This window comes from Candidatus Baltobacteraceae bacterium (assembly GCA_036559195.1).
In the GTDB taxonomy this organism is placed as follows: Bacteria; Vulcanimicrobiota; Vulcanimicrobiia; order Vulcanimicrobiales; family Vulcanimicrobiaceae; genus JALYTZ01.
This window is the reverse complement of record DATBTN010000067.1, coordinates 1-50,399: the sequence shown is the minus strand read 5'-3', so window position 1 is coordinate 50,399 and position 50,399 is coordinate 1. Positions and strand designations below refer to the sequence as shown.

General features: G+C 64.2%; 52 protein-coding genes. 21 read left to right on the top strand and 31 right to left on the bottom strand.

Going from position 1 to position 50,399, the window contains the following annotated elements; genetic code table 11:
- Positions 1–321: 321 nt before the first annotated feature.
- The 5 genes from infC (at position 322) to VIG32_11205 (ending at position 3,845) form a co-directional block, all read left to right on the top strand.
- Positions 322–972 carry a translation initiation factor IF-3 gene (gene infC, locus VIG32_11225; GenBank protein ID HEY8298578.1) on the top strand — a complete coding sequence of 217 codons (651 nt, stop codon included), beginning with the start codon at positions 322–324 and terminating at the stop codon, positions 970–972.
- Positions 965–1,171: a 50S ribosomal protein L35 gene (gene rpmI, locus VIG32_11220; GenBank protein HEY8298577.1), complete on the top strand. Its 207-nt coding sequence runs from the start codon at positions 965–967 to the stop codon at positions 1,169–1,171. Before infC ends, rpmI begins: the two co-directional genes overlap by 8 nt.
- A 16-nt stretch (positions 1,172–1,187) precedes the next feature.
- Positions 1,188–1,547, top strand: a complete 360-nt coding sequence (gene rplT, locus VIG32_11215) for a 50S ribosomal protein L20 (protein ID HEY8298576.1) — start codon at positions 1,188–1,190, stop codon at positions 1,545–1,547.
- Between the two features lie 324 nt (positions 1,548–1,871).
- Complete coding sequence (locus VIG32_11210; protein ID HEY8298575.1) at positions 1,872–2,381, top strand: DUF4142 domain-containing protein; 510 nt, start codon at positions 1,872–1,874, stop codon at positions 2,379–2,381.
- A 51-nt stretch (positions 2,382–2,432) separates the two neighbouring features.
- Positions 2,433–3,845 carry a serine hydrolase gene (locus tag VIG32_11205; protein HEY8298574.1) on the top strand — a complete coding sequence of 471 codons (1,413 nt, stop codon included), beginning with the start codon at positions 2,433–2,435 and terminating at the stop codon, positions 3,843–3,845.
- A gap of 17 nt (positions 3,846–3,862) precedes the next feature.
- Here VIG32_11205 and VIG32_11200 read toward each other — a convergent pair whose 3' ends face one another.
- Together VIG32_11200 and VIG32_11195 are read right to left on the bottom strand one after the other, a co-directional pair.
- Complete coding sequence (locus VIG32_11200) at positions 3,863–4,141, bottom strand: hypothetical protein (protein HEY8298573.1); 279 nt, start codon at positions 4,139–4,141, stop codon at positions 3,863–3,865.
- A gap of 98 nt (positions 4,142–4,239) precedes the next feature.
- Entirely contained in the window at positions 4,240–4,773 is a 534-nt protein-coding gene (locus VIG32_11195) for an NUDIX hydrolase (protein HEY8298572.1), read from the bottom strand.
- Between the two features lie 48 nt (positions 4,774–4,821).
- Here VIG32_11195 and VIG32_11190 point away from each other — a divergent pair, with 48 nt between their 5' ends.
- From VIG32_11190 to VIG32_11165, 6 genes are all read left to right on the top strand, one after another.
- On the top strand, positions 4,822–5,022 hold the full coding sequence (locus VIG32_11190; protein HEY8298571.1) for a hypothetical protein: 201 nt from the start codon (positions 4,822–4,824) through the stop codon (positions 5,020–5,022).
- Positions 4,997–5,764 (top strand): RNA methyltransferase, encoded by a 768-nt coding sequence (locus VIG32_11185; GenBank protein ID HEY8298570.1) that lies wholly within the window; start codon positions 4,997–4,999, stop codon positions 5,762–5,764. Before VIG32_11190 ends, VIG32_11185 begins: the two co-directional genes overlap by 26 nt.
- Positions 5,765–5,921: 157 nt before the next feature.
- The gene (locus VIG32_11180) at positions 5,922–6,023 is read left to right on the top strand and encodes a YqzL family protein (GenBank protein ID HEY8298569.1); all 102 of its coding nucleotides are present in this window, start codon (positions 5,922–5,924) and stop codon (positions 6,021–6,023) included.
- Between the two features lie 94 nt (positions 6,024–6,117).
- Entirely contained in the window at positions 6,118–7,167 is a 1,050-nt protein-coding gene (gene pheS, locus VIG32_11175; GenBank protein HEY8298568.1) for a phenylalanine--tRNA ligase subunit alpha, read from the top strand.
- Entirely contained in the window at positions 7,167–9,533 is a 2,367-nt protein-coding gene (gene pheT / locus VIG32_11170) for a phenylalanine--tRNA ligase subunit beta (protein HEY8298567.1), read from the top strand. The genes pheS and pheT overlap by 1 nt, the downstream gene beginning before the upstream one ends.
- 2 nt (positions 9,534–9,535) lie before the next feature.
- A complete protein-coding gene (locus VIG32_11165; protein HEY8298566.1) occupies positions 9,536–10,066 on the top strand; it encodes a CvpA family protein in 531 nt (176 codons plus the stop codon).
- Here the strand turns inward: VIG32_11165 and VIG32_11160 are convergent.
- Positions 9,999–11,222: an alanine--glyoxylate aminotransferase family protein gene (locus VIG32_11160; protein HEY8298565.1), complete on the bottom strand. Its 1,224-nt coding sequence runs from the start codon at positions 11,220–11,222 to the stop codon at positions 9,999–10,001. The two genes, VIG32_11165 and VIG32_11160, sit on opposite strands and share 68 nt — an antisense overlap.
- Positions 11,223–11,388: 166 nt before the next feature.
- On the opposite strand from VIG32_11160, the gene VIG32_11155 reads away from it, so the two are divergent.
- The gene (locus VIG32_11155) at positions 11,389–11,949 is read left to right on the top strand and encodes a hypothetical protein (protein HEY8298564.1); all 561 of its coding nucleotides are present in this window, start codon (positions 11,389–11,391) and stop codon (positions 11,947–11,949) included.
- A gap of 16 nt (positions 11,950–11,965) precedes the next feature.
- Here VIG32_11155 and lon read toward each other — a convergent pair whose 3' ends face one another.
- From lon to VIG32_11140, 3 genes are all read right to left on the bottom strand, one after another.
- A complete protein-coding gene (gene lon, locus VIG32_11150) occupies positions 11,966–14,410 on the bottom strand; it encodes an endopeptidase La (GenBank protein HEY8298563.1) in 2,445 nt (814 codons plus the stop codon).
- A gap of 32 nt (positions 14,411–14,442) precedes the next feature.
- Positions 14,443–14,874, bottom strand: a complete 432-nt coding sequence (locus VIG32_11145) for an Hsp20/alpha crystallin family protein (GenBank protein HEY8298562.1) — start codon at positions 14,872–14,874, stop codon at positions 14,443–14,445.
- A 64-nt stretch (positions 14,875–14,938) separates the two neighbouring features.
- A complete protein-coding gene (locus VIG32_11140) occupies positions 14,939–15,448 on the bottom strand; it encodes a hypothetical protein (GenBank protein HEY8298561.1) in 510 nt (169 codons plus the stop codon).
- Between the two features lie 79 nt (positions 15,449–15,527).
- Between VIG32_11140 and VIG32_11135 the strand changes: the two genes are divergently transcribed.
- The 3 genes from VIG32_11135 to VIG32_11125 are packed head-to-tail and all read left to right on the top strand — an operon-like array spanning position 15,528 to position 18,705.
- Positions 15,528–16,568 (top strand): zinc-binding dehydrogenase, encoded by a 1,041-nt coding sequence (locus VIG32_11135; protein ID HEY8298560.1) that lies wholly within the window; start codon positions 15,528–15,530, stop codon positions 16,566–16,568.
- Entirely contained in the window at positions 16,565–17,362 is a 798-nt protein-coding gene (locus tag VIG32_11130) for an alpha/beta hydrolase (protein HEY8298559.1), read from the top strand. The genes VIG32_11135 and VIG32_11130 overlap by 4 nt, the downstream gene beginning before the upstream one ends.
- The gene (locus tag VIG32_11125; protein HEY8298558.1) at positions 17,344–18,705 is read left to right on the top strand and encodes an amino acid permease; all 1,362 of its coding nucleotides are present in this window, start codon (positions 17,344–17,346) and stop codon (positions 18,703–18,705) included. Before VIG32_11130 ends, VIG32_11125 begins: the two co-directional genes overlap by 19 nt.
- On the opposite strand, the gene VIG32_11120 is transcribed toward VIG32_11125, so the two are convergent.
- The 6 genes from VIG32_11120 to groES form a co-directional block, all read right to left on the bottom strand.
- A complete protein-coding gene (locus tag VIG32_11120) occupies positions 18,686–19,105 on the bottom strand; it encodes a hypothetical protein (protein HEY8298557.1) in 420 nt (139 codons plus the stop codon). The two genes, VIG32_11125 and VIG32_11120, sit on opposite strands and share 20 nt — an antisense overlap.
- Positions 19,106–19,140: 35 nt before the next feature.
- Complete coding sequence (locus VIG32_11115) at positions 19,141–19,536, bottom strand: hypothetical protein (GenBank protein HEY8298556.1); 396 nt, start codon at positions 19,534–19,536, stop codon at positions 19,141–19,143.
- Complete coding sequence (locus VIG32_11110) at positions 19,533–20,558, bottom strand: 2-oxoacid:ferredoxin oxidoreductase subunit beta (protein HEY8298555.1); 1,026 nt, start codon at positions 20,556–20,558, stop codon at positions 19,533–19,535. Before VIG32_11110 ends, VIG32_11115 begins: the two co-directional genes overlap by 4 nt.
- A gap of 8 nt (positions 20,559–20,566) precedes the next feature.
- Entirely contained in the window at positions 20,567–22,375 is a 1,809-nt protein-coding gene (locus VIG32_11105) for a 2-oxoacid:acceptor oxidoreductase subunit alpha (protein ID HEY8298554.1), read from the bottom strand.
- A gap of 145 nt (positions 22,376–22,520) precedes the next feature.
- On the bottom strand, positions 22,521–24,188 hold the full coding sequence (groL, locus tag VIG32_11100; protein HEY8298553.1) for a chaperonin GroEL: 1,668 nt from the start codon (positions 24,186–24,188) through the stop codon (positions 22,521–22,523).
- Positions 24,189–24,206: 18 nt separating this feature from the next.
- Positions 24,207–24,503 (bottom strand): co-chaperone GroES, encoded by a 297-nt coding sequence (gene groES, locus VIG32_11095; GenBank protein HEY8298552.1) that lies wholly within the window; start codon positions 24,501–24,503, stop codon positions 24,207–24,209.
- 185 nt (positions 24,504–24,688) lie between these two features.
- Here groES and VIG32_11090 point away from each other — a divergent pair, with 185 nt between their 5' ends.
- Complete coding sequence (locus tag VIG32_11090) at positions 24,689–25,576, top strand: hypothetical protein (protein ID HEY8298551.1); 888 nt, start codon at positions 24,689–24,691, stop codon at positions 25,574–25,576.
- Positions 25,577–25,585: 9 nt separating this feature from the next.
- Here the strand turns inward: VIG32_11090 and VIG32_11085 are convergent, their stop codons facing one another.
- On the bottom strand, positions 25,586–25,885 hold the full coding sequence (locus tag VIG32_11085) for a hypothetical protein (protein HEY8298550.1): 300 nt from the start codon (positions 25,883–25,885) through the stop codon (positions 25,586–25,588).
- Between the two features lie 101 nt (positions 25,886–25,986).
- Between VIG32_11085 and VIG32_11080 the strand changes: the two genes are divergently transcribed.
- From VIG32_11080 to VIG32_11070, 3 genes are all read left to right on the top strand, one after another.
- Positions 25,987–26,454, top strand: a complete 468-nt coding sequence (locus VIG32_11080; GenBank protein ID HEY8298549.1) for a hypothetical protein — start codon at positions 25,987–25,989, stop codon at positions 26,452–26,454.
- A 4-nt stretch (positions 26,455–26,458) separates the two neighbouring features.
- A complete protein-coding gene (alr, locus tag VIG32_11075; GenBank protein ID HEY8298548.1) occupies positions 26,459–27,622 on the top strand; it encodes an alanine racemase in 1,164 nt (387 codons plus the stop codon).
- Between the two features lie 141 nt (positions 27,623–27,763).
- On the top strand, positions 27,764–28,915 hold the full coding sequence (locus VIG32_11070) for a copper amine oxidase N-terminal domain-containing protein (protein ID HEY8298547.1): 1,152 nt from the start codon (positions 27,764–27,766) through the stop codon (positions 28,913–28,915).
- Here VIG32_11070 and VIG32_11065 read toward each other — a convergent pair.
- Both VIG32_11065 and VIG32_11060 read right to left on the bottom strand, forming a co-directional pair.
- Positions 28,912–29,631, bottom strand: a complete 720-nt coding sequence (locus tag VIG32_11065) for a HisA/HisF-related TIM barrel protein (GenBank protein HEY8298546.1) — start codon at positions 29,629–29,631, stop codon at positions 28,912–28,914. The two genes, VIG32_11070 and VIG32_11065, sit on opposite strands and share 4 nt — an antisense overlap.
- Before the next feature lie 11 nt (positions 29,632–29,642).
- Entirely contained in the window at positions 29,643–30,875 is a 1,233-nt protein-coding gene (locus VIG32_11060; GenBank protein HEY8298545.1) for a citrate/2-methylcitrate synthase, read from the bottom strand.
- A 29-nt stretch (positions 30,876–30,904) separates the two neighbouring features.
- Here VIG32_11060 and VIG32_11055 point away from each other — a divergent pair, with 29 nt between their 5' ends.
- Positions 30,905–31,324 (top strand): DUF5069 domain-containing protein, encoded by a 420-nt coding sequence (locus VIG32_11055; GenBank protein HEY8298544.1) that lies wholly within the window; start codon positions 30,905–30,907, stop codon positions 31,322–31,324.
- A gap of 68 nt (positions 31,325–31,392) precedes the next feature.
- Positions 31,393–32,898: a glycosyltransferase family 39 protein gene (locus VIG32_11050; GenBank protein ID HEY8298543.1), complete on the top strand. Its 1,506-nt coding sequence runs from the start codon at positions 31,393–31,395 to the stop codon at positions 32,896–32,898.
- Positions 32,899–32,905: 7 nt separating this feature from the next.
- On the opposite strand, the gene VIG32_11045 is transcribed toward VIG32_11050, so the two are convergent.
- From VIG32_11045 to mraZ, 16 genes are read right to left on the bottom strand one after another with little or no spacing between them, the layout of a single operon-like run.
- On the bottom strand, positions 32,906–34,303 hold the full coding sequence (locus tag VIG32_11045) for an amidohydrolase family protein (protein ID HEY8298542.1): 1,398 nt from the start codon (positions 34,301–34,303) through the stop codon (positions 32,906–32,908).
- Positions 34,304–34,335: 32 nt separating this feature from the next.
- Positions 34,336–35,268: a D-alanine--D-alanine ligase gene (locus tag VIG32_11040; protein ID HEY8298541.1), complete on the bottom strand. Its 933-nt coding sequence runs from the start codon at positions 35,266–35,268 to the stop codon at positions 34,336–34,338.
- Positions 35,265–36,221 carry a UDP-N-acetylmuramate dehydrogenase gene (murB, locus tag VIG32_11035; protein ID HEY8298540.1) on the bottom strand — a complete coding sequence of 319 codons (957 nt, stop codon included), beginning with the start codon at positions 36,219–36,221 and terminating at the stop codon, positions 35,265–35,267. Before murB ends, VIG32_11040 begins: the two co-directional genes overlap by 4 nt.
- On the bottom strand, positions 36,218–37,579 hold the full coding sequence (gene murC, locus VIG32_11030; GenBank protein HEY8298539.1) for a UDP-N-acetylmuramate--L-alanine ligase: 1,362 nt from the start codon (positions 37,577–37,579) through the stop codon (positions 36,218–36,220). The genes murB and murC overlap by 4 nt, the downstream gene beginning before the upstream one ends.
- Positions 37,576–38,691, bottom strand: a complete 1,116-nt coding sequence (locus VIG32_11025) for a UDP-N-acetylglucosamine--N-acetylmuramyl-(pentapeptide) pyrophosphoryl-undecaprenol N-acetylglucosamine transferase (GenBank protein ID HEY8298538.1) — start codon at positions 38,689–38,691, stop codon at positions 37,576–37,578. The genes murC and VIG32_11025 overlap by 4 nt, the downstream gene beginning before the upstream one ends.
- A complete protein-coding gene (locus VIG32_11020) occupies positions 38,688–39,719 on the bottom strand; it encodes a DUF2332 domain-containing protein (protein HEY8298537.1) in 1,032 nt (343 codons plus the stop codon). The genes VIG32_11025 and VIG32_11020 overlap by 4 nt, the downstream gene beginning before the upstream one ends.
- Before the next feature lie 2 nt (positions 39,720–39,721).
- A complete protein-coding gene (gene ftsW / locus VIG32_11015) occupies positions 39,722–40,897 on the bottom strand; it encodes a putative lipid II flippase FtsW (GenBank protein HEY8298536.1) in 1,176 nt (391 codons plus the stop codon).
- Positions 40,894–42,297 carry a UDP-N-acetylmuramoyl-L-alanine--D-glutamate ligase gene (gene murD, locus VIG32_11010; protein HEY8298535.1) on the bottom strand — a complete coding sequence of 468 codons (1,404 nt, stop codon included), beginning with the start codon at positions 42,295–42,297 and terminating at the stop codon, positions 40,894–40,896. Before murD ends, ftsW begins: the two co-directional genes overlap by 4 nt.
- Positions 42,294–43,250, bottom strand: a complete 957-nt coding sequence (mraY, locus tag VIG32_11005) for a phospho-N-acetylmuramoyl-pentapeptide-transferase (protein ID HEY8298534.1) — start codon at positions 43,248–43,250, stop codon at positions 42,294–42,296. The genes murD and mraY overlap by 4 nt, the downstream gene beginning before the upstream one ends.
- Complete coding sequence (locus tag VIG32_11000; GenBank protein HEY8298533.1) at positions 43,250–43,954, bottom strand: coenzyme F420-0:L-glutamate ligase; 705 nt, start codon at positions 43,952–43,954, stop codon at positions 43,250–43,252. The genes mraY and VIG32_11000 overlap by 1 nt, the downstream gene beginning before the upstream one ends.
- Positions 43,951–45,315, bottom strand: a complete 1,365-nt coding sequence (gene murF, locus VIG32_10995; GenBank protein HEY8298532.1) for a UDP-N-acetylmuramoyl-tripeptide--D-alanyl-D-alanine ligase — start codon at positions 45,313–45,315, stop codon at positions 43,951–43,953. The genes VIG32_11000 and murF overlap by 4 nt, the downstream gene beginning before the upstream one ends.
- Positions 45,312–46,775 carry a UDP-N-acetylmuramoyl-L-alanyl-D-glutamate--2,6-diaminopimelate ligase gene (locus VIG32_10990; GenBank protein HEY8298531.1) on the bottom strand — a complete coding sequence of 488 codons (1,464 nt, stop codon included), beginning with the start codon at positions 46,773–46,775 and terminating at the stop codon, positions 45,312–45,314. Before VIG32_10990 ends, murF begins: the two co-directional genes overlap by 4 nt.
- Positions 46,772–48,526, bottom strand: a complete 1,755-nt coding sequence (locus VIG32_10985) for a penicillin-binding protein 2 (protein HEY8298530.1) — start codon at positions 48,524–48,526, stop codon at positions 46,772–46,774. Before VIG32_10985 ends, VIG32_10990 begins: the two co-directional genes overlap by 4 nt.
- A 22-nt stretch (positions 48,527–48,548) precedes the next feature.
- The gene (locus VIG32_10980; protein HEY8298529.1) at positions 48,549–48,989 is read right to left on the bottom strand and encodes a hypothetical protein; all 441 of its coding nucleotides are present in this window, start codon (positions 48,987–48,989) and stop codon (positions 48,549–48,551) included.
- A gap of 5 nt (positions 48,990–48,994) precedes the next feature.
- Positions 48,995–49,867 (bottom strand): 16S rRNA (cytosine(1402)-N(4))-methyltransferase RsmH, encoded by an 873-nt coding sequence (gene rsmH, locus VIG32_10975; GenBank protein HEY8298528.1) that lies wholly within the window; start codon positions 49,865–49,867, stop codon positions 48,995–48,997.
- Between the two features lie 15 nt (positions 49,868–49,882).
- A complete protein-coding gene (gene mraZ, locus VIG32_10970) occupies positions 49,883–50,326 on the bottom strand; it encodes a division/cell wall cluster transcriptional repressor MraZ (GenBank protein ID HEY8298527.1) in 444 nt (147 codons plus the stop codon).
- Positions 50,327–50,399: the final 73 nt, after the last annotated feature.

Here is a 50,399-nt window from a genome sequence, read left to right as displayed (position 1 = left end):
ATCCGGTCTTCATCCGAGGGACCGCCGGTAGGTTCCAATCGATGGGGTCGCTTCGGCGACGCCTTTTTTTTGTTTAAAAAATCGGGGTCCCACCCGCGAAGTCAGGGGTGGGGGCGCGCACGGCCGATTCCGACGCAACGTGTCGGAAGCGGACCGGAGTGCCGGAGATTGCGCGAAGTGCAATCTCAGTTAAAAAATCGGGGTCCCACCCGCGAAGTCAGGGGTGGGGGCGCGCAGGGCCGATTCCGACGCAACGTGTCGGAAGCGGACCGGAGTGCCGGAGATTGCGCGAAGTGCAATCTCAGTTAAAAGGAGAGACTCATAGCTCGACCGCTGCGTATAAACGACCAGATTAGGATTCGCCAGGTTCGCGTCATCGACGAGGACGGGGCACAGCTCGGAATTATGCTGACCGAGGATGCTCAGGCTCGCGCGCGAGTCTCCGGTCTCGATCTGATCGAAGTCTCGCCCACGGCGCAACCGCCGGTGTGCAAAATAGGCGACTACGGCCGCCTCAAATACGAACAGCAGAAGAAAGACAAAGATACCCGCAAGAAGCAGAAAAACTTCGAACTCAAAGAAGTGAAGCTGCGGCCTAAAATCGAGACTCACGACTACGAGACCAAGGCCCGCATGGCCGAACGTCTGCTGCAGGACGGCAGCAAAGTTAAAGTCACGATCATGTTTCGCGGGCGCGAGATTACCTACACGGCCTTCGGCCGTCGGCTGCTCGACCGGATGGCGGTGGATATGACACCGATCGCGATCGTCGAGCGCGAACCGAAACTCGAAGGCAAGAATATGTTTATGATTTTGGCACCGCGCGCGGTGCCAACCGGACCGCCGAAGTTCCTCTCAGCGCACGATAAGCACGACCACGCCCACGAGGTCGAGCCCGAGCACGAGACGGACGAGGATCGCGAGCCGGAACACGACGCGGACGTCAAGACAGAGGAGCCTACCAGTGCCTAAAATTCGTACCCACCGGGGAACCGCCAAGCGCGTGAAGGTCAGCGCGAACGGCAAAGTGATGCATCGCCACCAGTTCAGCGGTTGCGGTCACATCATGAGCAAACGGACGCGCAAGCGCAAACGCAATTTCCGCAAGGATCAACCGGTGTTCAAGGGCGATCTCAAGCGCCTCGCGCCGACGATTCCGTACTTGGTGTAAGGGAGGCTTCTAAACAATGGCTCGTATCAAACGTGGCGTTCACGGCCTCAAACACCGCCGCAAGGTAATGAAGCTCGTCAAGGGCTTCCGCGCCGCGCGCCGTCGCAACTATCGCGTTGCGAACGAAGCGCTGCTGCACTCACTCTCCTATGCGTTCCGCGATCGCCGCGTCCGCAAGCGCGATTTTCGCTCGCTGTGGATCAGCCGCATCAACGCGGCCGCCCGCAAGGAGGGCCTCTCGTATTCGGTGCTGATGAACGGCTTGAAGAAGTCGGGCGTCACGCTCAATCGCAAGGCACTGGCCGAACTCGCCGTCTCCGACACCAAGGCATTCGGCTCGCTCCTGAGCGTCGCAAAAAAAGCGGTCGGCAAGTAACGTCCTTCGACATGGTCGTCCTTCGACAAGCTCAGGATGACAACGTCGAGGGGGGGGGCAAGCGGGCATTTGGTGCGTGTGATGGGGTGCGATTCGGGGAATACTGTGGACATGAGAATGCTGATGTCGACACAATTCGTAGCGTTTCTCGAACTCTGTCTCACGGGTGGTCCAGCGAATACATAGGCCCCTCGTCTTGCAACTCAAAAACCTGCGGCGCCCTCGATGGATGCCGCAGGTTTTTTTTGCAGCGTACGCTCCGGTCGTCCAACCGGGAAGCGAGCGCTGCGTGAAACTCATGCGCCGGGTGGTGATATATTTATTATGAGACTCATTTCAAAAGTCACTATCGTTTCCACCCTCGCACTCGCCATAGCAAGCGCTCCGGCGCTGGCGCGCGCCGCCTCACTTTCGCCGGCAGATGCGGCGTATTTACAGACCGCGATTCAAACGCAGCTAGGCCGCTACGCGATCGGGTCGATCGGCGCACATAAGGCGACGACCGGTGCCCTTAGAGCCGTGGGGCAAGCGATGGCCGCCGATGCGAACGCCGACAATCGCGCGCTGAGGCAAGTCGCCAAGGCTAACGGCGTCGCCCCGCCGACGAAGCCGACGCTCGTGGCCAGGTATCATTACTCGCAGATCTCTTCCGAAAACGGCAGGACCTTCGATCGCAGTTTCGTGCGAGCGGTAGTAATCGACGACCGTGAGGCGCTCGATGCCAATATGCACGAGGTGAAATCGGGCCGCAATCCGCAGTTGCAGTCGATCGCCAAAAAGAATATCCACGCCCTGAAGTCCGAAATCGGCCGGGTCCAAAAGTATACGTCGTAGCCCGCGTCCGGGGCGAGGGGCCGGCTTACCCTCGCACCGAACCCCTAGGCCATGCGGAGATGGTTCGGCTCCATACTAGCGCTGAGTTTGCTATCGGCCTTCCCGATCGTCGCGCAGGCCGCCGTAGTGCGCGTCTTTACCGCGGATCAGACCCGCGCGGTCGACCGTATCGCGAATGCGGAGATTTCGAGCAACCGGACCCCGGGTCTCGGGATCGGAATCGTTGAGGACGGCCGACTCGTCTACGCGCACGGCTTCGGCGTATCGAACATCGCCAAGCGCGTCCGCGCGGGCGCCGCGACCGAGTTTTTCGCGGGATCGATCAGCAAGCAGTTCACGGCTGCAGCCGTCCTGCTCTTAGCGCAAAACAAAAAGCTCTCGCTCGACGATCGCGTCACGAAATACGTGCCGGAACTCACCGTCGCCGGTAACGCAACGCTCAAGGAGCTGCTGCAGCAAACCTCCGGTCTGCCCGATTACACGCACGCGCCCGGCATCACCGGGGATCTGACCCGTCCGATTAAGTTCGATGCGTTGATCAAAGCGGTCGATACGATGAAACCGTCGTTCGATCCGGGCACCAAATTCGAATACAACAACTTCAACTACATGGTCGCGGCGCTCGTCGTCTCGCGCGTGAGCGGCGTCCCGTATTCGGTCTACCTGCAGACGAAGATCTTCGAACCGCTGCTGATGTCATCCACGTTCGTCGCCGGCGATCAGGGCATTTCGCCGGCCCACGCGGTAGGCTACACGCGCGTCAACGGGCGTTTCGTTCCGGTAAAACCCTGGAATCCAACCTGGCTTTTTGGAGCCGGCAGCCTGGTAACCAACGTCTTCGATCTCTCGAAATGGGATATCGGCATGCCGCTCTTGCTCAACGTCGATAGCGTCTCGGCTCTGTGGACGCCCAGCGGCGCGCCCGGCGCGATGGCGTACGGCATGGGGTGGGTCATCGACCAGCGCGGCGGCCATCGGTATATCTGGCACAATGGCGAGATCGCCGGGTATCACGCGATGAACGCGCTGCTTCCCGACGAGCACATCGCGGTGATCGTTTTGGCCAACTGCGACGGATTCGGCAGCGACAGCACCGTTGCGCCTGAGAAAGTGGCCAGCGATATTCTCGACGTCGTCGCCCCGCTGCCGCCGGCGCACGTCGATAGCGTGGTCGTCGAACGCGCGAAAGATTGGCTGGTCAAACTGGCCGCGGTTAACATCGATCGCACGCAGCTCACGCAAAAATTCAACGAGTATCTAACCGACGATCTCGTTGCGAAGACGAATGTAAAAGCGCTCGGGAAGCTCCTCTCGATAACGCCGACCTCGAGCTATCAACAGGGCGGCGATACCGTGTACGTGTTTCTCACGCACTTCGAAGGCGGAACGTACGACTACGACTTCACGCTCACGCCCGATGGAAAGATCGACGGCCTCCTCTTGCGATCGAGGCCCAAAACCTAAAAAGCGGTCCGGAGTTTTTAATCGTCGCCGTTGGCGATTCGCCGGCCCGTCGCCTCGATAATTTTGCCGAGCATGCTGACCGCTTCGGCGCGCGTCGCATTGCTGAACATATACTTGAGCTTCTCGTCGGAGTCTTCAACGATGAGCACCGCCGATTTGCCGGATCGAATCGCCGCCACGAGCCGCGTGAGGTAGGCCTCGTCCTCGGCCGCCAGTCGTGAGGGCGCCGACGCGTCCGCGTCTTCGTTACGCAATAAGTGTTTCAGAACCGCGTTGATGTCGCTAGGAGTCTCCACGCGTGCCTCCCCAGTGCCGCTTCCATGCCAAGAATCGCCCAGGCAGATAAAACTGCCGTGGCGCTCCGTAAAGTACGTTATCGGATGATTCGCCGAATTTATTGATGGCGCTTCCGAGCAAGCCATAGCAGGGCTGCGGCGGTCTTGAGGTCGCAGATCGTGCCGTCGCCAAGCATCGCAAGCGCTTGCGGGAGTCCGAACGCCTGCAAATCGATCCGTTCGTCCTCGTCGGGAGCGGCGTTGCCCGCCTCCAGCCCCTCCGCGACGAAGAGGTGAAGCAGTTCGGTGCAAAACCCCGGCGTCGGGTAGAGACCGAACATCGGCGCGATGCGAGCCGCTCGATACCCGGTCTCCTCGAGTAGTTCGCGCCTAGCGGCGACGGCCGGCTCCTCGCCGGGCTCGATCATCCCGGCCGGAATCTCCCAGAGCTCGCGGCCGGCGGGATGCCGGTACTGCCGTACCAGCAGCAGGCTATCGGGAGCCGGCAGCGCGAGGACGGCAACGGAACCGCGATGCTCGACCACGTCGATCTCGCGACGCGCGCCGGCGAACTCGACGGTATCGACGCGAACCTCGAAGATGCGGCCGGCATAGATCTCGCGCGTTGCCACGGTCTTGGGCGTTCTCTCCATGCGCGCTCATTAACGGAAAAGCGCGAGCGCGCCTCGTAAGAAAGGGGCGTGCGCACCCCACCGTCTTCTCCGCTCGGCGAACTTCGCTGGCTGCTGGCCTTCTTGGCGATCTTCGCCGTCATCACGTTCCTCATGCTGAAGTTCGTCGTGCCTCACCATTTCAACGACCGCGTCGCGGTCACGATCTCGGCATTGCTGGCCGGCGTCATCTGGATGATTCTGCGTGCCAACGCCGCTCGGCGCGCATAACCCGCGCGTCGAGTACGCGCGCGAGCTGCTGGCGCGCAAGGGACGCCGCACGCACGGCGCCTACTCGTTCGAGGGACCGACCTTGCTCGCCGAGGCATGGAGCAGCGGAAACCCGCTCGCCGCGCTGTACGTCACGCAGGAAGCCTACGAGGCCCACCCGCTCGCACGCGAGATCGAGGCCGCGGGCGTCGAGACCTTTCTGGTCGACCGGCGTACCTTCGGCAAACTCTCGGATCTCGACTCGCCGACGGGCCTGCTCGCCGTCGCTCCCCTCGCGCTCGCGCCGCTGGACCGCGTGCTGGCCGAACCGGGCGTGGTGCTCGTCCTCGCCGACCTCAACGACCCCGGCAATGCGGGCACGCTGCTGCGCTCGGCCGAGGCCTTCGGCGTGGATCGCGTCATCTTCGGCTCGGGCGGCGTCGAGCCGCATCATCCCAAGGTCGTGCGCGCGGCTATGGGAGCCCTCTTTCGGCTCGAGGTCGCCCTCGCGTCGGCGCCCGAGGTCGGCGCGGCGGCAGAAGGCTGGACGGCCATCGGTCTCGCGATGGAAGGGGAGCCGCTCGACCACGCCGCCGTCACCGATCGCACGCTGCTGCTCGTGGGGCACGAGCGCCACGGGCTGGGCCCCTGGCAGGGCATCTGCACGCGAATCGCCGCCATCGCGATGAGCGGCCGAACCGAATCGCTCAACGCCGCCGTGGCCGGCTCCATCGCGCTCTACGAAGCGACCAAGCGCCGGTAAGGAAACGGCCAAAAACCCTTTAGTTATCGGCTGTCAAGGCAGTCCCGGCGGAGAAAAAAGTCAAGACTACCCGGTGCAAAAGTCACGTGCTATACTGCGGACATTCGCACGGGCGTGCGGAGCCAACAGCCGCAAAGAAGGAGACTATACAGAGCCGATGGCTAGCTGCGATTTCTTCTGGAAACTCTTTGCCACCACGGGATCGATCAACGCCTATTTGATTTACCGGCAGTTGCATCCGACCCCGGCTCCAACCTGACCTGACACCCCGCGAAAAGAGAGAATTTCAGGAGCGCCCGGAATCGTAGGAGTCCGGGCGCTTTTTCGTGCCCGTTTCCTATTCTTGAGTGCGAATGAGCGAATTAGGCCAGACATTAAACGAATTGCGCGCCCGCTTCGATGCGGAACTCGCGCGCGCGACCGACGAAAAGAGCCTCGATGCCGTGCGCGTCGCCTTTTTGGGACGCAGCGGCGAGGTCACGCTCGTACGGCGAACGATCGGCGCGCTGCCGCCGCAAGAACGCCCGAGCGCCGGTAAAACGATCAACGAGGCGGTCGAGGCCATGGAATCGGCGCTGCTCGACGGATCGTCGCGCCTGGAATTGCGGGCGTTCGATGCCGAACTCGCCCAGCGCATCGACGTCACGTTCCCCTCGATCGAACCGCCGCGCGGATCCATCCATCCGATTCGCCGCGTGATGGACGACATCTGCGCGTATTTCCGCCGTCACGGTTTTGCGGTCGTCCTCGGTCCTGAGATCGAGCCGGACTACTACAACTTCGACGCGCTCAACATTCCCCCGGATCATCCGGCACGAGAAGGCTTCGATTCGTTCTTTCTCACCGATTCGCTGTTGCTGCGGCCGCACACCTCACCCATGCAGATTCGCACGATGCAGCTGCACCGTCCGCCGATCGCGGTCGTGACGCCGGGAAAGTGTTACCGGCGCGATGCGGTCGACGCGCGGCATTCGTACATGTTCCATCAGATCGAAGGCCTGCTCGTCGCCGAGGGGATCCACTTCGGACACCTCAAAGGCATGTTGACCGAAATGTGCCGCGAACTCTTCGGTCCCGAGCAGCAAGTGCGCTTTCGCCCGTCCTTCTTTCCGTTTACCGAACCGAGCGCGGAGGTCGATACCACCTGTCCGACGTGCGCCGGCAACGGCGGAACGTGCCGGATGTGCGGCGGCTCGGGCTGGATCGAACTCGGCGGTTCCGGCATGGTGCATCCCAACGTGCTGCGCGAAATGGCGTACGACCCCGCAATCTATAGCGGCTGGGCGTTCGGCTTCGGACTCGAGCGTTTGGCGATCGTGCGCTACGATATCGACGACATCCGTCGCTTCTTCGAAAACGATCCGGACTTTTTGAAACAACTCGCTAACGGAGGATCGCGCTAGTGCGCGTACCGATCGCCTGGCTGCGCGACTACGTTGAGTTGCCCGCGGATCCCCAACGCATCGCGAGCTTGCTCGCGCAACTCGGATTTCCCGTCGATGCCATCGAGCATCGTCCGGCGATCTCGGGCGTGGTCGTTGGAAAGATCGTCGAACTCGAACGCCATCCCAATGCCGACCGGCTCCAAGTTGGAAAAATCGACGTCGCCGGGGACGCGCTTCTCACCATCGCCACGGCCGCGACCAACGTCGCGGTCGGGCAAGTCATCGCCGTCGCGACGATCGGCGCGCAGCTCCCGCAGATCAAGATCGAGCGACGCAAAATGCGGGGGCTCGAATCCGAGGGCATGATGTGCTCGGCCGAGGAACTCGCATTGCCGCCGGAGTGGTTCGAGGACGGCATCATGCAGCTCGACCCCGACGCTCCGCTCGGCGCCGACGTCGTCGACCTCTTCCGATTGAGCGACGCGGTCCTGGACGTCGATATCACGAGCAACCGCGTCGATGCGATGTCGATGATCGGACTCGCGCGCGAGTTGGCCGCCTCCGGCCGCGTCGCGCTGCGCGCCCCCTCGTTCGAGAATCCGGGAACCATCGACGATGGTGCCGATGCGCCGCAGGTGACGATCGAGTCGCCGGATTGCGTGCGCTTCGTCGCGCAGCGCTTCAGCGCAATCGCCGTCGGCACCGCACCGGCGTGGCTGCGAATCCGTCTCGCGCTGGCGGGGCAGCGCCCGATCAACAACGTCGTCGACGTCTCGAACTACGTCATGCTCGAGGTCGGACAGCCGCTGCACTTTTACGACGACGCGGCGATTCCGCACCACCACCTGATCGTGCGCGACGCGAAGCCGGGCGAACGGCTGGTCACGCTCGACGACGCCGAGCACGAGTTGACGCCGCAAGCGCTCGTCATCGCGAGCGTCGACGGAGTTCAAGGATTGGCCGGACTTAAGGGCGGCAAAACGAGCGAAGTGAGCGAGACCACGACGGCCATTTTGCTCGAAAGCGCAAATTTTAACGGTCCGCGCATTCGCCGCATGAGCGCGGCCCTCGGCTTTCGTACCGATGCGTCGACGCGTCACGAAAAAGCGCTCGCACCGGCGCTCACCGACTTCGGCGCCGCGCGCGCCGCCGCGCTGCTCGTACGCTTGGGTGCCTCCGCGCACGCGCCGCGCGCCTTCGGCGCCTCCGTCGAGACGCCTTCGCCGATCGCGTTCGACGTGCGCGACGTCAAACGGCTGCTCGGGTTCGATCTCCCGATCGAAGAGATTCGCGAGCACCTCGATGCGCTCGGTTTCGCCGTCGGCAAGCTCGAGGGATCGACGCTGCCGGTGAGCGCGCCGCCGTTTCGCCGCGACGTGACGATGAGTGCCGACGTCGTCGAAGAGATCGCGCGGATGGCCGGTTACGACCGTCTCGCGGGAGCGATCCCGACGATCCCCGATCACGGCATCGCCAGCCACGACTACGAACTCGAACGCATGCTCGCGCGTACGCTCAGCGCGCTCGGCTACCGCGAGATCGTTTCGTACGCTCTGCACGGCGCCGACGTTTTCGATCGCCTTCGCCGCGCCGGTATCGAACCGAGCGCGCGGCCGGTCGAGGTTCGCAATCCGCTCTCGGCCGATCAGCGCTTTTTGCGCTACGCGCTCGGGCCCGGTCTGCTCTCGTATCTCGCCCGAATCGACGCGCCGGCTCGCGTCTTCGAGATCGGCCACGTCTTCTACCAAGAAGAATCGACGCCGGCGGAGGCGCCCGCGCTTGCCTTCGCGTTCACGGTGGAACCCGTCGAGGAGCCAGCGTGGCGCGACACGCCCTTCTTATCGCTCAAAGGCGATTGCGAAGCGCTGATCCGCACGCTCACCGGCCGCACCGACATCGCGGTTACGCGCGACGAACGCAACGGTATGCACCCGGGCAAGACCGCCGTGTTGATGCTGGACGGGCGCGAGATTGCAAACGTCGGCCGCATCGACCCGCGCGTAGCGAAGACTTTCGAAGTACGCTTGCCGGTCTACGTCTGCAGCATCTATCTCGAGAACATCCCGGAGTTTCGAGCGCCGGTCTACAAAGCGCCATCGAAGTACCCGTCCACCTATCGCGATCTCGCGCTGATCTGCGAGCTCGACGTTGCGGCCGACGAAGTCTCCAAGACGATCGCGCAAGCGATCGGGGAACTCTGCACCGGCGTGCGCGCGTTCGACGAGTATCGCGGCAAGAACGTCGCGGCGGATCGTAAGAGTCTCGCCGTGCGCGTGCATCTGCAGCGCACGGACGCGACGATTACCGATCAGGAAGCCGACGCTGCAATCGCTCGAGCCCTCGCCGTTTTGAAGGACGACCTCGGAATCGTGATTCGGGAATGAGCGTGACCTGGCCGGACATCATCATCGCCGCCATCCTCGCGATCGCGACGATCAAGGGATTTAAGCGCGGCTTCGTTTCCGAGCTTTCCGGCGCGATCGCGCTCGTGCTCGCGCTAATCACGCCGTGGTATTACAACGGCGCGTTCGATCCGTTCCTGGAAAAGACGGTGCACCTTTCGCCGGGCTCGGCGCACGTGGTCGGAATGTTTGCAACGGGCTTCGCGACGTATGCCGCCGTGCTCTTGATCGCCTGGGCACTCAACGCGGTCGCCAAACTTCCCGTGCTCGGCTTCGGCAACGCCCTCTTCGGCGCGGCCGTCGGCTTCATCAAGGGCGCCGTGTTAGTGTGGCTGATCCTCTACGTCGTCCTGTTCTTTCCACTCTCGCGCGATCTTCGCACCGATCTTCATCACTCGACCCTCGTCGGCTATGCGACGCAACCCAACGCCCACATCGACGGGGCGATCAACGGCGCGCTGCCATGGTTTGCGCGACCGTTCGCGCATCCATTTTTCGCGCGCCACCGGGTATAGCTCCCGGCTCGAGATCGAGAAACACGCGCAGCGCCGCCTGAACGCCCGCACCGATCGGTATCGGCACGTCGTACTCGAGCAGCGCGATTTCAAGCGCGCCGATCGCGCCGAGGACGTCGGTCTGCGAGACGTCGCCCATCGTTCCCATGCGCACGATCTTCCCGTTGAGTTCGAGCTGACCGCCGGAGAGTACGACGCCGCGCTCCTCGCGCAGTTTCCGCAACAACGTCGCCGCTTCGACGCCCGCCGGAAGGCGGGCGGCCACGACGGTCACCGAATGAGCGCCGGGCTGCGAGAAGACCGGCATTCCGAGCGCCTCGAACGCCGCGCGGATGGCCTTCGCGTAGCAATCGTGGCGACGCCAGATCGACTCCAGCCCCTCCGCTTCGATCCGCGCGAGCGACGCGTCGAGCGCATAAAAAATCGAAACCGGCGGCGTCCACGGCGTCTGACCAACCCGCGCGGACTCGCGCGCCTTGAGCAGATCGAAGTAGAATCGCTGCGTCGTTACGCGTTCCATCTTGCGCCACGCACGATCGCTCGCCGCGATCATGGCGATACCCGGCGGCGCGGCCAACACTTTTTGCGAAGCGCCGATCACGAGATCGAAGCCCCATTCGTCCATTTTGAATTCCGTCGCACCGAGGCCGCTGACCGAGTCGACGATCGTAATGGCGCCGTGTTCGCGCGTCGCGCTCGCGATCGCTTCCATATCGTTCTGGACGCCGGTGGAGGTCTCGTTGTGCGTGAGCAGGATGCCGGCAATCTTTTTCTCCGGGTCGTCGCGCAGCCGCGCGGCCAGCGCGCGCGCGTCGAGCGCGTGGCCGAGCTCGGTTTCCAGAACCTCGACGTCGCAGCCGAACGTCTTGGCGATAGCAATCAGCCGCCGGCCGAACACGCCGACCGGGCAGGCCAATAGCCGTTCGCCGGGCGAGAACGCGTTGGTCACCGCCGCTTCGAGCCCGCCGGTCCCCGACGAGCCGAGAAACACGATGTCGCCGGCCGTTCCGAAGATCGGGCGCAACCGCTCCGTTAGCCGTTCGAGCATCGCCGCAAACTGGGGGCCGCGATGATCGATCATCGGCTTGCTCATCGCCGCGAGTACCGGCTCCGAAACCGTGACCGGACCCGGGATGAACAACAGGTTCTTTTTCATGACTGGGACGCGCTTCGCGTTAGGCGGCTCCGCCTCCCGGCGTCTCGGAACTCGCCGGTTACTCCCCGCGTTATCAGCGCGGATGGCCGGCCCGGAGAAACCCTGATCCTTACCAGCATATCTCCGGGCCGGGCATTCGCATCGCCGCCGCGAACGACTACCCCCCATGCATAACGTCGAAGCACGCCCACTCGAGGCGCTCGTGGCCGGTCTGTGCGAGCTGGATCTACAACGCTGCCGCGACGGAGCGGTCGGCGAATTGCTCCGCATCGCGGCAGCCGCGAAACCGATCCTGCCGATTGCGCTCGCGACGTCGCAGCCGCGCGCCTATACGCGCACGCTGCTCTTCCGTAACGACGATTTCGAATTGCTCGCGCTCTACTGGCCCTCGGGCGCCTCCACGCCGATCCACGACCACGGCGGGCGCCGTTGCTGGCTCACGCTGGTCGACGGGGCCATGCAGATTGAAAACTACCTGCGCACCGACGACGGCACGCGTCGGGGCTATGCCGCTTTGGCGCGCCAAGACGACGTCGCCCTCGCTCCGGGCGACGTCGATCTCCGTTCCAACGATCGAGAACTCCACCGCTGCATCGCCCTCGTCCCCGAGACCACGACGTTCCACATCTACGCCCGCCCGCTAGCGGAGTTCAACGTCTTCAACCACGAAGCCGCAACCTACACCGAATGCACCCCAAACTACGATAAGATCCTAGCGATCGTGTAGTCATTCGGCGGGGCGCCTAGCGCTTGCGCGTTGTCGTCAGCGCTCCATTGCGGCGTTTGCGCTCCACGCGAACTCGCTTCACCGCGCTGCGGCGCATCGGCACGACGTTACTCGCGCCGCGCTCGTCGCGTCCGAGCTCCACGGGCGTGATCACGCGTTTGCCGAGCGCGTGATGAAGCACCTCGGAAAGCTCCTCGACCGCAATGAAGGTCATCGTGTCGCGAACTTCCTTCGGAATGTCGTCGAGATCCATCTCGTTGCGTTTCGGCAGAAGAATCTTCTTGATGCCGGCGCGCTTCGCGCCGAGCACCTTCTCTTTTAGGCCGCCGATCGGCAAGACTTGCCCGGTCAGCGTAATCTCGCCGGTCATCGCGAGGTCGGGATCGACCTTGATGCCCGTGAGCATCGAGGTGATCGAGGTTGCGAGCGCGATACCCGCGGACGGGCCGTCCTTCGGCGTCGCGCCGGCCGGCACGTGGATGTGCAGATCGTGTTTGCTGAAGTACTCGTCGGGCAATCCGAGTTCGCCCGAGCGCGAACGCAGGAACGAGACGGCGGCCTGTGCGCTTTCCTTCATCACGTCGCCGAGCTGTCCGGTAAGCACGAGTTTACCCGTGCCGGGCATCGCCTGCGTTTCGATGAAGAGAATATCGCCGCCGACCGGCGTATAGGCCATCCCCGTCGCCACGCCGACCGAAGCGACGCGTTTTTTGACCTCGTTGTAAAAACGCGGGCGGCTCAGGTATTCCGCCAAGTTTTCGGGCTTGATGCGCGCCTTGAAGCGCGAGTCTTCGGCAATCTTGCGCGCGACTTTGCGGAAAACCGTGCCGACCTCGCGCTCGAGGTTGCGCACGCCGGCTTCGCGCGTGTAGTCGCCGATGACCGCTTTGAGCGCGGCGTCGCTGATCTGCACTTGCGAATCTTTCAGACCGTTCGCCAGGCGCTGCTTCTTGACGAGGTAGCGTTTGGCGATTTGAACCTTCTCGAGTTCGGTGTAGCCCGCGAGCTGGATGATCTCCATACGATCGCGCAACGGCGGACTAATGGTGTCGAGGCTATTTGCGGTGCAGACGAAGAGCACTTGCGAAAGATCGAACGGCAGATCGAGATAGTGATCGCGAAAACTGTTGTTCTGTTCCGGATCGAGCACCTCGAGCAAGGCCGATTGCGGATCGCCGCGATAGTCGGAACCGACCTTGTCGATTTCGTCGATCATCATCACCGGATTGCGCGTTCCCGAATCGCGGATCGCGCGAACGATCGTTCCCGGCATCGAACCGATGTAGGTGCGGCGGTGTCCGCGAATCTCGGCTTCGTCGCGCACGCCGCCAACCGAGAGACGCACGAACTTGCGGCCCATCGCGCGGGCGATCGATTGCCCGAGCGAGGTCTTGCCGACGCCCGGCGGACCGACGAAGCACAGGATCGGACCGGTCAAGCGCCGCTTGAGTTTTCCGACCGCCAAGTATTCGATGATGCGATCTTTGATTTTTTCGAGATCGTAATGATCCTCGTCGAGAATCTCGCGCGCTTTTTTGATGTCGATGTGATCGGTCGTCTCTTTGTTCCACGGCATCTGCACGAGCCAATCCAAATACGTGCGGATGACGCTATACTCGGGGCTCGCCTGCGGAACTTTTGAAAGCCGTTCGAGCTCGCGGTCGGCGGCTTTCTTCGCGTCTTCGGGCATCTGCGCTTCATCGATCTTCGCTCGCAGCTCGTTGGTCTCGGCTTGCTGCGGATCGACTTCGCCCAATTCTTCCTGAATAGCGCGCAACTGTTGGCGAAGATAGAACTCCCGCTGGTTCTTTTCCATCTCGCGTTGAATGTCGGATTGAATCTTGTGACCGAGCTCCACGACTTCCAGCTCTTTGGTGAGCAGCATCGTCAGCTTGCGCATGCGCTTGTCGGTCTGGCGTTCTTCGAGAATCGCCTGGCGATCGGCGGTATCGAGCCGCATCGTCGAAGCCACGAAGTAGGTGAGCAGATTGGGGTCCGTGATATTCTGGACCTCCATCTCCATCTCACGCGGAGCTTGCGGCAAATATCCCAAGAGCTTCTGAAATAGGGTGGCCAGATTGCGCTGCATCGCGGTGAGCTCTTCCGATTCGCGCGTGACATCGGGGAGCTCCGTATAGGTCGCGACCATATACGGTTCTTCTTGCGTGAACTTCTCGATCTTGAAGACCGACTGACCCGCGACGATGCAGCGTAAGGTGCCATCGGGAACCTTGAGCATCTTCTGCACGGTGCCGATCGTTCCGATGAGCTGAATGTCGTCGGGACCGGGATTTTCGATCTCGCGATGCTTCAGCACGGTCAGCCCGATGGGCTTTCCTTCGCGCAGGGCCTCTTCGACCAGCGCGATGCCGGGCTTCTTGACGACGGCGAGCGGAATGACCGTGTTGGGATAGAGCACCGCCTCCTGCAGCGGCAAAATGCCGATGGAGTTCGCGGGCACGATGGAAGAGCGTTTCGCTGGCGCGGGCATTTCTAAACGAGAATCCTTTTAACGATCAGGCGAATTTCGGTGCGCGTAGTTGGAATATACTCGCGCTCGGCGATCGGCAATGCGATCGTCAGCATGCCGTCTCCGTAGGTTGCAGTTACGTCCCCGTATTGAACGGCGATCGGAAGATGGATTTTCTTGACGAAATCGCCGTACTCGATCTCTTTTTGCAGGAAGGACCCGGTACGCAGATGCGCCGCGGCCGCACGGCGGCCTGAGATAAAGAGATGGCGCTCGTCCACGAAGATCCGCAGACTCTCGGCGTCGGCGCCGGCGATCTCAATTTTCACAAGCAAGAGGCCGCCCGCTTCGTCATGCACCACGTCGACGTTGGGTTCGAAACGCCCGCCGCGCGGACGCCGCACCAATTCGGCGAAGAGCCGTTCGAATTCGGAGCGAGGGTCGTCAGGATCCATCGGTTCGTAAAACCCCGGCCATTAGCAATCGGATGCAGAGACTGCTAATTTTGGATTTTGGACGCTAGGGAATGGGATCGGGCAGGGCCGTTCCGGCCGGCCAGGCGACGCACGCTTGGAGTCCGATGTGGAGCGGCTCCAGCGCCGGAGTCGGAATCCGGACCTGGAAAATCTCTTGATAGTTGGTCTTTACCCCGAAACGGCGAATCGGCGGGAACTGCGTGACCGTCGCGTCTGGCAGGTGGGTGGAGGCAAAGACGGCGTTGATCGCCGTGCTGTCGGCACCGGACATGTAGTCGCTCTTACGTTGGCCCAGATAGGTCGTGCCGTCCTGACGCGTGTAGAGATAGCCGATGATCTCGCCGTCGATAAACGTCGAGGTCGCGATGACTTTGTCGATGCGCACGACTTCCGAGCGCTTACCCGTTCCGTTAAGCGTGCGCGGCACGGCGACGGCCGAGTCCAGGCACGGGCCGTTATTGAGCGGAGCGGCCACCGGTGAAGCCGGTGCTTGCGCGAGGGCCGAGCCCCCGCCTCCCAGTGCGAGCGCGAGTGCGAGCGTCGAAATCAACATGCCCGAGCCTTCGTGCGCATTATTCGGCGTTCCCGTTCGGTGCCACCATGTACGCCCGTTCGGGTTCTTGCTCTTCGTTATGAAAGCCACCGTTTATCACGGCGCCGGCGACGTGCGCCTCGAGACCGTTGCCGACCCCGTCATCAAAGAACCCGCCGACGCCATCGTGCGCGTCGTACGCGCCGCGATCTGCGGGTCGGATCTTTGGTTTTACCGCGGCATTACGCAATGGACTCCAGGCGACCGAACCGGCCACGAATTTCTCGGTATCGTTGAGGAGATCGGCCGCGACGTACGCAGCGTCAAGAAGGGCGACTACGTGATCGCGCCGTTCGTTTCGAGCGACGGCACGTGCGAATACTGCCGCGCCGGACTGCAAACGTCGTGCGTGCATATGACCAACTGGGGCGACGACGCCAACGGCGCGCAAGCGCAGGCCGTGCGCGTTCCTTATGCGGACGGAACGCTGGTGCGCATGGACGAAGCGCTCGCAAACGACCCGCAAAAACTGACCGCCAGCACCGCGCTCACCGACGTGCTGCCCACGGGGCATCACGGCGTCGTGAGCGCGCAAACGCAGGCCGGTGGAACCGTCGTGGTGGTCGGCGACGGCGCGGTCGGACTCTGCGCGGTACTTTCCGCCGCCAAACAGATCGGCGCCGAACGAGTGATCGCCGTCGGTCACAACGCCAAACGATTGGAGATCGCCAAACGCTTCGGCGCGACCCACACCTTCAACTCACACGACGCCGGCGTCGGCGAAGCTATTCGCGAGCTGACCAAGGGCGGTTCGAGCAGCGTCGTCGAGGCGGTCGGGAATCAAGAGAGCATGGATCTGGCGATCGAACTCGCGCGACCCGGCGGTATCGTCGCCTTCGTCGGCGTTCCGGCCAACGTGCAGACGCCGCCGCTGCGCACGCTCTTTCTCAACAACGTCTCGCTGCGCGGCGCGCTCGCACCGGCGCGCGCCTACATTCCCGAGCTGCTCGATGCAATCGTCGCGGGGCGCATCGACCCGTCGCCGGTCTTCGATCTCACGTTGCCGCTGGAGCGCGTTGCGGAAGGCTATAAAGCGATGGACGAACGATCGGCGATCAAGGTACTGCTCGAAGTGCGGTGAACGCGCGCACGTTCGATCACGCGTACACGCTCTACGGTGACGCGCGAAATCCGCCGCTGCTCTTCATACACGGCATCCGTTTGGGGCGCGAGATTTGGCGCGCGCACGCACTGGCACTGGCCGGCGAGTATCGGGTCGCCACGCTCGATCTTCCGGGTCATGGGGCGCTCGCGGAACTGTCGTTCGAGCTGCCGCTAGTCGAGGCGCTGCTCGCGCACGTGATCGACGATGTGTTGGGGCGGCCGCCAATCGTCATCGGATACTCGCTGGGCGGCTACGTCGCGATGCAGCTCGCACACGACTCGCCGGAGCGCACGGCCGGACTCGTGCTGGCGGATTGCACGCTCGATCTGAGCGGATGGCTGCGCCATCCATACGATTGGACGATGCGCGCCACCTCGGGAATCCCGACGGGCGCGCTCCAGCGCGCGCTCTCGTTGCTCTTTCGCTTGACGCTGCCGCGCGAGATCGCGCGAACGATCATCCCGCTGCCGTTCAATCGCTCGGTCTTCGCGGACGTGAGCCGCGCCGGCCGCGGCGTCTCCTTTAGCGACCGGCTGCGCGGTTACGACAAACCCGCACTCATCGTCAACGGCGAGTGGGATATGCTCTTTCGCACCGACGAGCGAACCTTCGCACGCGCCGCTAACGCGCGGGTCGCCGTGATCCGCCACAGCGACCATGTCGCGCCGCTTCGCAAGCCGGATGAGTTTACTCAATTGGTTCGCGCGTTCGCGGCCGAGGTGTACCGCGGCGGGCACGGAATCATCGCCCGATGGACGCGATACCGGTAAAGCAGCGGACGCTGCTTCGGCGGCTGGGCTCTTTCGATGCCGCGCTCATCGTCATGGGCGGCATTATCGGCTCCGGGATCTTTCGGAACCCCTCGGTCGTCGCGGCGCGCGTTCACACCCCCGGACTCATCATGCTCGTCTGGTCGCTGGGCGGCGCGGTTGCAATCCTGGGCGCCTTCGTGTTCGCCGAGCTAGCCGCACGCCGCCCGGCCGACGGCGGTCTCTATGCGTACATGCGCGACGCCTACCACCCCGTCATCGCGTTCATGTATGGCTGGACGCTGCTGATCGTTTCGCAGAGCGGCGGCATGGCCGCCTCGGCCGTAACGTTTGCCGGCTATTTCACGCCGCTGACGGGATTGCACGTGGAGCCCAAACTGCTCGCCGTGATCGTCTTGAGCGTACTCACGATCGTGAACTGTCTGGGCGTACGCGAGTCGACCAACTTCCAAAACGCCTTTATGATCCTGAAGATCGGCGCGATCGGCGCGCTAATCGGATTCGGGCTCTTCGCTCACCCGCAAGCGCAAGCCGCGCTGCCGGTAATGGGTTTTTCAACGACGTTCGCGCTCTTTAGCGCCATGGGCGTGGCGATGATCCCGGTGCTCTTCGCCTACAGCGGCTGGCAGACGTCCACGTTTATGACGGGCGAACTCAAGAACCCGGCAAAATCGCTGCCGCGCGGCATGCTTTACGGCGTGGGCGGCGTCGTCGTTCTTTACCTGCTCGTCAATTTCGTTTGCGTTCACGTCCTCGGCGCGCACGCGCTGATGAACAGTGACACCCCCGCCTCCGACGTCATGCGCGTCGCCATGGGTGCGATGGGCGAACGCCTTATCGCGCTCGCCGTCGCACTCTCAACGCTCGGTTTTTTAAGCAATCAGATTTTGGTTTCGCCGCGCGTCTACCATGCGATGGCCACCGACGGACTCTTTTTCAAGCAGATCGGCTGGGTGCATCCCGTCACGCGCGTGCCGATGATCGCGATCGGCCTGCAAGGACTCTTCGCGATCGTCATCACGCTCTCGGGGAGTTACAGCCAGATCCTCAACTACGTGACGTCGGTCGACTACGTCTTCTTCGGGCTGGCCGCAATCGCGCTCTTCATTTTTCGCCGCCGCGATCGCAGCAGCGGTATCGATGGCGCGGTCGGCTTTAAGGTGCCCGGCCACCCGATTACGACCGCGATTTTTCTCATCGTCGCGTGGAGCGTCGTGGTCGACACGTTCGTGAAATACCCGTCGAACAGCGTGTGGGGATTGGGCATTCTATTCGTTGCCGTGCCGATTTATTTCATCTGGCTGCGCCGCTCGCGCGCGTCGCCTACTGATAAAATAGCGTGATCTGAGCGCCTTGAACGTCCACTGCGACGATGCGGCCGACGGTGAGATCCTGCCCCTTGAGCAGCGTCGCGAGCATCTCGACGATGCCGTCGCTGCCCGTGAGCGTCGTGTGCGCGAGCGTCTCGCGCAAATCCGCAATATCGCCGGCATCTTTTTTTAGCGCCGTCGTAAACGCCGTTTGATCGGCGTTGCCCGCCAGTAATCCCGTCACGTTCGTGAGATGAAACTCGCCGGCGGTGAGGTTCCCCATCATCGCGCGAAACTTCTCGGCCTCGGACGGGCCGTTCTTGAGCGCGCTCATCAACTCACCGTACGAGGGTCCCGAGCCGGCCGCCGGGGTCGGCCATCCGGCCAGAAGACCGGCGAAAACGAGCGTGATTGCGATGGATCGTTTCACCATGAAAGGGCGCCTCCGCGACCTCCATTATACTCCTCCTACCGCGAGATTTGGAGTACGGAACCGTCGGCGAATTCGACCGAGCGAACCGCACAGAGCGGCTGCGGCTCGTGCGACGGGCCCACCTCGGTGCCGCGGAACGCGTCGTAGAGATGCTCGATCGATACGTGCGGCGAGAAGGTGCCGGTGTCGCGAACGCTGGCGCGTTTGGAACCCAGGGCAATCGTAAACGTTACGGCGGAGACCGGCGCGTTGCCGACGTTCGTGAAGTTGATCCGCACCGGGCCGACCGTCTCGCCGAGCGAGAAACCGTGGGGGTTCCCGAGGTAGCTTACGTGGCAGCGATCGATCCGAATCGGATCGGGTCGAGGCGGCGGCGTGGGCGTACCCGCCGTCGCGATTGCCGCCGCCAGCGCGATCGCCGCGCGGATCATCCGCCGGCCGCCATCAGCGCGGCCCAATCGTCGCGGCCGATACGCAGCTCCGACGACCCGAGGTGCGCGAGCGGCGCCGACGGCATCGCCTCGCGCTCGCAGAAATCGCGCGACTTGGTATCCACGTAGAGCAGCCCGGTGAGCAGTTCGCCGCGCTCGCGCGTTTGATGAAGGATGCGCGACGCACCGAGCCGATCGGTCACGTCGTGTTCCACGTCCAGCTTGCGCAAAATCACGTGCGAACCGTCCTCGAACTCGACGTCTTGCGCCGCGCCGGGTTCGTAGTCGACGACGATCTCTTGGCTGCCGGCTATAAAGTCCGGTGCGTGCAGCGCGAAACCGTGTTCCTTCACGTGCGCGTAGCTCTTCGTCGATCCTTCGTGATCGTTGAAGGTCACGCACGGACTGACGATGTCGAGTATCGCGGTTCCGCGATGCGAGAAAGCCGCCTCGAGCAACGGGACCAATTGCTTGCCGTCGCCGGAGAAGGAACGCGCGACGAACGTCGCGCCAAGTTCCAGCGCGACGCCGCAGATGTCGATCGTTTCGTACTCGTTGCGCTTGCCGCCCTTCGAGGAAGAGCCTACATCCGCGGTCGCCGAAAATTGCCCTTTCGTTAGGCCGTAGCAGCCGTTGTTTTCAACGATGTACGTGCAATCGATATTGCGGCGAATCATATGCGCGAACTGTCCCAAACCGATACTCGCGGTGTCGCCGTCGCCGCTGATGCCGAGGACCAGCAACTCGCGGTTGGCGAGTTTCGCGCCCGTCGCCGCCGAAGGCATGCGTCCGTGCAGGCTGTTAAAGCCGTGCGCGCTATCCACGAAGTAGGCCGGCGTCTTTGAGGAGCAGCCGATACCGCTCATCTTGGCGAGCCGGTGCGGCTGCACGCCGTACTCGTAGAGCGCCTTGATCAAGTGATTGGTAATGGAATTGTGGCCGCAGCCCGCGCAGAGCGTGGAAGGCAAGCCCTTGTACACGTCGCGGGTGAGGCCGATGATATTGACGTTCGTTGCGGTCATGATCTCTCCTAAGCCGTGACGGCCGCGCGCTCGGCATCTACGAGCGGATCGATAATCGCGCGCGCGTCGATCGGAACGCCGTTGTAATGGCGAATCGACCGCAAGCGCTCGATGGCGTGCGTTGCGAGCTCCGAGCGCAGCAGCGTGTGAAGCTGCCCGTCGCGGTTTTGCTCGACGACGTAGACGCGTTCGTGGCGTTCCACGAACGCTTGGACCTCGGGCGCGAACGGCAGCGCGCAGACGCGCAGGTAATCGGTGGGAATGCCCGCATCGTTCAGGCGATCGCGCGCCTCGACGATCGCATGATGCGTGGTTCCGTATGCGATCAAGCCGACCGCGTGACCCGCCTCATCGACGATCGGCTGCGGGACGGCCGCGCGCGCCGCGTCGTGCTTGCGCACGAGCCGATCGAGGTTGCGTGCGAAGGTCGCCGCGTCTTCGGAATAGTGGGCCGCTTCGTCGTGTCCCGTACCGCGCGTGAAATAGCCCGCATTCGGGTGATCCGTTCCCGGCAGCGTGCGATAGGGGATTGCGTCCCCGTCGACGTCGCGATACCGGCCCCACGATTCGAGTTGCGCGAGATCGTGCGCGTTCAACACCTTGCCGCGATCGAAGTCGCGCTCCGGATAGGGCAGCGGCGGCGTCATCCAAGGGTTCATACCGAGATCGAGATCGCTCAATACGAAGACGGGTGTTTGAAAACGATCCGCCAAATCGAACGCCTGCATCGCGAACGCGTAGGCCTCCCCCACGGTGGCCGGCAAGAGCACGATGTGTTTGGTGTCGCCGTGCGAGAGCGTGTAGGCAAACGCGACATCGCCCTGCATCGTCCGCGTCGGGAGACCGGTCGACGGCCCCACGCGCTGCACGTCGAAGATCACGCCCGGCAACTCGGCGTAATAGCCGAAGCCGACGTACTCGGCCATCAGCGAGATTCCCGGCCCCGACGTCGAGGTCATCGCGCGCGCCCCGGCCCAAGTCGCGCCGAAGACCATGCCGATTGCCGCGAGTTCGTCCTCGGCCTGTACGATCGCCGCCTTTCGCTTTCCGGTCTGCGGGTCGACGCGATAACGATCGCAAAGCGCGATGAAGTTTTCGCAGAGCGACGATGACGGCGTGATCGGATACCACGCGGCGACGGTGCACCCGGCCATCACGCATCCGAGCGCGGCGCTGCGATTGCCGTCCATAAACATCAACCCGTCGGTTCCGCCCGCGACGGCTTCGAGCCGGTAAGGGTCGTGCTTGCGGAGATTCGCTCGCGCGTACTCGACGCCGACGTGCACGGCAACCATATTTTTCTCGGCTGCGGCCGGTTTTTTGCTGAACTGGCCGCGCACGGCCGCTTCGATCGACTCGATAGGAATGCCCAGCAGTTCGGCAACGACGCCGACGTAGACCATGTTGACGAGATATTTGCGCAGAGGTCCGGCATCGAAATGCGACTTCGCAAGCTCGCCGAACGGCACGGCGTAAAACGTGAGGTCGTCGCGCAGGGTCGTCATCGGGTAGGCGGATTCGTGGACGATGACGCCGCCCGGACGGACGCTTGCGAGGTCGCTCTGCCACGTCGCGGGATTGAGCGCGACGAGCACGTCGATCTCGCGACTGCGGCATTGGTAGCCTTGCGGAGTAACCCGAACGTCGAACCAGGTCGGCAAGCCTTCGATATTCGACGGGAAGACGTTTTTAGGTGCGACCGCGATGCCGAGCCGAAAGATCGCGGTGGCGAGCACGAGGTTAGAGGATTGGCTTCCGGAACCGTTGACCGTCGCCACCCGGAGCGTAAAATCGTTCACGATCGCTTCTTGGGCCATGCACGTCTATTCTGCGCATCGGTCGCAACCTGCTCCTTCGATCCGAACTATCGCTCGCGCCGAAGCTCGAAGGGCCCGGAATCGACCAATTGAAAAGACCACCGGTCGCCCGATGGTCTTTTTCGTTCGTTGCGCGCGAGCGCAATTACATCATGTCGTAGCCGCCCATGCCGCCGCCCATGCCGCCCGGCATTCCGCCGCCGTCTTTCTTGGGCTCCGGTTTGTCGGCGATGAGGGTTTCCGTGGTCAGGATCAGCGCGCCGATCGAGGCCGCGTTTTGGAGCGCCGAGCGCGTCACTTTGAACGGCTCCACGATTCCGGCCGCGAACATGTCGACGATCTCGCCGCTCATGGCGTCGAAGCCTTTGGGAGCTTTTTCGGTCTTGACGCGGTTCACTTCGACCGAGCCTTCGTATCCCGCGTTGTACGCGATCTGACGAAGCGGCTCTTCGAGCGCCTTGCGAATGATATCGATACCGATCTTTTCGTCGGCAACCGTCGACGCGTGGCCGTTGGTCGCAGGCGGAGCGTACTTCTCGATCGCTTTAACCGCATGCACGAGCGACGAGCCGCCGCCCGGGATCATGCCTTCTTGGACGGCCGCGCGCGTCGCGCTCAGCGCGTCTTCGATGCGATGTTTCTTCTCTTTGAGTTCGGTTTCGGTCGCGGCGCCGACTTGAATGACGGCTACGCCGCCCGAGAGCTTGGCAAGGCGTTCCTGCAGCTTCTCGCGATCGAAGTCGCTGTCGGTCTCTTCGACCTGGCGCTTGATCATCTCGATGCGGCCCTTGATCGCGCTTTGGTCGCCCTGACCGTCGACGATCGTGGTCTCTTCTTTGGTGATCTTGACCGTCTTCGCGCGGCCGAGCTGGTCTTGCGTGACCTTGTCGAGCTTGAGCCCGAGCTCTTCGGAGATGACGGTCGCGCCGGTGAGCGCGGCGATGTCCTTGAGCATCTCTTTGCGTCGGTCCCCGAAGCCCGGCGCCTTGACGGCGACGGTCGTGAACGTACCGCGGAGCTTGTTAACGACGAGCGTCGCGAGCGCTTCGCCTTCCACGTCCTCGGCGATGATCAGCAGCGGCTTCTGCATCTGCACGATCTTCTCGAGCACCGGGAGGATGTCGGCGATCGCCGAGATCTTACGCTCGGTGACGAGGATGAACGGATCGGCGAGAACCGCCTCCATGCGCTCCATGTCGGTGGCCATGTACGGCGAAATGTAGCCCTTGTCGAAGAGCATGCCGTCTTTGGTTTCGACTTCGGTCTTCATCGACTTCGACTCTTCGACCGTGATGACGCCGTCTTTACCGACCTTCTCCATCGCGTCGGCGATGAGCGAGCCGATTTCTTTGTCGTTGGCCGAGATCGATGCGACTTGCGCGATCTTCTCTTTGGTGTCGACGGTTTGCTTGAACGATTCCATCTCGGCAACCGCGATCTCCACGGCCTTCTCGATGCCGCGCTTGATCAGCAGCGGATTCGAACCGGCGGTCACGTTGCGCAGACCTTCGCGAATGATGGCTTGCGCCAGAACCGTCGCGGTGGTCGTGCCGTCGCCGGCGATATCGTTGGTCTTCGAGGCGACTTCTTTAACGAGTTGGGCGCCCATGTTTTCGAACGGGTCGGCCAGTTCGATCTCTTTGGCGATCGTTACGCCATCGTTCGTGATCGTGGGCGAACCGAACTTTTTGTCGAGAACGACGTTGCGGCCCTTCGGCCCGAGCGTCACTTTGACGGCGTCGGCGAGCATGTTCGCGCCGCGTTCGAGGGCGCGACGAGCGTTCTCGTCGAATACTAATTGTTTTGCAGCCATGTGTGTTTCTTTAACTCCTTATGCGCCGGCCGGAACGATGGCGAGAACGTCTTTTTCGGAAATGATGAGAACGTCTTTTCCGTCGACTTTAACTTCGCTGCCCGAATATTTCGAATAGATGACGCGATCGCCGACCTTCACGCTCATCGGAAGCGTGGTGCCGTTGTCAAGCGTGCGGCCGGTGCCAACCGCACGGATCATGCCCTCTTGCGGTTTCTCTTTGGCAGTATCGGGAAGAAAAACGCCGCCGGCGCTCTTCTCGGACTGCTCAACATGCTCGACGACCACGCGATCGCCCAAAGGCTTGAGATTCACGAAAACCTCCGAAAGAAATTGGTACGGCTCGATATCGCCCAATGGTCGCCGCCCTGAGCCTGTCGAAGGGCTGGCGAGGGGCTGGCAGTCTCCGTATTGGAGTGCCAGCTCAGGAATTTTAGCAGACTCAAGGTGAGAGTGCAAGCCACTTTTCTCGCCGACGCTTTTCTACTGGAAGGATGCCAATGAATCGACGAATGCTCCTCGCAGGCCTGGCGGCCGCCCCGCTCGCCCCGCTCCTAGCACGGGCCGACGAGTCGAGCGGCCTTGGAAAGACGATCCTGCGGCCGTTCGCCAGCGCCCCGTTCCCCCACGCCAGCCGGGCGGCAGGGCACACCTACCAGGGCAAACTCTACAGCGCCGCCGCTTCCTATAGTGACAGTACGGTCGGCATCTTCATTCCGAGCGGTTTTCGGCCGGGGCCGAGCACCGACTTTATCGTGCACTTCCACGGCTGGAACAACGACGTCGCGACGGTCCTCACGCGCTACCGGCTACGCGAACAGGTCGCATCGAGCCGGCGCAACGCGATTCTGCTGGTCCCGCAAGGCCCCCGGGATGCTCCCGACTCGGGCGACGGCAAGCTCGAACTCGACGCGGGCGGTTTCGCGCGCTTCGTGCACGAGGCAGCCGAGTTCTTGCGCGCGTCGGGGACCGTTCCGTCGGCGCAGGTGGGTCGAATCGTGATGACGGCGCACAGCGGCGGTTACGGCGGTCTCGGCGGAGCGCTCGCGCGCGGCGGCATGAATGACTCGATCGACGACGTGATCCTCTTCGATGCGGCCTACGGAAACTACGATGCGTTCGCACATTGGCAGAAAGCGGCGCCGAACCATCATTTCCTAAGCCTCTGCACCGACGATACGAGCACGGGCAACGTGGTATTGATGGCGATGATGCAGGGAGCGCGGCCCAATCTCGTCGTGCGGCTCGCGGACACGATGACCCTCGCGCAATTGCAGACGCGCGAGCCGACGTTTGCGTTGACCACGTCGGTCGCGCACGACGAACTCATGCAGAAGTTTAACTGGTATTCGTTATTCTTGCAGACCACCGCGCTCGCGGCGATCTAGCCGGATCGTTTACAGACCGGCGTGGGCCGTTGCGAATACGTGGACGACGAAGCCGACGCTCGCGACCAAGCCCACCGCGAATCCAATCGCGAAGACCCGCATCGTTCGAGCCGGTATCGCGAGACCGATCAACAGCGTGCCCGCTCCCAGCGCGATCTGAGCGACTCGCAGGAGCGCGACCGATGCCGACCCCGGCAGATGACTCCATACCGCGTACGATATGCCGAGCGCGAGTACGGCAGCCAGAGCGAAGGTCGTCGACCAAATGATGAGGTCGGCGGCAGTCAGCGATTCAACCCAACGGCGCATAGTTCCATCATGCTAGCCAACCAAGCTGGGGCGCACCTTAAGCGCGCCTAAAAAAGCGCGCGTCCAAGGCCTCACGCTTGCCTGGTCGAACCAGCCCGGCTATGGCATCCGTTGCAAACGTTCGTTGGGGGCGCATTTTAACGGCGGGAGCGCTCGCCGGAATCGCCGGCGGCATTCTTTTCGACCTTTTCATCTATGCGACGAGCGTCGCGCCACAGCACGGCAGCATGCTCGCCGTTTGGCAATTTATCGCTTCCACCGCCATCGGGAAAACGGCGTTCGCTTCGACCGGTTTCGCGTGGCTGGGACTCTTCATCCATCTCGTCGTCAGCATCGCGTGGGCGATCGGCTATGCCTACCTCGCGCAGACGCGTTCGGCGATCGACGCCCATCCCGCCGTCTCCGGCATCGCGTTCGGCCTCGTGGTCTACGTCGTGATGCAAATCGTCCTGCTCGGCGACAACAACTTTCACTTGCCGGGCGTTCGCGACTTCGCGCTCGCGCTGATCCGGCATTGCATCTTCTTCGGGTTACCCGTCGCTTACATCGTACGCGGGCGGTCCGCGTAATCGCGTGATCGGCGAAGTCCGCATCTCGCTGCCGGCGCTGCGCGAGAACGCCCGCAATCTGCGCGCGCTCGTCGCGCCGGCCAAGTGCGCGTTCGTCGTGAAAGGCAATGCCTACGGCCACGGGCTGGTCGCATCGGCGCTCGCGATCGAAGACGTTGCATCGCGCATCTGCGTCTACTCGCTCGACGAAGCCGTTGCCTTACGCGACGGCGGCGTCACCGCGCCGCTGCTCGTGCTCGGTCCCGTTCCGCCGGCCGATCTCGATGCGGCCCTCGGCGCGAAGACGGCGATCGCGTTATGGGATACGGGCGCGTACGCGGATGGCGTAGCGCAGGCCGCGCGCAAACGCAACGCGCCGTTTCCCGTTCACGTCAAAATCGATACGGGCGCGACGCGCCTGGGCCTGGATGCCACCGCCGCGCCCGGCGCGATCGACGCCTATCTGCGTAAGCCCGAACTTGCCATCGACGGCGTGTTTTCGCATTTGGCCTCGGCCGAGGAGCTGGATTCACCCTTCACGCAGCAGCAGCTCGATCGTTTCACGAAAGTGCGAGCGCAGGCCGCTCCGCTTTTGGAGGCGCGCGGCGCGCAGCCCGTTTGGCATATCGCCGCCTCCGCCGCCGCTATGCTCTGGCCGCAGACGCGACTGGATCTGGTGCGCGTGGGAATCGCGCTCTACGGCCTCTGGCCATCGACGCAGACGCACGCGGCAATGACGCCCGGCGGGCTGGTGCTCGAACCCGCACTCGCGTTTACCAGCACCCTCGTCGCCACGCGATGGGTCGAGCCGGGCACGTCGGTCGGCTACGGCGGAAGCTACCACGCTCCGCGCCGCATGCGCATCGGCGTGGTGCCGCTGGGGTATGCCGACGGCATCCCGCGCCTGCTCTCCAATCAGGGCGAATTTGCCGTCGCCGGAGTTCGCTGCCCGATCGTCGGCCGCGTCTGCATGAATATGACGATGCTCGACCTCAGCGGCGCGCCGGCCGCCGCGGCCGGAAGCCGCGTGACCCTCATCGGGCGCGACGGGGAGGCGACGATCGGAGCCGACGATTGGGCCCGCTGGGCGCAGACGATCAACTACGAGATCGTCACCCGCATCCCGGCCGAGATTCCGCGACGCTACGAAGAAACTTCCCGGTTCGCGGGTACGTTCTATGAAGCGTAAGGGAGAGCAATCATCGGGACGTGGCTAGCCGCAGGGGCCGCTCTTGCCGTTCTCGGGACCGGCACCGCTTCCGCGCGCCCCGTTCAAATCGTCCTCAACGACCACGCGCTTGGGGTCGCGGCGATCGTCGAACGCGGGCGCGTGCTCGTGCCGATGCGCGCGATCTTCGAGTCGCTCGGAGCCGTCGTCGCCTACGATCGAACCACTCGCAGCGTCACCGCCTCGACGCCGGCGCATCGCCTCTCGTTGCCGATCGGCTCGCGACGAGCGGTGGTCGATGGCCGCATACGTATGCTCGACGTGCCGGCACGCGTCGTCGCGCTCAAGACGTACGTGCCGCTGCGCTTCGTTTCGCAAGCGCTTGGGGCGATCGTCGGCTACGATCGGCAAAGCAACGTGGTCGCCATCGCGACGCATTCCGCGCAATCGAGCGCGACGCCACGCGTAGGGGGCCTGAGTCCGCCTGCCGGCGCGCGCGTCGGTACGGGCTACCCGTCGATCGGCGCGTCGCTAGTCTCGGGCATCGCGTCCCGCACCGGCGTGAACTTGCACGTAGACGGCAGCGACGTCACGAGTCAGGCGACGTTCGACGGCGAAACGATCGCCTACATTCCTCGCTCGAGTCTGACGCCCGGCGCGCACACGGTCGTTTTTTCGGGCGACGCCGGCGGCGTGCCGTTCAGCCAAACGTGGAGCTTCGAGACGACCGTCGACGGAGCCCAAACCGGAAACGAACCGTACGGCGTTCCGTATCAATTCTACAATAACGGCAGCAGCGATTATCGCATCGGCGACTCGATGCGTTTCACGCTGATCGCGCCGCCGGGCGGCAGCGCCTATCTCCAGCTTTGCGGGCTCGGTTTCGATTATCCGTTGTGGAACGCCGGCAGCGGAACGTATTATCAGGCGAACGTCCCCGTGCCGGTCGGCTACACCATTTCGTCCTGCGAAGTAACCGCCGTATATACCGCATGGAACGGCCGGCAAACGTTCGTACCGTATCCGATCTTCATCGGCATCTACACGCAGCCGCAGCAGCCCCGCCCGCAACAGCCCGGTCCCGCACCGTATGTCGTGGGATCGCCGCGCCACACGGAGCCGGTCGGCCGCCGCAGCGAGCCCATCTCGGTACCCGCACCGGCGGCCGTACGCGCTCGCGAAGCGCCGCAGCCCGCGGCGCCGCCGCGGCCGATTCCCGTTCATCCCATCGTCGTGCATCCAATCGTCGTACGCCCGATCGCGGAACCCGTCGAACACGTCCCGCATCCGCGCGCGACGCCCAGAGGGAATTAGCCGACCGCGGCTATCGCTTCGCTCAGATCGAGCGTGCCCTCGTAGAGCGCGCGTCCGACGATCGCCGCATCCACGCTCGCGGGTGCCGCCGCCTGCAGCTCTTTCAAATGCGCGATCGTTCGCGCACCGCCGCTCGCGGTAACTTTGATCGGCGCATCGCCCGCAACCGCGCGCAACGCCTCGATATCGAAACCATCGCCCGTTCCGTCGCGGCCGATCTCGGTGTGAATCACGCGCGCGACGCCCCAGGCGGCGACGCGTTTGACGAGCGCATCCCGATTGACCGGCGTACGTTCCTGCCAGCCGTGCGTCGCGATCATCGCGCCGCGCGCATCGATTCCCGCGATAACTTTTTCGCCGAGTTGCCCGATGATATGGCGCGCGATACGCTCGTCTTCGATCAGGAGCGTGCCGAGAATGACGTAGCTCGCTCCGGCGTCGAGACGCCCTTGCGCCTGCGCGAGCGTGCGGATCCCGCCGCCCGTCTGCACGGGCACGTCGACCGCACGACAGATCCGCGCGATCGCGTCGTGATTCTCGCCCGAGCCGAACGCGCCGTCGAGATCGATGACGTGCAACCGCCGCGCGCCCGCAGCTACGAAGGCTTTCGCTCGCGCGACCGGATCGCCGTCGTAGGCGGTCTCGCGCGACGGGTCCCCTTGCTGCATGCGCACGGTTTTTCCGCCGCGCAGGTCGATGGCGGGAATCACGATCATCCGTTGCTCTCCTAAACCGGCGAGGTTCCGTTTTCCGTGCGCTGTTCGATCGGTTCGAACGGATGCACGGGCGGCCCCGTATACTGCACTTGGGGACGGATCAGGCGATTGTCCGCGAGCTGCTCGAGCACGTGCGCGCTCCAGCCCGCGATTCGTCCGCATGCGAAGAGCGGCGTGAACTCGTCGCCGGGAAATCCCAGACTGTAAAAGAGCGGCGCCGAATAGAAGTCGACGTTTGCGTAGATGCGGCGGTCGGGCTTGGTTTCTTGGAGCACCTTGTTGGATGCGTCTTCGAGCGCGCGCGCGATCTGGTACCACTTGGGATCGCCGCTGGCGGCGAGAGCTTTGGATTCTTCCTCAAGATGCTGCGCGCGCGGATCGCGCACTTTGTACTCGCGATGCCCCATGCCCATGATTCGTTCGCCGCGGGCGAGCACTTCGCGCACGTAGATCTCGGCACGATCGGGGCGCCCGACTTCGAGCAGCACCCGGCCGACGGCACTAGCCGCGCCGCCGTGAGCCTCGCCCTCGAGCGTCGCGAGCGCCGACGTGATCGCGGCGTAAATATCCGCTTTCGTCGAGGCGGTCACGCGCGCCGAAAACGTCGATGCGTTAAAGCCGTGATCGGCTAGCAGAACGAGATAGGTGTCGAGCGCATCCTCCGCAACGTGCCCCGGCTCTTCGCCCTTGCACATGTATAAGAAGTTGGCCGCCTGCGAAAGGTCCGTGCGCGGTTCGACCGGGTCGAGCCCGCGACGAATGCGATCCCACGTCGCCACGATCGTCGGCATCTTCGCGATCAGTTCAATCGCCGTGTAAACGGTCGACTCGTGCGCGCCGTACGGGTTGACCGGCGAAAAAAGCGCGAGGCCCGAAACGATCGTGCGCAACACGTCCATCGGCCAGGCGTCCTTCGGCGCGCCTTGCATCGCCGCAATCAACGGCCCGGGCAGCATGCGCCGCGAACCGAGCTCTTTCTTGAGCGTATCCAATTCCGCCGGCGTCGGCAGGTGGCCGCGCAGCAGCAGATGGACGACTTCTTCGAACGTCGCCTTCGGCGCGAGATCGTGAATGTCGTAGCCGCGATAGGTCAGTCGACCTTCTTTGCCCTCGACATTGCTAAGTAACGTGCTCCCGACGACGACGCCTTCGAGCCCGCGATCGACTGTGATACCGGTGGTAGAAATGGTTGAGGTCCTCCGTAGCCCTTGAGAGTTTGAGCCAATCCGCCCGTTTCCATGCAAACGGACCGGCGGCGTTGAACTACCGCCTCATGGAACCGCTAGATTTAACCAAACAGCCCCCTCGGAGCCCCCACGAGCAGATCAACGGCCTCGTGATGATGGCGCGGACCGTCGACAAACTGCGAGCGGCGCTTCCCGGCGGCAATGCCGGCGACTATCGGATGGAAGGCTTCAGTACTCGGCTTCTGGAGCATCTCGACATCCAGGAAGACGATCTGCGCGCCGTGGTAGCGCTCGCGCAGAGCGATGACGACGTAGCCGCGTGGCTGCGCAAGCACACGGACCCCGCACGTTACGAGGCCATCAATCGCTTGCTTGTCAATCGCACGCTCGCCGACCTCAAGGATCGGGCGGATTTCGAAACGCGCTATCCGAGCGCCGTCGGCCTCCCCGCGCAAACGCCGCTCTTCGACGTTCTCGAGCGCGACGACGCGCTCTTAACGCGCTAAGCGCTTTTGGCAGGTCATCCTGAGCTTGTCCATGTCATCCTGAGCTCGTCGAAGGACGGACGACGTACGTGAGCGCGCGTTCGATCCCCTTGATTGCGGGCGTTGCGGCATTTCTCGTGCATCTCGTTGCGAATCCGCATTACGGCTTCTTCCGCGACGAACTGTACTTTATCATCTGCGGCCTTCACCCGCAGCTCGGCTACGTCGATCAGCCGCCCGTCGTTCCGCTGCTCGCGGCGATGACGCAACTCTTCGGGCATTCGCTGATTCTGCTGCGCGCCGTTCCCGCGCTCTTCGCGGGAGCGTGCGTCTATGTAACGTGCCTGCTCGTTGCCGAATTTGGAGCCGCGTCGTTCGCGCAAATCCTCGCGGCTCTCGTCGTGTTCTTCACCGGCGTGCTCATGAGCTTTGGTACGAAGCTTTCCCCCGATACCGTTGGCCTGGTAACGTGGCCGCTGCTGGCGCTCATCGTCGTACGTCTTTCGAACGGCGCCGATCCGCGGCTGTGGCTGGCTGCGGGGCTGGTCGCCGGCATTTCGATCGAAAGCAAGTACAGCGTGGTGTTTTTCATCGCGGCGCTGGCGCTCGGGCTGCTGCTCACGCCGCAGCGGCGATTGCTCTTTTCGCGCTGGGCCGCCGGCGGCGCGCTACTGGCGGCGCTGATCGCGCTGCCGAATTTTCTGTGGCAATGGTCCTACGGGTTTCCGATGCTGGCGCTGCTCGAGGCCGGGCAGAACGGAAAGAACGTCAACGTTAGTCCGCTGCTCTATCTGGCGCAGGAAGCGATCATCACGGGCGTCGTTCTGGCCGTCGTTTGGATCGCCGGGCTCGTTTGGCTGCTTCGCACGGCGAACTTCAGATTTCTCGGCTACGCGTATCTGCTGTTGATCGCCGAGATGATGATCTTTCACGGAAAGCATTACTATCCGGCCGACGTCTATCCGATCCTGATTGCGGCCGGTGCCGTGGTTTGCGAGCGCTGGACGCGCGCGAGCCGGATCGCACGCTATGCGGCGGTCGCCGTGGTGCTGATCGTCGGGATCGCGCTCGCACCGATGGCGCTTCCCGTGCTTCCCGAGGCGACATTCGTGCGCTATTCCGCCTCGCTGAGCGGCGCGCTGCACATTTCGCAGACGGCGACGCAGACCGAACGCGGTCGTGACGAAGGCGCGTTGCCGGGCGACTGGGCCGACATGCACGGCTGGCCGGAGCTGGCGCAAACCGTGAAACGCGTCTACGAGGCGCTGCCGCCGAGCGATCGCGCTCAAGCCGTGGTGCTCGGCGACAATTACGGCGGGGCTTCAGCGGTCGAGTTCTTCGCGCCGGGTATTCCAGTCATCAGCGTGCACAATCAGTACTGGCTCTGGGGCACGCGCCGATACAGCGGAAACGTCCTCGTGCAGATGGGTGGTACGTGCTTCGCTTCGGATCATCTTTACACCAGCCGGACGGTCGTCACGACGTTTCATTCCCGCTGGGCGATTACGAGCGAACAACATCTGCCGATCGCCGTCTGTCGCGGTATTCGCAAGCCGCTTGCCGACGTTTGGAAAACGTCGAGAGCCTATATCTAGAAGAAACCTACGTTGCCAGTGCGTCGATCGCGATGTGTTTGCCGTTCAGCATGACGAAAGAGGGGTGCTCGACGGCGGTGATGGTTTCGCTGGGGTTTCCGGGGACGGCGATGATGTCGGCGAGTTTGCCGGGGGCGAGAACGCCGCGATCGCGCGTGCCGAGCAGGTCGGCGGCGCTCGATGTTGCCGAACGCAACACGTCGATGGCGCTCATTCCGTGATGCACCATGAGCGCGAAGTCGCGGTTGTTTTCTTTATGCGGGAACACTCCGGCGTCGGTGCCGTAGCTCATCTTTACTGAAGTGCCGACCGCGCGCTGCATGCCTTCGTCGCGCAATTGCTTGGCGAGTTCGGCCTTCGCGATCGACTGCGCGGAGATCTTGTTCGGATTGCCCGGTTGAAGTATCGAATCGAGCGCCCAGATCGTGGGCGTGAGATACGTGCCGCGCTGCTGCATCTCTTTGAGCGTGGCTTCGCCCACGCCGGTCGCGTGCTCGATCGAGTGCACGCCGCCCTTGACGGCGATCGCGATGCCCTTGTCGCCGTGCGCGTGCGCGGCCACTTTGCGTTCGAACTTGGTCGCTTCGTCGACGACCGCTTGAACTTCGTCGAGATTAAACTGCGGAATATCCCACACGTCGCCGTACGAGAGCACGCCGCCGGTTGCAAGGATCTTAATGAGATCGACGTGGCGTTTGACGTGTTCGCGCACTCGCTCGCGAAAGCCGTAGGGGCCGTACGATACGCCCGATTCGATCGGCTGATCGACGTGCACGAACTCCGGCAGATCGTTCGTGTCGCCGTGCCCGCCGGTGATCGAGAGCGACGGGCCGGCCGCCAGAATGCGCGGTCCGACGATCGCCCCGTTAGCGATCGCGTTGCGCAGCGCCAAATCGATGCCGGCTCCGCCGCCGACGTCGCGAATCGTGGTAAATCCGTTGCGCAGCATCACTTGCGCGTTGCGGATGCTGTAGAGCGAGGCTTCCGCGACGTTATCCGCAGCCGTGTGCGGCGGGAGCAGCGCGAGTAAGTACGTGTCCGGAACGACGCGCGCGGCTACGTGCGTGTGACAGTCGATGAGTCCCGGCATGATCGTCGCCGCGCCCAGGTCGATCGTCTTTGCATCGGAGCCCGCGTCGCCGGCGGTCATCGAAACGATGCGGTCGCCTTTGAGCACGAGCACGCCCGGCGTGTGCAGCGTATGCCCGTCGAAAAGATGCGCGGCCTTCAACACGATGGTCTGACCTTGCGCGGCTCGGGCGCGCCACGGTAGGAAGATCGCCGCGCTCGCCGCCGCCGCGCCGATCAAAAACGCGCGTCGGCCGAAGTACGCCTCCGCTTGTGCGAAAATTCTGTCCGAGTACGGAACGTGCGGACAGCGGCATGAGAGCGGATCGTGCGTCATGTAAGGCTTCCTTTAGATGACAGCGTGGGGTTTTAGATGGCGGGATTGCGGGCGTGGGCGTAGGTGACGAGGCGGGCGATGAGGGCTTCGTAGCTGAGGCCGATGGCGTTGCAGGCATCGGGCAGCAGGCTTGTGGGAGTGAGTCCCGGCAGGGTGTTGACCTCGAGGATGTAGGGGCGGCCCTCGTTGCTGACGATGAAATCCGTGCGCGAGTAGTCGCGTAGACCGATCAGCCGATGCATCGAAAGCGCGAGCATCTGCATGCGGGCCGCGAGATCGTCGTCGATACGCGCGGGCACGATGTGCGTGCTGCCGCCGGCGCCGTATTTTGCCTCGTAGGTGTAAAACTCGTCCTTGTTCGAGACGATCTCGACGATCGGCAGCGCCTCCTCGCCGAGAACGCCGCACGTGAACTCGCGGCCCGCAACGAACTCCTCGGCCATGACCTCGTCGTAGCGCGCCGCCGCGTCGATCATGGCTTGCGTCCACTGTTCGTGCGAGCGCACGATCGTCACGCCGGCGCTGCTGCCTTCGTAACGCGGTTTAACGACCAGCGGCAGATCGAGCGATCCCGGCAACAGCGGCAGCGTGCCGCCCGAGAGGTCGAAGAGATCCCACGGCGCCGTCGGCAGCCCTTCGGCCGCGAGCAGTTTCTTGGTGAGATGCTTGTCCATGGCGAGCGCCGCCGCTTCGAGACCGCTGCCCGTGTATGGGATCTGCAAGAAATCCAGCACGCCTTGAATCTGCCCGTCTTCACCGCCGGGACCGTGCAGCGCGTTGAAGACCACGTCGGGTTCCAGCCGCCGGATCGCTTCAATAAACCCGGCGTCGTAGTCGAGCGATTTTGCTTCGTAGCCGAGCGACTGCAGCGCGCGCAGAACGCCCGATCCGGTCTGAATCGAGATCTCGCGTTCGGCGCTGGCCCCGCCCATCACGACGGCGACCTTGGGTTTCTTACTCGTCACGTAGCTCGCTCACAGACGTCATCGGAATCGGTAAATTCACCGACGAGATGCACTTCGAGTTGCAATTCGACGCCAAAGCGCTCGAAAACGCCGTGCCGTACGCGCGCCAACAGCGTCGCAACGTCGCGCGCGCTCGCTCGATCGACGTTGTTAATGAAGTTGGCGTGCAGGGGTGAGACTTCCGCGCCGCCTTCACGCCATCCCTTAGCGCCGAGCGCCTCGATCAGCCGGGCGGCCTTGTCGCCTTCGGGATTGCGGAAGCACGAGCCGGCGTTGGGGAGCGCCAGCGGCTGAGTGTTTTTGCGGCGCACCAGGCGTGCCTGCATCTCCTCGCGCACGCGCTTGGCGTCGCCCTTCTCGAAGACCAGCGTCACTCGCGCCACGATCGCGTCGCTGGAGAGCGAGGTGTGCCGGTAATAATACTGCACCGTCACCGGATGCGGATCGGGTTTACCCGGCGACTGCACCCACACTTCGCGCACGAAGTCACCCATCTCGCGATCGGTTCCGGCGTTCATGCGCAGCGAGCCGCCCACGCTTCCCGGTATTCCCGCGAGCGAAGCCACGCCGACGGCGCCGACCGCGGCGGCCTTGGCCGTGAGCAGCGGCATATTGCCGGACGCCCCCGCGTGCACGACGACGGTCGCGTCGTCGTGCGTGACGACGATGTTTGCGAAATCCCCCGCCAGCCGCAGCACGAGCCCGCGGATGCCGCCGTCGCCGACGAGCAGATTGCTGCCGCTGCCAAGCGCGAGCCACGCCACGCGGCGTTTCGCGCAGAATCGCATCAGCGCCGCGAGCTGCTCCTCGTTCTCGACGACGATCCACGCGTCCGCCGGGCCTCCGATTTTCCAATACGTGAAGGGCGCGAGCGGTTCGTCGAACGCCACGCCGGCGCCGCAGATCGCGCGCAGCGTTTCGCGATCCGCCGCGTGAAGAACGCTCGCCGTCACTCCGCGAACTCGCGCGCCAAACGCGCCGCGACGGTGGTAATATTCCCGGCGCCGAGCATCAAGACGAGCGCGCCGTCGGGCGCATCGCGCAGCAGGAGTTCGGGCAGGTCGGCAACGTCGGATGCGTAGCACACGTGCGTTCCACCGGCCTGCAGCGGTTCGCCGATCGAGCGTTCGCTCACGCCGTCCACGGGCTGCTCCGAAGCGGCGTAGATCGGCGTCAGATAGACGGAATCCGCACCGCGTAGCGCGTCGGCAAACTGCGCCGCCAAATACGCGGTGCGCGAGTAGCGGTGCGGCTGAAACGCGACCACGATGGGCCCGCGATGGTATTGACGGGCCGCAGCGATCGTCGCACGCACGGCGGTCGGATGGTGCGCGTAGTCGTCGACGACGATCATGCGCGCGTTGCGCGCGAGGATCTCGAAACGCCGGCGCACGCCGTTGAACGCGCGCAGCCCGCGCGCGATCTGCACGAAGGGGATTTCGAGCGCGCGCCCGACCGCGATCGCTGCGAGGGCGTTGGCGATATTGATCGCCCCCGGAACGTTCAGCTCGACGGTTCCCAAGCACATATCCCCTGCCAGGACGTCGAAAACCGAACCGAGATTCGCGAACGTGAGCGTTGCCGGCCGCACGTCCGCGTCACCCGCAAATCCAAAGGTGACCGTCTTGGCACCGCGCGCTCGGCCGAGCAGCGAGGCGCTCTGCGGATTATCGATACCGACGATCGCCGTCCCGTCTTCGGGAAGTTTGCCGAGAAAACGCTCGAAATCGTCGACCAGCTTCGGCAATTCTTCGTCGCTTGCCAGATGATCGTTTTCGATATTGGTGACGACGGCGACGCTCGGTTCGAGGAGCGCGAACGATCCGTCCGATTCGTCGGCCTCGGTTAAAAACCACGGGCCCGAGCCGTTGTGCGCGTTGGTGCCGGTGTCGATCGCGATCCCGCCGAGCACCAGACTCGCATCGACGCCGCCCAGCCGCAAGACCGAAGCCGTCATCGCGGTCGTGGTCGTCTTACCGTGGGTACCGCAGATCGCGATTCCGCGCCCCGCTCGCACGAGCTGCGCGAGCATCTCCCCGCGCCGGAAGATCGGAATCTCGCGCGCTCGCGCCTCGCGATACTCCGGATTCGCAACGTCGATCGCCGAACTCACGACGAGCGCGCGCGCTTGCGCGATATTAGCCGCGTCGTGCCCTACGAACACGTGCGCCCCTTCGGCGCGCAGCGTATCGAGCATCGGCGACTCCTTCACGTCGGAGCCCGAGATCGTCTCACCGCGCGCGAGCAGGATTCGAGCGATCGCGCTCATACCTATCCCGCCGATTCCCACAAAATGCAAACGCTGCGTCACGCACGTTCCCTTCGCGCAAGCAGCGCCTCTATCCGCGTGAGAATCGTAGCGACCGGATCGCCGGGAGCCAGCGCGCGCGCGGCCGTACGCATCGCCGGCAAGCGCGACGATTCGAGCAGCTTGGAGAACGTCCACCAGAGCGCGTCGGCTCCCAACTCCCGATCCGGAAGAATCGCCGCGGCGCCGGCTCGCTCGAAGGCCGTTGCGTTGGCGAGTTGATGCTCCTCGGCGGCGAACGGATATGGAACCAGAATCGACGGCAAGCCGAGAGCGGCGAGTTCGCCGAGCGTCGACGCGCCCGAACGCGCCAACACGAGATCGCTCACCGCGTAGGCGTCGGCCAGATCGGGCAGATAGGGCACGAGCACCGCGTGGTTGTCGCCGAACAGTTCGCGCTCTTCGGCCTGCATGTATGCGTAGTCGCGCTCGCCGCTGACGTGCAGCACTTGCCAATCGCGCGGCAACGCTCGCCGCGTGACGAGCGCCGCAACCGCCTCGTTGATCGAACGCGCGCCGAGACTGCCGCCGATCGCCAGCAGCGTGCGGCGATTGGGATCCAGCCCCAGCCGCCGCGCGGCCTCGATGCGATTGTTGTGCCGCCGCAGGCTCGCGCGTACCGGAATACCCGTGCGAACGTAGTTGGCGGCAAACGCGCCGTCGCCGGCGGGAAAGGCACCCCAAATTTCGTCGACGAGCGGCGCCAAGAGACGATTGGTCAAGCCCGGGCGCGCGTTTGGCTCGAGCAACGCGATCGGCGCGGAACTCAAGCGCAGCAGCCGCAGGATGCGCGCGGCGACGACGACCGGGAAACAGACATACCCGCCGGTGGCGATAACGATGTCGGGCCTCGCCGCGCGCAGCGTGCGCAACGCTTGGGCGATGCCGAGCGCGTTCGCGCCCACCGTCAGCAGCGTCGTCGGCGAAAGCTTTCGCGCGAGCGGACGGCTCGTAACGTACGCGAGTGGATAGCCCGCCTGCGGCACGATCGAGGCTTCCAAGCGATCGGCCGTACCGACGAATCGTACGTTCGCGCGCGCGCGCAGCGCGTCGGCGATTGCGATCGCGGGATAGAGATGACCGCCCGTGCCGCCGCCGGCAAAGAGCACGTTCATGCGGCCTCGCTCCAGCGAATATCCTGCGCGTGTCCGTCGGAGCGCGCGACGAGCCGTTCCCAACTCTCCGGCCAGAGCCTCACGCGCGTTTCGTACGCACCCTCTCCAGGCTCCATGGCAATCCAGGCGACCGGCGAATCGTCCGCGGCGCGCGCTCCCACCCGCGCTATGGCCGCGCGCAACGCGTCGCGCATCGCGCGCGGCAAGTGTTCGGTAACGACCGAGTGCATGACGACGGTCAGCGAGCCGGCCGAGGGTCGTACGCGCTCGATCCATTCAACGCCGTCGGCGCGATCGATCGCAACGGCGACGCGTTCGGCGACGAGCAGCGCCGCCCGCAAACGATCGAACCGCTCGACCTGATCGGCCCACACGAAGGACAGCAGTTCTTGCCGGTGTGCCGGATCGCACGGATCCAGTGGATTGAGATCGCAGCCGCGACGCTCCGCAATCTCGACGTGCGCCTCGAGATTCGCCGGGCGGCCGCTCGCGATGCGGTTGCGAAGCTGCAGCGGCGAAGCCGCATCGCCCCACGCCCAGCCCGCGCCGGCGTACCCGTACGAATCCCAACGCAGATTCAGACCCGCACTCGACCCGACCTCGAAGATTCGCATCGGCAACGGCCGGCGCGCGACGGCGGCCAGCGACGCGGCCATCAGCGGCATCGAGCGCGCCACTTCGTTGGTCTGCGGCACGCGCTCGAGCAAGCGCGCGACGCGCGCCGGCTGCGCAGCGAACAGCTCCGAAGCCGCGCGCCAGGCCGCCGCCGGATCGCCGTCGCCCCCGGCCGACGGAAAATGCGCCGCCAGCGCAGGCGCGGTGCCGTCGAGCGCGCAGGCGTGCAGCGCGCCCATCAAACGCAGGCCGATCCTCGAACGCTCGGCGTTGGCGTTCAACAGATCGCGCAGCGGTCCGGGACGGCCCGAAGCATCGGCAGCCTGCGCGAGCAAGGCCGCATACAATGGCGAGCCCATCGCACCGCAGGCTTGCGCCTGGCGCGCGATCCGCTGCGCGATCGTCGGTTCCATCCTTATTTGAGATTGACGCGCCGGTAGCGACCGACGTTCATAATCAAGGCAACCGCGATCAGATTCACGATGAGCGAACTTCCGCCGAACGAGATGAACGGAAGGGGCACGCCGGTTACCGGCCACGACGACGTGACGACGCCGATGTTAATGAAAGCTTGGATCGTAATCATCGCGGTCGCGCCGGCGACCAGAAAGAATCCAAACCGATCCGGCGACGCGATCGCGATGCGGATCGCGCGGTAGGCGAAGAGCGCGAAGAGCACCACCACCCCGACCGCGCCGATGAGGCCCAGCTCTTCGCCCAGGATCGAGAAGATAAAATCGGTGTACTGTTCGGGCAGATAGAAGAACTTCGCGCGCGATTGGCCGAGTCCGACGCCAAAGATTCCGCCGCTTCCGAGCGCGAAGAGCGATTGAACGATGTGGAAGCCCGTGTTCTGTGCGTCTTTCCACGGATCGATGAAGGCGAAGATGCGCGCGCGCTTGTAGGGGCTCGCGAGAATCGTCGCAACGACCGGCGGCACCGTGGCGAGCAGAATCAGCGTCAGATGTTCGATGCGCGCGCCGGCCGCGAAGAAGAGCGCGAACGCCGTCATAACGAGCAAACTCGCCGTTCCCATGTCCGGCTCTTTGAGCACCAGCACGGCCATAATGGCGACCGGCAGGCAGAGCGGAAAAAGTCCGCGCGGCAGCGAGGTGATTCGCTCGCCACGCGTTGCCAGCGCCGCAGCGAGATAGAGCACGAGCGCGATCTTCGCAAACTCCGAAGGCTGGAGCGAGATCGAGCCCGCGCCGATCCAGCGGCGCGCGCCGCCGACGACGACGCCGACGTGCGGTACGAGCACCACCACCAAACTCACAATCGAAAGCACCAGCACGTACGGCGCGATGCCTTTGAGGCGGCGATAGTCGATGCGATAGACGCCGTACGCGATCGCTCCGCCGGCGACCAAGAAGATCAATTGATGTTTGAGAAAATACGCGGTATCGCGATAGTCGGCATAGCCGGTGGTGCTCGAGGCGCTGAAAATCATGACGAGGCCGATAGCCACGAGGGTCGCGACCGCGCCGAAAAGGACCATGTCGGGCGGCGCCGCTACGAACGAGCGCAGCGCTTCTTCCCGATGCGCGGGATCGACGCGCGGCGCGCGCGCGGTTCGAGCGGCGGCCTTCATACGACCTTCGCTTCCAGCACGGCGGCCGCGAACTGTTCGCCGCGATCTTCGGCCGATGCGAACATGTCGAACGACGCACAGGCCGGCGAGAGCAGCACGACGTCACCCGGTCGTGCGAGCGAGCGGGCGACGTGCACGGCTTCTTCCATCGAATGTGCCTTGGACTTCGGCGCGCGGCGAATCGCGGAGCCGATCTCGGCCGCCGCCTCGCCGATGAGCACGACGGCTTTCGCGCGCGCGTCGATGCTCTCGCCCAATTCTGAAAAGTCGGTCTTCTTCGATTTCCCGCCCGCGATGAGCACGATCGGGCGGTCGTAGGCGCGCAGAGCGGCGATGACGGCTCCGGGATTGGTCGCTTTCGAATCGTCCACGTAGAGCACGCCGTCGAACTCGCCGATCGGCTGCAGGCGATGGGCCATCGGCGCGAAGCTCATGACGCCTTCGCGCAAGAGATGCGGATCCAGGCCGGTAGCGAGCGCGGCGAGCAGTGCGGCCATAACGTTCTGCACGTTGTGTTCGCCCGCGAGCGGAATCTCGTCGCGGCGCATGATCTCGACCGGGCGCGGATCGCCGGTGATCGGTGCGTAGACGAGCGCGCCGTCGCGCAGATACATCGTCGCGCGTTCGTGACGATCCGACATCGTGAACCACAGTTGGCGGCCGCGCACGCGGTTGGAATCCTCCTGCCAGTGCAGGGCCGCGAGGCGATCGTCGTCGAGGTTGCCCACAAACGCATCGCGCTCGCTTTGATTGGCGAAGATGCGGAACTTGGCTTCCGCGTACTCGTCCATCGAATAGTAGCGGTCGAGGTGATCGGCCGAGATGTTGAGGATCACGCCGACGCGCGGCTTAAACGAACGGATCGACTCGAGCTGAAACGAGGAGACTTCGGCGACGACCCAATCGTTCGCGGTCGCGTCCACCACTTCGGCGATGAGCGGATTGCCGATGTTTCCGCCAACGAAGACGCGGCCGCCGCCGGATCGCAGCAAGTGACCGATGAGCGAGGTCGTCGTCGACTTGCCTTTCGTCCCCGTCACGGCCACGATCGGCGCCTTGCAGAGACGCGAGGCGACCTCGATCTCACTAAAGACCGGCACGTTGGCGGCTTGAACGCGGCGCACGAGCGCGCCGTTGAGCGGAACGCCCGGCGAAAGCACCGCCGAGGTGAAGTGCGGGAGCGCGGCGTCAAGCGCCGCGGGTTCGATAAACCGCGCGCCCCGAGCCTCGAGGTGCGCGATCGCGCCGGCTAACTCGGCGCGCGGTTTTTCATCGACGGCGCAGACGGCCGCACCGCGCGCGCGCAGGACCTCGACCGACGCTTGACCGCTGCGGCCGAGCCCGATGACGAGGATCGTCTCCTGTGCGTCGAAGGTCAGCGGCGGACGCGGCGTACTCATCGAACGATTGCCAATCCTAGAGCGGAGAGCGCGGCGGAGGCGAGCCAAAAACGTCCGGTTACCCGCGTCTCCGGCCAGCCGCCCAACTCGAAGTGATGGTGGAGCGGGCTCATGCGAAAGATCCGTTTCCCGCCCGTGCGCTTGAAGTAGGCAACTTGAACGATGACCGAGAGCGCCTCGGCCACGTAGACGCCGCCGATGACGATGAGTAGGAGCATCTCGCCCGTGAGAATCGCGATGCCGGAGAGCAGCGCTCCGAGTGCGAGCGAGCCGGTGTCGCCCATGAAGAGCTTCGCCGGGTGGCGATTGAACAGCAGAAATGCCAAGCACGCGCCGACCGTGAGCAGCGAGGCTTGAGCGGCGGCGGGAATCGCGAATTGGAAACCGATCGTCGCGAGGACGATCGCCGGCGGGATCATCGTTCCGGTCGCGAGACCGTCGAGCCCGTCGGTGAGATTCACGGCGTGAATCGTGCCCGTGATCGCGAGAATCCCGAGGATCAGCCAGAGCCAGTGCGGCGCGGCGAGCACGTAGGTTCCGGCGTGAAAGATCACGTCGCGCGGAAAAATCGCGTACGAGTCGGAGAGCGCGCGCAAAAACACGATCGCGATCAAGGCCGTCGCCAGATATTTGGTGCGCGCGCGCAGCCCCAGATTCTTTCCGCGCAGAATAGAGAACAGATCGTCGATAAATCCGACGGCCGCGCAGGCGAGCACCAACAAGAAGAGTTCGACGGCGAGCGGCGCGCGCCACGTCGCGACGATCGGCACGAGCGCGAGTACGAACGCGATACCGCCCATGGTCGGCGTTCCGGTTTTCGCGCGATGCGTCTGCGGCGCATCTTCGTACGCTTGTTGACGAAATTGCAGGCGGCGCAGCAGCGGCAGCACGATCGCGCCCGCGACGAGCGCGATCAGGAAACCGGCGACGATCGGGAGCGCAACGGCGCGCATTAGACGGCCGCCTCGAAGAGCGGATTCTCTCCGACCGCGCGCCATTTCAAGACCACGATCGGCGTCTGTTCGTCGCCGTTGCCGTGCGGATTGGAGAGCAGCGCGACCTCCACGTGCCGGCGCGCGACGCCGGCGGAGGCGCCGAGCACTTTGGCCTTTTCGAGATCGTTCGCGTCGACCACCGCGCAGCCGGCCCCGGTGCGCTCGTAAACCGATTGCGCGAACGCATCGGGATTCTGCGGCGCGAAGACGATCGCGGTTTCAAACGGCGGCATCGTTCCCGTGTAGCCGTCGATCGCGGTGATCGCCTCGCCCATCACTTCGTAGAAGAGGCCGCGTTTGCCGATCGCTCGTCCGAGCACGTGCATGACCGACGCGAAGAGTACCCGCCACGGGCCGACCTGATCGATCACGATTTGCAGCGACTCCGGCTGGTTGACCGTCGCGAGCGCGCCGGCGCGCCGCGAAAGATAATAGGCGAGTTTGCTCGGTCGCACGTACTCCGCGCGCACGGCTTGACCCTGAGCGATCGCCACCGCCGTCTCGGAGATGGCGATGACGTCGCCCGCGCGCGCGATGCCGCGCACGGAACGCTCGACGATCGCCGCGAGGTCGTCGTCGGGGCGCACGAGTTGCGTCCGCACGGGAATCGCCACGATTCCAGGCGGCAACTCGGGTCGATCGATGGCTAAGGGTCGCGTCATGACGCGTGCAATTCCCGGACGATTTCCTCCAGCTTATAGATGCGCGAACCTTTGAGCAAGACGACGTCTTCGTCGTTTGTATTTTCGCGCAACCAGTGCGAGGCCTCGGCGTTCGTCGCGAAGCGGACGATGCGCTTCGAGGAGAGTCCTGCGCGCTCTGCTCCCCGAGCAAGCGACTCGGCGTATTCGCCGCCGACAAGCAAGGTATCGGCAGCCGTTGCGGCGCGCTCGCCGACGCGTTCGTGCATCGCCGCGGCGCCGGGTCCCAGCTCCGCCATCGAGCCGAGCACCGCGATGCGGCGCTCGCCGCGCTCGCTCGCAAACGCGTCGAGCGCCGCCAACATTCCCGAGAGGTTCGCATTGTACGCATCGTAGATGATGCGCGGAGAACCCGCCGCCTCGATCGACTCGTAGCGGCCGGCCGGCAGCCGCAATCCCGGGAGCGCCTCGACGATGGTTTCGAGTGAAACGCCGAGCACTTGAGCGGCCGCGATCGCGGCCGCCAAGTTCGCCAGATTGTGCGCGCCGGGCAGCCGCGTTTGCACGTTCGCGCGCTGCGGATGCGAGCCGTCCGTAATCGCCAGCGTCCGATCGTCGACAACGTAAACGCCGGGCAGCTCGCCGGGCTCGCCCACGCCGAACCAGCGCGCGGGCGTCGCCAGTTCGCCGGCGCGGCGGCGCGAGATGTCGTCGCCGGCGTTGAGGACCGCTTGCGCGCCTTCGCAGAAAAGTCCCCACTTCGTCTGCGCCAGCGCTTCGTGCGAGCCGAAGGTTTCGAGGTGCGCCTCACCGATGTTGGTGAGCACGCCGACGTGCGGATGCGCGAGCGCGACGAGTTCGGCGATCTCGCCCTCGTGACGCGCGCCCATCTCGACGACGATCGCTTCGTACTCGTCCGTCGCGCGCAGCAGGAGCTTACTTACGCCGATCTCGTTGTTTTCGTTGCCGGGCGACGCCAACACCCGCGCGTCGCCGTAGCCCGCGCCGAGCAGTTGTGCGAGCAGATATTTGGTGGTCGTCTTGCCGGCGCTCCCGGTAATCGCGACGACGCGGCCGCGATACTCCGATCGCACGGTTTCCGCGAGCGCCATGAAGGCGCGCTTCGTATCTTCGACCAGCAGCGTCGGCACGTTCTCGAGTTGCGCTTGCGGTTCGTCGATCACGAGCGCCGCCGCACCCAAGCGAACCGCCGCTTCCACGTACGTGTGCCCGTCGAAATGCTCGCCGCGTAAGGCCAGAAACGTATCGCCGCTGCGCAGCGTGCGCGTATCGGTGGCGACGCGTAACTGCGCCGGGAAACGCTCCGGGTAGCGCACGGTCGCGGCGGTCGCTTTGGCGGCGGCCTCGAGCGTGAGCGTCATGCACGGGACTCGCGGCGTGCGAGCGCATCGCGCGCGACCGTCGCGTCGTCGAATTCCAGCACCTCGCCGCCGACGAGTTGGTAGGTCTCGTGTCCCTTACCGGCGACGAGCACCACGTCGCCCGCACGCGCCGACTCGATCGCCTGCTCGATCGCCGCGCGACGATCCAACTCGATCGCGTGCGGAGCGTTCCCGAGCCCGGGTCCGATTTCGTCGACGATCGACTGCGGCGGCTCGTGGCGCGGATTGTCGGATGTCACGATCGTGAAATCCGCCAGTCGCGCGGCGACGGCGCCCATGAGCGGCCGTTTGCCGCGATCGCGATCGCCGCCGCAGCCGAACACCACGATCAACGATCCGCGCGTCGTTTCGCGCAGCGCGCGCAAGGCGTTCTCCAGCGAGTCGGGCGTATGCGAATAGTCCACGACGACATCGATGCCGGCTCCGCGCACGTGCTCCATGCGGCCGCGAACGCCGGCTAACGAGGCTAAGCCCGCCGCCGTCTTGGCATCGTCGATTTCGAGCGATCGTGCGACCGCGATCGCGCAGAGGGCGTTAGCGACGTTGAAGCGACCGGGAATCCGAATCGAAAACTCCTGGCCGGCGCTGCGAAACGAGCTGCCGTCCGCGCGCACGACGACCGATTCGGCGCGAATATCGGCCGAGGCGTGCAGCGCGTAGGTGAGCACCGACTTGCGGCCGCGCAGTTCGCGCGCCCACAGCGCGCCGAGTTCGTCGTCGGCGTTGAAGACGCATCGCTCGGCCTGATCGAAGAGTTTGCGCTTGGTGTGAGCGTAGGCGTCGAAGGTCTTGTGAAAGTCGAGATGGTCGCGCGTGACGTTGGTTAGCGCCGCGACGCGAAAGCGCACGTCGGCGACGCGTGCGAGCGCCAGCGCGTGCGAGCTGACTTCCATCGCGACCGCGCGCGCGCCGAGATCGCGCATCTCGGCGAAGAGTCCGAAGAGTTCGTTGGCGAGCGGGGTCGTATTTTCGAGCTGCCAATGTTGCTCGCCGAACTGGGCCCCGATCGTGCCGATCGTACCGGTCGGCAATCCGGCCGCCGCGAAAACCGCTCCCAGCATCTGCGTGGTCGTGGTTTTGCCGTTGGTACCGGTGACGCCCGCGACGGTGAGATCGCGCGTGGGCCGGCCGTAGAACGCATTGGCGATGCGCGAGAGCGCGCGCGTGGAATCCGGCACGATGACGAGCGTTGCCGGCGCGACGTCGTGCAGCTCTTCCGAAACGATCGCGACCGCGCCGGCCGCGACCGCCTGCGCGATAAAGCGGTGACCGTCGGTGCGTTCGCCGCGCAACGCAACGAAGAGCGCACCGGGCTTGACCGCGCGCGAGTCGATCGCGATACTCGCGAGCGCGCGCGAGCGCTCGCCGATCACACGCGTGGCCTGTGGAAGCGAAAGAACGAGCGTTGCCAGGTCGACGGAGCGCGCCGAAGCGTTCATCGTGGAGCCTGTTTCGACGCGCTCGGCGGGGGGACCAAGCGTGGGAGCACGCCGGCGTGCAGCATCGCGGCCTTCGCGATCTGCACGAACGCGGGCGCGGCGACCTCGGAGCCGTAGATCGATCCCACCGGACGCTCGACTTTTACGAAGATGACGTAGCGCGGACGATCGTAGGGGACCATGCCGATAAACGACGCAACGTAGGCGCCGGGCTCGTAGCGCCCGTTTTCGACGACTTCGGCGGTACCGGTTTTGCCGGCCGTGGCGTATCCGGGAATCTGCGCGGCCGGATTGCCGGTTCCGTGCACGACGACCGCGCGCAAAAAGCTCTTGAGAACCTTCGCGGTGTGCTTCGAGAAGACGCGCCGCACGAGTTCGGGCCGATACTCGTAGACGACCTCGCCCTTCGGGTTGAGAATCGCGTGCAGAATTCGCGGCCGCAATAGCAGCCCGCCGTTGGCAATCGCGCTGTAAAAGCGCGCCATAGCGATGGGCGTGACCGAAACGCCTTGTCCGAACGACATGGTCGCGAGCGAACTGCCGCTCCACTCCGAGGGCGGCGGCACGATGCCCGGATTTTCGCCGGGTAATCCGATCTTGGTCGGTTCGCCGAAACCAGCGCGCTGCTCCATGGCGTAGAACGTCTTGCCGCCGATCGCGATCGCGACTTTCGCCGCGCCGACGTTGAGCGAATCGGCGATGATCGTTTCGAGCGTGTCGCCCGCGGAGCTGGGCGTCAATCCGTCCACGGCGTTGTAGATGCGGCGTCCGCCGACCTCGAGCGGACCGATCGAGGGAAAGAGTTCCGACGTGCTCACCTTGCCGCTATCGATCGCCGCGGCTGCCGTAACGAGCTTATAGGTAGAGCCGGGTTCGTAGGCGTCCATCACGGCTCGATCGCGCAAGTCGCCGGCCGGGAATTTCCAGTACGTGTTCGGGTCGAAATGCGGGGAGTTCGCCATGGCGAGCACCGCGCCGGTCCACGGATCCATCACGATCGCGGTGCCGCTTTGCGCGTGGAACTTCTTGACTTGAGCGTCGAGCGCCGTCTCGGTGACGTATTGCAGATACGAATCGAGCGTGAGCTGCAGCGTCATGCCGGGCTTCGCCGCTTTGATCGTCTGCTCGTGTCCGAACGGAATCGGCCGGCCGAATTGATCGGTCTCGAGCACCACCTTCCCGGACGCACCGCGCAGCAGCGAATCGAAGGCGTACTCGACGCCGTCGAGTCCGTTTTCGTCCATGCCGACGAAGCCCAGGACGGTCGAGGCCATCTGTCCGGCGGTATCGACGCGTAGCCCCGTGTCTTCTTCTTTCAGCGCGACGCCCGGGATACTTAACGCGGCGACGCGGTCGGCCTGCTCGTGCGGAATCTTGCGCGCGATCCACGTAAACCATAGATGCTTGTCGTGCAGGCTCGCGACCGTCTGCGCGTCGAGTTTGCCGAAGACGCCGCGCAGTTTGGCCACGGTCGTATCGGCATCGGCGATATCGTGCGGAACGGCGTAGACCGATTCCGACGGCAGCGAGCGCACGAGCACGTTGCCTTCGCGATCGAGAATGCTGCCGCGGCGCGCGAAGACGTCGACGCTATCCGAGCGTTGCGCCAGCGCCTCCTTCGCGAGGACCGGTCCGTCGATCACTTGCACTTTGCACAGGCGCCACGTGAGGAAGCCCGCAACGAGGAGGAAAAAGTAAAAAATCGCCTTCGCGCGACGTGGTCCGATGCGCGCGAAATGCCGTTGATGCACCGCTACGTGTCCTTGGGTCCGGCTATCGCGTGCTTTGGTTGAGCCAGCCGGCAAAATTCGAGAGCAGCGCGAGGTGCGAACCAGCGCGCGTCTCTACCGGCGGCGGGAGTTTGACGATGGCGAATTGTTGCGGATCGTGCATGTGCAGACTCGCGGCGATGGCGGCCAGGCGGTCGTCGGACCGCAGGCGTGCGAGCCGATCGTCCAAGCGCAGCGTCTCTGCCTGCAGGGCGGTCCGTTGGCGTTCCGCGCGCGAGAGCGCGTAGTTCATGCTCGTTAAGTGCGTCATCAACACGACGTATCCCATCACGCCGGCGAGCACGATAGCGAGCACGGCGCAGAACCGCGTGAATCCCGCATACCGCGCGCGGCTGGCGCGGCCGCGGCGCCGTTCGGTCGCGTTCTTCGCGGTGCGCACGTTGGGAATATGCGGTCGGGCGTCGAGGCGTTGGTGAGCGATCATAGAGGCTAGCTAGCTTTCCGTTGGGCGGCGCGCAATTTAGCACTACGCGCGCGAGGGTTTCGGGCGATCTCGGCCTCGTCGGGTGCGACCGGCTTGCGGGTGAGAACTTCGAGCCGATCGTCCTCACGCAACGCGTGCTTGACGATGCGGTCTTCGAGCGAATGAAAACTAATGGCCACGATACGCCCGGCGCCGCGCAAGCGTCCGACCGCCGCGCCGAGCCCGTCTTTAAGCGCGTCGAGTTCGTCGTTGACCGCGATGCGCAAGGCTTGGAAGACGCGCGTTGCCGGATGGATGCGTTCGCGCTTGCCCGGACGGTGCAGCAGCCCGCTGACCATCTGGGCGAACTCGATCGTGGTTGCGGGCAGCGTTCCGCTCGTGCGGCGCGCCACGATCACGCGGGCGATCCGCCGCGAGGCGCGTTCCTGACCGTAATAAAAGAAGATATCTGCGAGTTCGGTCTCGCTCGCAGTCATCAGGACGTCGTAAGCGCTCTTGCCGGCATGCGGGTTCATGCGCATGTCGAGCGGTGCGTCCTCGCGGAACGAAAAGCCGCGCTGGCCTTCATCAAACTGCATTGACGAAACCCCCAAGTCGTACAAGATGCCGTCGATCTGCGCGACCCCCAGCTCGTCGAGGATGGGCGAGAGCTCGCGAAAGTTGCCCGGCACGAAGCAAAATGCGGAATCGGTAATGGTTGCCGCACGCTCGATCGCCGACGGATCGGCATCCAGCGCAATCAAGCGGCCACCGGAGAGCCGCTCCAGGATCCCACGCGAATGACCGCCCGCACCGAAGGTCGCATCGACGTAGATCCCATCCGGCCGGATCGCCAAATACGAGAGTGCCGGCTCCAGAAAGACCGGTGTGTGATTCATGCGCGCACCCGGCCGTCAATACAATCCGAGGTCGGCCATAAACTCCGCGACCTCGTCCCCCGGGACGGCGTGCTCGGCATAGCGCTCTTTGGCCCAAACCTCGACCCGCGTGAGCGACCCGATCGAGATCACGTCGCGTTCGATCTTCGCGTACGAGCGCAGCGCGGTTGGGATAAGCAAGCGACCCTGGGAGTCGCACGCGACTTCCTCGGTGTTTGCGAAGAGGTGGCGGACCAAACGCCGGTAGCGCTCGTCCTTACGGGGAGCGCTCTCGAGCCGGTCGCAGAATTCCGCCCAGGTGGCCGCCGGGTAGAGGGCCAGGCACGGATCGGGCTGAGCGATCGTCAAAATGAACCCGGTCCCGAGGCGCTCGCGATACCGCGCGGGTACGATGAGACGGCCCTTGTCATCAAGAGCATGCTCAGCCGACCCCGTAAAGCGCGGTAAATCCGCGTGCATCTACCCTCCCCTAGTCACCACCGTGCACCACTTTGCACCACTATACCCCCCTCGATGGCTATATGCAAGGGCG

Excerpts from the sequence above, each read along its gene's own strand:
- rplT (HEY8298576.1), top strand. The coding sequence starts at position 1,188 with ATGGCTCGTATCAAACGTGGCGTTCACGGCCTCAAACACCGCCGCAAG.
- VIG32_11210 (HEY8298575.1), top strand. The coding sequence starts at position 1,872 with ATGAGACTCATTTCAAAAGTCACTATCGTTTCCACCCTCGCACTCGCC.
- VIG32_11205 (HEY8298574.1), top strand. The coding sequence starts at position 2,433 with ATGCGGAGATGGTTCGGCTCCATACTAGCGCTGAGTTTGCTATCGGCC.
- VIG32_11195 (HEY8298572.1), bottom strand. The coding sequence starts at position 4,773 with ATGGAGAGAACGCCCAAGACCGTGGCAACGCGCGAGATCTATGCCGGC.
- VIG32_11180 (HEY8298569.1), top strand. The coding sequence starts at position 5,922 with ATGGCTAGCTGCGATTTCTTCTGGAAACTCTTTGCCACCACGGGATCG.
- pheS (HEY8298568.1), top strand. The coding sequence starts at position 6,118 with ATGAGCGAATTAGGCCAGACATTAAACGAATTGCGCGCCCGCTTCGAT.
- VIG32_11160 (HEY8298565.1), bottom strand. The coding sequence starts at position 11,222 with ATGAAAAAGAACCTGTTGTTCATCCCGGGTCCGGTCACGGTTTCGGAG.
- VIG32_11155 (HEY8298564.1), top strand. The coding sequence starts at position 11,389 with ATGCATAACGTCGAAGCACGCCCACTCGAGGCGCTCGTGGCCGGTCTG.
- VIG32_11145 (HEY8298562.1), bottom strand. The coding sequence starts at position 14,874 with ATGGATCCTGACGACCCTCGCTCCGAATTCGAACGGCTCTTCGCCGAA.
- VIG32_11140 (HEY8298561.1), bottom strand. The coding sequence starts at position 15,448 with ATGTTGATTTCGACGCTCGCACTCGCGCTCGCACTGGGAGGCGGGGGC.
- VIG32_11135 (HEY8298560.1), top strand. The coding sequence starts at position 15,528 with ATGAAAGCCACCGTTTATCACGGCGCCGGCGACGTGCGCCTCGAGACC.
- VIG32_11125 (HEY8298558.1), top strand. The coding sequence starts at position 17,344 with ATGGACGCGATACCGGTAAAGCAGCGGACGCTGCTTCGGCGGCTGGGC.
- VIG32_11120 (HEY8298557.1), bottom strand. The coding sequence starts at position 19,105 with ATGGTGAAACGATCCATCGCAATCACGCTCGTTTTCGCCGGTCTTCTG.
- VIG32_11115 (HEY8298556.1), bottom strand. The coding sequence starts at position 19,536 with ATGATCCGCGCGGCGATCGCGCTGGCGGCGGCAATCGCGACGGCGGGT.
- VIG32_11110 (HEY8298555.1), bottom strand. The coding sequence starts at position 20,558 with ATGACCGCAACGAACGTCAATATCATCGGCCTCACCCGCGACGTGTAC.
- VIG32_11105 (HEY8298554.1), bottom strand. The coding sequence starts at position 22,375 with ATGGCCCAAGAAGCGATCGTGAACGATTTTACGCTCCGGGTGGCGACG.
- groL (HEY8298553.1), bottom strand. The coding sequence starts at position 24,188 with ATGGCTGCAAAACAATTAGTATTCGACGAGAACGCTCGTCGCGCCCTC.
- VIG32_11090 (HEY8298551.1), top strand. The coding sequence starts at position 24,689 with ATGAATCGACGAATGCTCCTCGCAGGCCTGGCGGCCGCCCCGCTCGCC.
- VIG32_11085 (HEY8298550.1), bottom strand. The coding sequence starts at position 25,885 with ATGCGCCGTTGGGTTGAATCGCTGACTGCCGCCGACCTCATCATTTGG.
- VIG32_11080 (HEY8298549.1), top strand. The coding sequence starts at position 25,987 with ATGGCATCCGTTGCAAACGTTCGTTGGGGGCGCATTTTAACGGCGGGA.
- VIG32_11065 (HEY8298546.1), bottom strand. The coding sequence starts at position 29,631 with ATGATCGTGATTCCCGCCATCGACCTGCGCGGCGGAAAAACCGTGCGC.
- VIG32_11055 (HEY8298544.1), top strand. The coding sequence starts at position 30,905 with ATGGAACCGCTAGATTTAACCAAACAGCCCCCTCGGAGCCCCCACGAG.
- VIG32_11045 (HEY8298542.1), bottom strand. The coding sequence starts at position 34,303 with ATGACGCACGATCCGCTCTCATGCCGCTGTCCGCACGTTCCGTACTCG.
- VIG32_11025 (HEY8298538.1), bottom strand. The coding sequence starts at position 38,691 with ATGAACGTGCTCTTTGCCGGCGGCGGCACGGGCGGTCATCTCTATCCC.
- VIG32_11020 (HEY8298537.1), bottom strand. The coding sequence starts at position 39,719 with ATGGAACCGACGATCGCGCAGCGGATCGCGCGCCAGGCGCAAGCCTGC.
- ftsW (HEY8298536.1), bottom strand. The coding sequence starts at position 40,897 with ATGAAGGCCGCCGCTCGAACCGCGCGCGCGCCGCGCGTCGATCCCGCG.
- murD (HEY8298535.1), bottom strand. The coding sequence starts at position 42,297 with ATGAGTACGCCGCGTCCGCCGCTGACCTTCGACGCACAGGAGACGATC.
- mraY (HEY8298534.1), bottom strand. The coding sequence starts at position 43,250 with ATGCGCGCCGTTGCGCTCCCGATCGTCGCCGGTTTCCTGATCGCGCTC.
- VIG32_11000 (HEY8298533.1), bottom strand. The coding sequence starts at position 43,954 with ATGACGCGACCCTTAGCCATCGATCGACCCGAGTTGCCGCCTGGAATC.
- murF (HEY8298532.1), bottom strand. The coding sequence starts at position 45,315 with ATGACGCTCACGCTCGAGGCCGCCGCCAAAGCGACCGCCGCGACCGTG.
- VIG32_10990 (HEY8298531.1), bottom strand. The coding sequence starts at position 46,775 with ATGAACGCTTCGGCGCGCTCCGTCGACCTGGCAACGCTCGTTCTTTCG.
- VIG32_10980 (HEY8298529.1), bottom strand. The coding sequence starts at position 48,989 with ATGATCGCTCACCAACGCCTCGACGCCCGACCGCATATTCCCAACGTG.
- rsmH (HEY8298528.1), bottom strand. The coding sequence starts at position 49,867 with ATGAATCACACACCGGTCTTTCTGGAGCCGGCACTCTCGTATTTGGCG.
- mraZ (HEY8298527.1), bottom strand. The coding sequence starts at position 50,326 with ATGCACGCGGATTTACCGCGCTTTACGGGGTCGGCTGAGCATGCTCTT.